The organism is Helcococcus ovis (assembly GCF_004524775.2).
GTDB classification, from domain to species: Bacteria; Bacillota; Clostridia; order Tissierellales; family Peptoniphilaceae; genus Helcococcus; species Helcococcus ovis.
Genome location: NZ_CP119081.1, coordinates 576714 through 634384 on the forward strand (window position 1 = coordinate 576714; position 57671 = coordinate 634384).

A 57671-nucleotide genomic window follows, 5' to 3' on the forward strand; every position below is an offset into this window, starting at 1 on the left:
ATTAGGAGGAGCCAGTTTCCCTACTCATATAAAATTAAATCCACCTACTTCCGTTCAAGATGTAATTATAAATAGTGCAGAGTGTGAGCCGTATTTAACCTCAGATGATGTGAATATGAGGAATTTTGCAAAAGATATAGTTATTGGATTAAAAATTGAAATGCATGCATTAAATGCACAAAATGGACATATTTTAATTGAGGATGATAAGCCCGAAGCAATCAAGGCTATAAAAGAAGCTGTTAAAGATGAAAGTAATATTAGAGTTGTAGTTGCTAAAGCTAAGTATCCTCAAGGAGATGAAAAGAGAGTTATAGATGTTACTCTTGGAAAAGTAGTGCCTTTTGGAAAGCATCCATTTGATGTTGGTGTAATAGTTTCAAATGCTACAACAGCATTATCTATTAAGAAAGCCGTAATTAACAATATTCCACTTTATGAAAGAATTGTTACATTTTCAGGTGAATCCATGAAGCGAAAGGCTAATGCTCTTGTAAAATTTGGTACACCAATTTCAAAAGCTTTAGAATTTTTAGGAGGGGTAGATAAAAATATTTCAAGAATAGTTATAGGTGGTCCAATGATGGGATTATCTAAGGATGATATGGAAATTCCATTGGAAAAACCAACCAATGGAATATTAGCACTTTCTAAAAAAGAAACATATTATTCTGAGCAAGAACCATGTATTAAGTGTTCTTCATGTGTTGAAGTTTGTCCGGTAGGATTGCAACCATTTCTTTTAGCAGAATTAATCAGAAATAGGGATATAAGAGGGGCAATAGATAATAATATTATGAGTTGCATTGAATGTGGATTATGTTCATATATTTGTCCATCACATATTCCTCTTGTTGAAATTTTCAAAGAAGGAAAGCGTATGGTAAGAGAATTAAGGGATTAGGGAGAACTAATGAGATATACATTAAACATTTCAACTTTTCACGCTCCACATATTAGAAATAAAAAATCAACACAAATAGTAATGTTAGATGTAATAATAGCTATGCTACCGGCATTATTTGCATCAATTTACTATTTTGGATTAAGATCTTTATATTTAATTTTAGTTTCTGTGACAGCATGTGTTTTATCAGAATCGGTTATGCAAAAATTATTACATAAAAAAGTAAGAGTTAGAGATTTATCAGCTGTTGTAACAGGTATACTATTAGCATTTAATTTACCGGTTACATTTCCATTTTGGATGACAATATTGGGGGCAATTTTTTCCATTGTTATTGTTAAAGAATTATTTGGTGGTATTGGTCAAAATTTCATGAATCCAGCGTTAGCAGGGAGAGCATTTTTGATGATTACTTGGCCAACACAAATGACTAATTTCACAATAGATGGTGTTGCATCAGCAACTCCTTTAGGTAGAAAACCTGTAGAATTTTTAGAGTTATTTTTGGGAAATATTCCGGGAACAATAGGAGAAGTATCAAAATTAGCAATCATATTAGGATTAGTATATTTAGTTGCAAGAGGAGTAATTAAATTAAGAATGCCTTTAACATATTTCTTCGGCTCGGCATTTTTTCTATTTATATTAAAATATGATGTTATTGATACATTTTATCAACTATTTTCAGGTGGTATAATTTTAGCTGCTGTATTTATGATTACAGATTATTCATCATCACCAATGACACCTAAGGGGCAATACATTTATTCTTTAGGAGCTGCATTATTAACTGTTTTAATAAGAATTTATGGTGGATATCCAGAAGGAGTATCATTTGCAATTTTGATTATGAATGTATTTGTTCCTCTAATTGACAAATATGTAAAGACAAGAGTATTTGGTATAAAGGAGGCTAAGAAATGAATAAAATTAAAGCGATTATTACATTTGCATTAGTTTTAATTGTATCTGTTGCTTCTATTTACGGATTAAATAAAGTCTTTCTAGGCCTAAATAGTGAAGATTATGTTCCTAGTCAATATGCAGAAGTTTTTGCTGAAGGTAAAGAATTTAATGAAATTGATATTAAAGATAAAGCTGAAACTATTAATAAAATTATTAAAGTAAGTGATGGATCTAATCATATAGGATATGTATTTGATGCAATTTCTAAGGAAGGTTTTGGAGGAGATATTCATTTACTAGTAGGTATTTCAAATGATGGAATTATCAAAGGATTAAAAGTTTTAGAACAATCTGAAACAGAAGGATATGGTGCTTTTGTTGAAACAGAAGAATTTATAAATGGTGTAAAAGATGTAAATGTTTCAACCGGTAAAATATCAGCAGGAGAAGGAAATAAAGAAAATGGACAAATTACAGCTATTTCTGGGGCTACAGTTACTACAAATGCTGTGCTTAATGAGTTAAAGAATATTGTTAATCAATTGAGTACTTTATCTAACAAAGTAAAGCCTGTTGCAGAAGAAACTCCATATTATGAAACAAAATATAAAGAGATTTTACCAAATAATTTATCAGAGTATACATTTGAAGAATTTCAGGAGTCAGCAAAACAAACAGACTCGATTTATAACGAATTTGTTAAAAGAATTGTAAAAGTTAAATATGGTGAAAATTTTGATTCATACATTTTACAATTAACAGCTAAAGGATATGGTGGTAAAATAGATTTAATGTTAAGACTAAATTACGAATACAGAGTATTTGATATGCTGGTTGTCTCGCATAATGAAACAGGAGGTTTAGGGGCATATATTGAAGATAAACATTATACAAATATTTTTAAAGGATTAAATTTAGATAAAAATTTTTTAGTAAATTCTATAAAATTGAGAAAAAATCCTAAAGGAGAAAAAGATATTTTATTAATTTCAGGAGCTACTGTTACATCAAATGCAATTCAAGATTCATTAAATGAAGCGATTAATGCACTTGTGAAATTTGATAAAATTAAATCTGATAATTCAAATTTTAAAAAATTAGAATTAAATAAAAAATCTGAAGAAAGCAAACAAGGTTACAATCACAAAGAAAAGTTTAATACAATTGATGATTTAAAACCCCTAGATAAAGCAGCAAATTTAAAATTTGTAGTTGTTTCTCTTGCATATAAATATGCGAATGTTGTTGAAAAAATTTAAGATGTTGTTATGAAAAAATCATATTTAGATAATATAATTTTGAAAAATCCAGTTTTAGTTCAAAGTCTTGGATTTGTATCAATCTTGGCTTTGAGCAATTCACTAAAACCGGCTATGATTATGGCTTTAGCTGTAACTTTTGTATTAGTTGTATCAAGTGTAATAGTTTCATTATTAAAATCATTAATTGATGAAAAGTTTGAAATGTTGATTTTAATGGTAATAGTAGCAACTTTATCTACTATTGCTGAGATGACAATAAAATTTATATATCCTTTAACATTTGAATCAATGGGGATCTTTACCTCATTAATATCAGTTAACTCTATTATGTTAATTAGATTACAAAAAAACGCTATGATTTCAGGAGTTGTAAGTTCATTGATTGATTCAATAACAACAGGTTTAGGATATACTTTAGTAATTGTTGTATTAGCACTTATAAGAGAGTTAATTGGAAATGGTACAATTTATGGATTAAGATTTATTTCTAGAGAATTTACAATTAAGACATTTAACGAACCAATGATGGGATTTATATTGTTAGCTTTATTTATTGCTTTATCAAATTGGTATACAATAAGCAAAAAACTAAGGGAGGCTAGAAAATGAACTATATTAGTATCATAATTGCGACAGTTTTAGTTAATAATATGGTTTTAACACAAATATTTGGTATCAAATCTGCTTTAGAATCATCAAAAGATTTTGAATCATCTATAACAGTGGGGCTTTCAATAACATTTGTAACAGTTATCTCATCATTAATAGCTAAAGTATTTTATGACTATGTTTTATTGAAATTTAATTTAGAATATCTGAAAATTTTGTCATTTGTAGTAATTATAGTCCTAGTGATAGAAATATTTTATTCTTTAGTAGCAGTTACTTCTAAAAAGGAATATGAAGATTTAAAATCATATTTACCTTCAATTACTGCAAATAGTATGATTTTAGGGGTTTCTTTAATAGTTGTATCAAATAATTATAACATATTAAATACTGTTATTTATTCATTTGGAGTATCTCTGGGATTTACTTTGATAGCTTTATTGTTAAATGCAATCAATGAAAAATATAAATATGCTAATTTGCCAAGGTATTTTTTAGGAAAACCTATAACATTGTTAGCTTTAGGATTAATGGCATTAGCTTTTTATGGCTTTAAGGGATTAATTTAGTAAATAATTTTGCGAATGTTGAGTTTTCAGCATTCCTTTTTATTGTAAATTTTTTGAGGATATTATTGTGAACAAATTAAAAAACAAATTAAGAAAAAAACTATTATTAAAAAGAAAAAAATTATCAAAAGAATATATTAAAAAGTCTGATGAATTAATATATCAAAAATTAATTTTGTTAGAAGAATATAAAAATGCAAAAAATATTTTTTGTTATGTAAGTATGAATGAAGAAGTTTCAACAATAAATTTTTTACGAAAAGTTTTATTAGATAATAAGAGATTATTTGTGCCTTTATGTTTACAAAAAGGGATTATGGAAGCTAGAGAAATAAAAAATTTAAATGAACTAAAAGAAGGAAAATTTGGAATATTAGAGCCTTCAGAAAAATCATTAAAAATAGATATAAATGATATAGATTTTTCGGTAATACCATGCATATCAGTTAATAAAAGAGGATATCGATTAGGATACGGTGGAGGATATTATGATAAATTTTTTGAAAATAAATCCTTGAAATCCACATATGTTATTTGTAGAGGAAAAATGATTTATGACAATATTCCAATTGAAACACATGATTTAATATTTGAAAATATTTTATCTGAAAATTTTGTTGAAAAAATAAATATTTATTTTTAATTAAAATTATATTATTTTTATTTTTCAAATATCTAAGATTTATTAAAAAGAAAAAGCTGTTGCAAAATAATATTTTTAGTTATTTTGCAACAGCTTTTTAAGTATTGTTATTTATAATATTATTTAAAAATTATTTTATATATTTACCATTATTATTCACATACCATTTTCCAATATATTCAGATTTAGCCATTTTACCATTTTGTTTTAGGTAATACCAGTTATTATCTGAGTGCTTTATCCATTCAGACTCAGCCATTTTACCATTTTGTTTTAGGTAATACCAGTTATTATCTGAGTGCTTTATCCATTCAGACTCAGCCATTTTACCATTTTGTTTTAGGTAATACCAGTTATTATCTGAGTGCTTTATCCATTCAGACTCAGCCATTTTACCATTTTGTTTTAGGTAATACCAGTTATTATCTGAGTGCTTTATCCATTCAGATTTAGCCATTTTACCATTTTGTTTTAGGTAATACCAGTTATTATCTGAGTGCTTTATCCATTCAGATTTAGCCATTTTACCATTTTGATTTAGATAATACCATGAAGAATAATTTTCGTCATATAACCATTCAGAAATAGCTTTGTTTCCATCTGTTTTTTTATAGAACCAATCATTGTTTAAAGAATACCATCCAAATTTATTTTTTTCTAAATTATTATTAATTTCACTTTTTTTAGGGAATATATTTTCGATATTTTCAATTTTTAGTGTGGAATCTAGTCGAGATTCTTTTCTTTCTATAATTTTATTAATATTATCTTTTGGATCTTGTATAGTAAAATAGTATTTAAATCCATTTTTTAAATTAACTTCAAAATAATAATTGTCATAAGTTTTTATAAATTCAATAGGTAGTGTCAAATTAAAAACTTTATCTTTTGTAAGGTTCATTTTTAAATATTTTGCATTATGTCTGTCAATATTTTTTGAAAATATTATATAAATATCAGCAATCTCTTCTTTAATTTCCCAAAAATTAGATAAAAATGTAATTTTAGATTTATTTTCATCATAGCTATATATGAAAGAATTCTTAGATAATATGTTTGGTATATCATCATTTGCATATGAAATGTTTTTATTAACAGAAAATGAAAAAATTGTTAATACTAAAAATATAATTGTTAATGTAGAATATAATGTTTTTTTTGTCAATGTCATATTTTCTCCTCGTATAATAATGTTGTAGTTAAAACTACATATTTTATTTTCATCCCATATTCTTTATGGGATAATAGTTGTATAGATAGAGGTCGTAGTTCTCCTCCTTCGTATAATAATGTTGTAGTTAAAACTACATATTTTATTTTCATCTCATATTCTTTATGAGATAATAGTTGTATAGATAGAGGTCGTAGTTTTTCTCCTTGAAGCTTTTGTCTTCCTTATTAAGGGTTACGCCTCTTCTTTACGTCTTTATGCGTATGAGCTGGATAGCACATTCGTTGCTGTATGTCTAACGAGGTTGCATTGTCGTAAAGTTCTAGAGGGTTCTTTCTCTATCTAAATTTTTTGAAACTAGGTGATTTTATGTTTTACATTGGTATTGATATTGCAAAGAAAAACCACGAAGCTTCTATTATTGACTCTTCTGGAAAATCCTTATCTAAAAGTATATCTTTTTCTAATACTATTAAAGGTTTAGAAAAGTTTAGGGATTTTCTTGATTATTTTAATCTTGATATTAACAATTGCATTATTGGAATGGAAGCAACTGGTCACTATTGGCTTAGTCTTTATTCTTTTCTTCTAGAGCTTGGATTTAATTGTATCGTCATAAATCCAATTCAATCAGAAGCTTTCAGAAAAATGTACATAAGACAAACCAAAAATGATGCTGTTGACTCGTTTGTTATCGCTCAAATTATGAGGTTTGGTGAATACTCAATCTCAAATTTTTCTGATGAAGATACTTTTGCACTAAGAAATCTTTCAAGATACAGATTTGCTTTAGTTGATGAATGCTCTGATTGGAAAAGAAAACTAGTCGCTATTCTTGACCAAGTTTTTCCAGAATATTCAACACTTTTTTCTAATATCTATGGAGTTACTTCAAAAGAGTTATTATCCAATTATCCTTTACCCGAAGATTTAATTAACATTTCTGCACAAGAATTAGCAAATCTTCTTTCAAAATGTAGTAAAGGGCGTTTTGGTCTAAAAAAAGCACAAGAAATTCAATCTACAGCTTCAAACTCCTTTGGAATTAAATTTGCTAAAAAATCTTTTTCTTTCCAAATCAAGCAAATCATTAATCAAATTTCATTTTTAGAAGATCAAATTTATGAAATTGAAGAAGAAATTTCTTTCATGCTTAATGAACTTTGCCCTGTAATTACTAGCATTATAGGTGTTGGAGAAGTTCTTGGAGCAGCAATTTATTCCGAAATTGGTGATATTTCAAGATTCGAAAAAGCAAGTCAATTAGTTGCTTATGCTGGTCTTGATGTTTCAGTTAAGCAATCCGGAGACTTTAGTGCTTCAAATGCTAAAATATCTAAAAGAGGTTCACCATACTTAAGAAGAGCGATTTGGCTATCAGCAACTGTTGCTGCATTTAGAGATCCTGCTCTATCTAAGTACTATCAAAGTATGAGAGATAGAGGAAAAGCCCATGGAACAGCTATTGGAGCCGTTGCTAGAAAGCTTACTAACATCATTTTTGCAGTATTGCGTGACAACAAGTTGTATACTCCAAATATTTAATTGTTAATATTGTTTTTTTTTCACCTAAATTATTAGGTTTGTTTGCTGTGCACAAATTTAAGTAATTTTTTAGCTAAGTTCTGTCAAGGGGCCCTCCCTTGACAGGTTTTAGATAAAAAATTATACTTCATGAGCACTGCAAACAATTAATCATTTATCTATTGACATTTGATAGCTGGTCTTAAATTTTACAGTTAATAATGTAACTTTTTAAGTATATACTATTATTTATATTTAAGTCAATAAAGGATTTATTGATTTAAAAGTAGTGTAACTTTTTTGTTTAGTAATAATTTTAATAGTATTCCTGTAAATACTGATTCTATAAGAATTTTTGGCAGACGTGATATAATTAAAAACCAGATACTTAAACCGCTTAATTGACTTAACCATATACTGTTAAGAATAAGATGTATAAATCCAAAAATAAATAGATTAGTTAATAATATTTTTAAATTTTGATTTTCATTATTTTTATTGAATATTATAAAAAATATAATTCCCGGAATTAATCCTGTAAGTGTTGATGATAATGTAAATCCTAGATGAGGAACACCTCCCGGGTTAATCATTATACCTATTAAATCCGCTGCTACACCTGTTAAGGCACCTAAAAAAGGACCTAATACTGCACCGCTAAAAATTATAGGAAGAGAACCTATGCCTATTCTCATATTTGGTGTTAAATAAAAAGATAAAAATCTTGTTAAAATAATTGATATGGCCGTAAGTAAAGTTGCCATAATAAAAGATTGTAGATTAAATTTTGATTTCATATAAATACTCCTTATATAATATAATATCAGGCAAATTAAAATATGTGTTCCGTAAATATTTTAAAAATTCTGATATAATAAATTATATAAAATCAATTTAAAATTACAAGGGGGAACAATGCAAAAATTTTATGATATAAATAGCTGTTTAGATTGGTTGTATTTAAAAGGAGGATCAAAAGGGAAATTTAACTTGGACAATATAAAATATTTGTTAGATAAATTAGATAATCCTCAAGATAAAATTAAAGTAATACATATAGCAGGAACAAATGGAAAGGGGTCTACATCTAATTTTATAGCATCAGTATTATCTAGAAAATATAAATGTGGGTTATTTACTTCTCCATATATGAATGATATAACAGATTCATTTAAAATAAATGGGGCTCAAATGTCTGAAAAGTTATTTATAGAATATATAAATAAATTAATTTTAATCATCGATGCTATGGAAAAAAATGGAAAGTTTATAACATATTTTGAAATTATAACATCTATTATGTATAAATATTTTTATGATCAAAACGTTGATTTTGCAGTAGTTGAAGTTGGGCTTGGAGGAAAACTTGATGCAACTAATATAATAAAAAAGCCTATTGCATCAGTTATTGTGACAATTTCAAAAGATCATCAAAATGTTTTAGGTAATACAATAGAAGATATAGCAGAAAATAAAGCAGGTATAATAAAAAATAATTGTCCTGTGTTTATATATCCTCAAATTGATACTGTACACAAAATTTTTGAACAAACAGCCATTAAATTAAATTGTGAGTTTAATACATTCTCAATTTCTGAAATTGATATACTTAAAATATCTGAAGTTGAGAATGTGTTTAATTTTAGAACTTATAAAAATATGAAGTCGTGTCTTATTGGCAAACATCAGGTATACAATGCGGTATTAGCATTAACGGTTATAGATTATCTGAAAAATAATTATGAGATTTCAGAAAAAGATATATATGATGGGATATATTTAGCTAGAAATACCGGACGCTTGGAAGTAGTATCTAAAAATCCTAAAATTATATTTGATGGAGCACATAATAAAGAATCAATCATTAGTTTGATAGATACAATTAAATGCTTAAAATTTAATAGGCTTATAGTAGGATTTAGTATGTTAAAAGATAAAGATATATCTTATGCTTTATCAGCTTTATCAAAAATATCAGATGAACTTATCGTTACTACAGTGGACTATCCGGGCAGAAATTATTCTGAAACAGAATTAAATGAAATCGTAAAAGAGTATGAAATTAATATAAAAGTTATATCAAATAATGTTGAAGCATTTGAATACACTAAGTCTTTAGCAAGTGAAGACGATTTGATATTATGGTGCGGGTCGCTTTATTTAATAAGAGAACTATTAAAATATTTAGATTAGTAGATTAAAAAAAAAATAACAAATTTGAAAAAAATTTTCAATTTTTCTTAAATTTTGCTATTATATTTGTGTAAAAAATTTTGTAAACGTTAGCTATATAAATTTAATTTTTTTAGAATTATAGTTATGTGATAGATTTTTTATAGAATTTAATAAAGAAAGAACACTCACTCGTTCAAGTACGAGATTAAATCTCAAGTAAGAGACGAGTATACTCTATCTACTAAATATTATACAGTAAAACTGAATAATATTTAGTAGATAAAGGGTTATAGGTTACCTTTAACAACCTAAATATATTATAAAGGAGGTTTAATAAAAATGCATACATAATGTCATTTTTATTTAAGATATAAAGAATAATTATAAATAAAAATTTATAAAAATAATTTTTATAAAAAGTTCTTTATATAAAAAAGTTATATTTAATTAAAAAATTTGTGGAGGAAAATTTGAAAAAAAAGATTTATATATTAGCACTTATTGTTGCACTTTTATCTTCTGTTTACACATCAAAAGCAGAAGCCATAGTTACTTTTATGGGCTCTGATTCATCAAGGTATTATGATGATGATGTTGAAAAAAGAAAAGCTACAGTGTCTATAAATGTTGACGGTATTGTCAAAGATACTAATGAAAAAATATTAATAAGGGGGACAACTCATATATTATCTGATCCCTTTGATAAAGTTACAAAAAAAGAATTATTAGATTCAATTAGACATCAAATGACAGAATTACAATTAGATTATAAATATGAACTTTTAGATTTTGCATATGATGCTAAATTGTATAATAATGGAGAACTTTTGTTTTCTACAGGTGATAATGAAGGTACAGTTCAATTAAAAGGTGATATCAGAAAATACCAATTGAATGGACATGTAATTTTAAGAGAAAAAAAAGAACCTGAACTTACAAATCCATCAGAGTCTGCTAGAATAGAATACAGGGTTAAATTTTCTCCTATAATTAATGGTGAATTAACTGGGAAATATTTATTTCCGATTGAATTTGATTTAGGTGAAAAATTTGTAGGGGAAAAGTTAACTTCTAAAGAACTTAGAAAAAAAGCTGAAGAAATTTTAGAAAAAAATTATCCTGATTTTAAGATAGTAGAGAAAGAGTATACATTTATAATTCATAACGAAAATGGAGAGTTTCAAAAATATGCATCATTTAAAGATGATTTTGAATATGAAATAGCTAAAAGGAATAAGATTCTATACACAAAGCCAAAGACTGGCAAGATACTTGGTGAAACTCAAAGTGTTGATAGAGTAAGAGAAGGATATTTTGTTGAATATAAGAAATAATTATTTTTTTATATTTAAATTTTATTTATTATTTAGCAAAATAATACTTGTTAAATTCATAATATGAAAACATATATTATAATTTGGTTTATTTATAATTTTTAAAAATAAAGAGGAAAAAATGAAATTAACAAAAAATTTAAGAAAAATAATCACATTTACTATTGCATCATTTTTATTGTTAGAGCCAGTATCAGCGTTTGCTGTATCAGTAAGATATGAAACACCAAAAGAATATCTTACTGAAGTTAAAAATCAAGGAAGAACAGGAACATGCTGGGCACATGCTACTATGGGAGCTATAGAAATTGCTTATAAAAAAGCAACCGGAAGAACAGTTGATTTATCAGAAACTCATTTGGCATATCATATACATGATGGTGCAAAATTAGATGGAGCTAGTTTAACATCAGCCACACCTTATCTTATGAGACTAGATGGACCAGTTGGTGAAACTGAATACCCTACAATAAAAGATTCTGTTCCATTATACCAAAATAGTGGGACATATGTATTGCCGGGACATAATTCTATGGAAGATTTAGGAAAATATAAATATAAATTTGCAGTTGGAAATATAATAGAATCTGATATTTCTAATGTAAAAGAAAATATTGAAAAATATGGTGCTGTTACTGCGGCTTATTATGACAACACTGAATCAGGATTTTCCGGTAATTATAATGCATCCGGAAGTTATTATGGATTTGGTAGAAAATCAAATGAACCTGAAAGATTAAAAAGATTTTTTTATAATCCGGATTTAGTTTACCATTATGCACCTAATCCTATGAATGAAATTGTAATGGCTCCAAATCATGCTGTAGTATTGGTTGGTTGGGATGATAATAAAGAAATTGTAAACCAAAGAGGTCAAAGGGCTGTTGGTGCTTTTAAGGTTAGACAGTCAAGAGGACCTGAATTTGGTGACAACGGATATATGTGGATTTCTTATGATACATTTCCTAAGGAAAGTTTTCAAGTTCTTAGAATAAATGGTTTAGATGTTTTATCACCAGTAAAAAATACTTTTTATTCTTATGGTAATTTTTTATCAAAAGAAAACTCCAGAAAAGTATATACATTTGGTAAAGACGGATTTGATAAGTCATCACTAGGACATACATTTAAGAGAACAACCGTAGATATGGTAAATGTTTATAATAAAAATGATAATAAAAGAGAATATTTAACAAATATTCAATTTATAAATGAAGTAGGGAAAAATTTAAGTTATGAAATACAAGTAGCTATGTTAAATGGACATTCAACTGAAGATGTTGAAAAAGCTAATTATACTAAAGTAGCTAGTGGAGTAAGTAATGATAAAGGAGTTAATACAATATCTATAAGTCCTTTAGAAATTACTAAAAATAAGTTTGCAATTAGACTTATTTTAAAAAATGAAAATGGAGTATATATAAGCATTGCTAAAGATATTAAATCTACAGGAAGCAGCATAATATCAACTCCAACATATACTCCGGATTCAAACTTTTCATTTATAAATACCGATTATGGATTTATTCCATATAATAATGATATATATATAAATGCATTTACACAATCTGATAACAAATCAAGCTTTAATTCATTATATGAAGAAAAAGTTAAAAATGTTATATCAGTTACAAAAGATAAAGAAACATTTATTTATGTAGATAAAAATGCTTCTGAGTCATATGTAAGAGAACATTTATTAAGTATAGGAAATAAATTAAGAGTAGATTATACTGATGAAAAAGGAATAATGCAATCAAAAGTTTTCGAAATTAAAGATTATGTTTTGAAAAATGGATACTTTGTTCCTATAATAACAGATTATACAGATGTGGATAAAGATTTACATAATAGTATAAGAGATAAGATAAATAAAAATGAAGACTTATTTAAATATTATGTATATCTAAATAAAACTTCACATGCAAATAGATATAATGTTGAAGATCGAAATTATGATAGAAATAATTATATTAATGATAACAGTTATAATTCATATAATAGAAATATTAGTAGACAAAATAGAAATAATAGATCATCAGATATATTCAGAGAAGCTCAATTATCAAAATTTGATAAAACAGTTTTAACGTATAAATTGCAAAAAAATTATAATAAAACAGTTCTTTTAACAAACACTCAAAAGGAAGATGTAAAGATTAGAGTAAATGGGGCGTTAATTGGAGCTGAAAATATAAGAATAATAGATGATATTTTATATATAGAGTTATATAATGAATTGTCTAATAGTGACAGAATAGAAGTATCTTTCAATGAAAATAGTATATCTAGGTATTAATATTTATTAAAAATTTTAATAAAGTAGTGTTGATTAATTATCTTCACTACTTTATTATTATGTTGAGATGAATATAATAAAGTAGGGATATATCATGAATAATTATGGCGAAGTATTAAAAAAACTTAGAAAAGATAGAAATTATACATTAAAGCAAATATCTTCTGGTGAAATATCGATTTCTCAAATTTCAAGGTTTGAGAGAGGTGAAACTGATTTATCAATTGGAAAATTTATTTTTATTCTTAATAAAATAGGGATTACTATTGATGAATTTATGGTATATGCTAGGGATTATGAAAAATATGATGTAGTTAAAATGATGTCAAAGGTTGTAAAATATTATTATGAGAATAGTATTGAAGGATTTAGAGAATTGATAGAACTAAATCAAAATAAATTAAAAGAAAATCCTGATAATAGTCTTTATCCATTATATATAATTTTATTTAAAGGGTTTATATGCAAGATAAATAAGACAAAACTATCAGATAAAGATCTTCAAAAAATAATAGATCATTTATTTGTAACTGAAAATTGGGGAATTTTAGAACTTCAGTTAATAGGAAATCTATATGAATTTTTTAGTACAAAACGAATGTTATATTTTTTTGATGAAATATTTAAAAATTATGAAAAGTATAAAAAAAGTTCAATGCACAAACATTTAGTATGTATCACTTCACTAAATATATTTTTAAAATTAATAGAAAGAAATGATTTGAAAGAAGCTGAAAAAATTAACAAGAAATTAAGAAAAATTGTCGGTGGAGAAACAAAAGTTTATGAAAGAATGATACTTAAATATGGAGAAGCATTTTTACTTTACAAAAAAGGGGATAGTGCCGGAGTTGAAGTGATGAAGAAAATCATCGAAACGTTTAAATTACTTTCTTGTGATTATCATGCAAAAAATTATCAGCAACATTTTGATGAATTTGTAAAAAATAAATTTGTATATATGGGAAAAAATAATATCTCTTAAATAATATGGATATAATTATATTCATATTATTTAGGAGGATTTTTATGAATAAAACAATCAAAAAACTGCTATTTAGCAGAGGAATAAATAAAATAGGAAATATATTTTATGATTATGGAAATTCAATATGGCTAGCATCAATTGGGAATATAGGAAAGAAGTTTTTAGCGTATTATCAAATAGCTGATACACTAACATCGATTTTGTTAAATCCGATAAGTGGTGCATTAGTAGATAGATTCAAAAGACGTAAAATATTATTGTATACAGATTTTATATGTTTTATTGCATGCTTGTTAGCGGCATTTATTTCAAATAATAATTTGATGTTATATACATTGGTAATTGTAAATATTATATTAGCAGTTTCAAGCTCCTTTTCAAGAATTGCTAATAAATCATTTATTAGTGAAATTGTTGAAAAGGATGAAATTGTAAATTATAATTCAAAATTAGAAGTTACAACTAAAGTAATTAGTGTTTGTTCGCCAATATTTTCATTTATTGTAATACAATTTACAAGTCTTAGAGTTATATTACTGATAGATGCTATAAGTTTTTTACTTTCATTTATTTGTATAAAGATGATAAAAATTGAAGAAATTAAATATCAAATCAGCTCAAAAACAGGGACTGATTTAAAATCTGTCTTAAGTGATATATGGGAAGGGATTATTTTTGTATACAATGAAAAAGAAATTTTATTACTTTTAATATTAGCATCATTGATAAATTTTATGTTTGCCGGATTTGCATACATTCTTCCTTATTCGGATAAATTATTTTCAATAAATGGAGCTTTTGCGACAATGCTAAGTTTAGGAGCTTTAGGAAGTATTTTAGCTGCATTTATTTCCGGCAAGATTAAATCATCTATCAGAAATTTACATTTAAGTTTAATTTTAAGCGGATCTGGAGTAGTGCTGATAGGATTATACAAATTTATTAATTTTCCAATAATCATATTTTTATTTGGAAATTTTTTAGTAGAATTTTTTATGACAATTTTTAATATACATTATTTAAGTCAAATACAAATTAAAGTTCCGAATGAAATGATGGGAAGAGTATTTTCTTGTGTATTTACAGTAGCAATTATTTTGATGCCATTAGGTACATTTGTTTTATCAAAAATCCCTGGAAGTATAAATTTAATTACATTCTTTGTATTAGGAATTTTAGTGATGCTAATATCATTTATTTCAATGACATATTCAAAAGTAAAGTTTGGAAAATAGTTTCAAAATGTTATAATATTTATATATTATAACAGGAGAGAACACAATGGATAGATTGACAATAAATGATATTTTTATAAGATTAATTTTATCAATGATATTTTCCGGACTTATCGGACTTGAAAGAGAAAAAAGCCACAGAAGTGCTGGACTAAAAACTCATATTTTGGTTGGTATGGGGGCAGCGACAATATCCTTGATTCAGGTAAATACAATTGCGTTTGTATCTAGTTTAAGTAAAGATTTAAATGTTAGTATAGATGCTGTTAGATTAATAGCACAGGTGGTTAGTGGCATAGGTTTTTTAGGTGCAGGTACAATAATAGTTACTAAAAGAAGTGTTACAGGATTAACTACAGCTGCATCAATATGGTGTGTATCAGCCGTTGGCTTAGCATTTGGAATGGGATATTATGTAATTGGTGTTTTTAGTGGGCTATTAATATTAATAGTGTTGATCTTTTTTAAGAGAATAATTGTAATCCATGGAACACAAGAATTTACTATTAAATATTTATCGAATAAAAATACTACTGAAGAAATTATTAACGCGATAAAAAGTTTTGACCCAAAATTTGAAATAATAGGAATGAATACATCTACAGAAAATAATCAATTATATACAACACATGTATATAGAATAAATACAAAAAAGTCAATCTCATTTTCGGACTTAGCATATAAATTATCTAATTTAGAAAATATTGTAAGTATTGAATTTGGTGAGTTTGATTAAGACCTAAAAATAGATATTTTAATCCAATCTAAAAAAATTTATTAATTAGAAATGACCCTAAAAAGCTGGATCTAGAGACCAATTTTTTAGAGGTCTTTTTTTTGTGACAAAATATAATACAGATACTCTTCATATGAGGCAATTCTTTTTGATATTTTTGTAAAAAGAAATGCCGTTATTCTTCATATGAGGCAATTCCTTTTGGAGATTTTGTAAAAAGAATTACCTTTTTTCTTTATATGAGGTATTTTAGCTTTTGTTGTGGGCAGAAAAAAATTGTTTATTTTCAGATACAATAAAATTTAAGAGAAAATCAAAAGAACCTATGAATCTAATGTGATTTATAGGCTATTTTGTTATGGGTACTGATTATTTGACGCTTACGTTTATTCAAATATTAAACCATAATTTGAAATCGATTGATGCACACAAAAAAATAATTTATAATTTAAAAAAAGAAATAATGGAGGTGTTTCCAATGTTTAATATTAATGGAATTTAATATTATTAGAAAACGAAGTTATATATTATATATAGATTTGTTTTATCTAGTAGAGATTATGAATTATATTACAAATTTAAGGTAGGTAGAGGAATAAATATCATTAATAATGATAATCAAGAAAGAACTTTATTTCCAATATATTTAAATAATAAAATAGTTTCAACTTTTTTAGTTTCAACTTTTGAAGGAGAAACTAGTGGAATTTATTCTAAAGCATATTCCGAACAATTAGACAAGTTAAAATATTTTACTAATATAAATAATCCTTTGATTTTAACAACTTTTGATGATGATTTGTGGGGAATAATAGGTAAAAGAGCTTATAGCTTAAATGAACAAAAAAATATTATTTATAATAAAAAAATAAATACTAATGAATTAGTAATTTTGAATGGTAATGATAATATTAAGTACGATAAAAATTTTGTTTCTTTGAGAACTCCCTCAGGGTATGTGTTAAATTTTGATATAAAATATATTCAGCCTTCTGGTAAAAGTAGATGTTATTCTTATGCTTTATCTAATATACTATATAATTTAGGATACAATTTGCATACTCCAGAAACAATATCTTCTTATTTTAATTATGAAGATGGAGTATCATTTAAGGAATTGTCAAGTTATTTAAATAATTACAACTTTTCTAATGACGCAAAGGACTCAGGATATTTATTTAAAGGAGAGGTTATAGAACAAATATATTATAAGAATAGTTATATTCTTATAGGAGGTACTAATACATCTTCTAAAGGTCAACATGCATTAGTAATTTTTGGGTATAACAACACCAATAATACATATTCTTTTTGGAATCCATGGTATAATTTTACACAATATATGGATATGGATTCTAAATTGATAAATACAAAAAGTTCTACTGTATACAAATTGAATGCAGGGTATATTAAAAATATAGGTAAAATAAAATGAAAATTAAAAATATATTAATAATGTTTATATTTATGACTATAGTTCTTGTTGGATGTAATAGAAATTATAAATTTGGTATGGATATTAAAGATTATTCTAATATAATATCTATTGAGTCTGAAGGAGCTAGAGTAAAAAAAGATACTTTATCAAAAGACTTTAAGGATAAAGTTCAAAAATTGATAAATAATTTAAATGAGAGCAATTTTGAAAAAGTGAGTTACGAATCATTAAAAGGAAACAGTCCGACTATAATATTTGATAATTTTACTTTTGAAGTTTCAAAAAAGCATATAAGAATTATAAAAGAAGATAATAAATATCAGTATAATTCAAAGGTAAAGGTAGATTCATTAATAGAATTACACAATTTGTTAAATGATGAATTGGGAATATAGTAAAATGGTTGAGAGAATTAGAAGTCTGAATTTATGATTTCTAATTCTCATTTTTTTAATAATAAAAATATTTATTTTTAATATAATTTTACTTATTTATTATTCAAATAATAAATAGCAAGCTGAGTTCTATCTCTTAAATTCAATTTATCTAATATTGTAGAAAGATAATTTCTTACAGTTCCTTGACTTAAAAATAATTTTTCTGCAATCTCTTTATTATTTAATCCTTCAGCAACTAACTTAATTATTTCCATTTCTTTTTGATTTATATTTTTAATGGTGATATTGGATTTTTTATGAATTGAGATGTTTTGAACAACTTCACTATCAAATACGATATTTCCACTAAGTACAGTTTCGATACTTGATAATAAAGATGAAAAGTTGTCTTTTAGAATATAGCCCTTTACACCATTTGAGATTGCACGAGTTATGTATTCTTCGTCCTTAAAAGTAGTTAAAAGCAATATTTTTGCATCAGGGTATTTTTCTAAGATTTTTTCACTAGTTTCTATACCGTTTTGCTCCTTCATTCTTATATCCATAAGGATTATATCAGGATGAGTTTTTTCAAATAGATTAAAACCATCTACACCATTATAAGCTATTCCGGATACTTCATAACCTTTAGATTCTAAAATGATTTTAAGGGAATCACATATTAATTTATCATCATCTATAAGTATAATTTTAGTCATTTATTTTCTCCATTAAAGTAATGTGGATATTAAATCCGTTATTGTATGAAATATTTAAATTTCCATTATAAAAATCTACAATCTCTTTTATTGAAATTAAGCCAATTCCTTTTTTTATGTTTGTTATATCTACAAATTCACTTCCATTATCTGAAATGTTTATCGATATGTATTTTTTATTATTAACAATGCTTATTCGCATAAAATCGGAATTTGAGTATTTTAATGCATTTGTTATAGCTTCTTTAACAATTGAAATTATATCAAATTTTAAGTTCATATTTAAGTTTTCACAATTTAATATATTAATTTTATTATTTTTAAATCGTGAATTTTCAAGTAATTCCATGATTTTTTTCTCTAAATCAATACTTTGATTTTTCAAGTTATGTAGAGCTTCTCTAATTTCGTTCATACCCGTTTTTAAATTATTTTGCAATGAATTTAATTGTTTTGTAACATTTTCATTTGATGATATTACTTTAATTGCTTCTATTTGTATTATGCTTGCTGAAATAGTGTGTCCTATTGATTCATGTAAAGTTTTAGCAATTCTTTCTCTTTCATGAATAATTGAAATTTGCTTATCACGTTCAGATTTTTTCAATAAATTTAATTTTTCTTTTCTTAAAATTATATTTTGTTCTGCGAATTCATCCCTAGTTTTCATATATTTTGAATATGCATCTTCAAAATTTATATTTTGAATAAATAAATAATATGAAAATCCAATTATTACATATATCTTAAAATCAAATATACAAATGGTTAAAGAAAGTAAAAGTAATAATTTATTGTTAAATACTTCAAATAAGTTAAAAATTAAAATTGGTAAAAAATACAAAGTATTAATATTGTAAAACGAATATGTTAAAAATATTGCGAGTACAAAGATTTTAGCAATTTTGTTGTTAAATAATATAATGAGAAAATTTAATGAAATAGTAGTTAATAATAAAATAATGAAACTATTATTTAATGTAAAAATTTTAAAAGTAAATAATATAAAAATTATTGAACTTAAGATTAAAAAATTATCGATTAGTTTTTTCATAAAATCTCCGTACATTTGTCATATTATTTAATTACATTTTTTACTTATATAAATGCATCTCATATGTTATTTTATCATTAGGAGGTAAAAAATGATAATAAAAGTTGAAAATTTAGTTAAAAGATATGAAGATTTTGTTGCTTTAGACCATTTTAATTTAGATGTAAAACAAGGTCAAATACTTGGATTATTAGGACCAAACGGTTCTGGAAAAACTACTTTAATTAACACTATTTTAGGATTGCTTAAATATGATAAAGGCGAAATAAAGGTGTTTAGTGAAGAGTTAAAAGATAATAGTTATGATATAAAAAGAAAAATTGGTGTAGTACCTCAAGAATTAGCATTTTTAGATGAACTTACGGTTGAAGATAATATTTCATATTTTTGTGGGCTTTATATAAATGAAGCGAAAAAATTAAAAGAATATGTGAATGAAGCAATAAACTTTGTCGGTTTAGAAAAATTCAGAAAATTTTATCCAAAAAAATTATCAGTTGGATTAAAAAGAAGGTTGAATATAGCATGTGGAATTGCTCATAAACCTACATTACTATTTTTAGATGAACCTACGGTTGCTGTGGATGCACAAAGTAGAAATTTTATTTTACATAATATTAAAAAATTAAATGAAAATGGGGCAACAATAATTTACACAAGTCATTATTTAGATGAAGTGGATCAAATTTGTGATGAAATTGTAATTATTGATAAAGGTAAATCAATTGTAAAAGGGGCAAGTGCTGAATTAAAACATATGATTTCAATTAAGGAAAAAGTAACGATAGTATTTGATAAAGATTATGAAAATATTCAAATGGAATTGGAAAATTTAGCATGGGTAAGCAATGTAGAGATGATTTCAAAGAATAAATATCAAATTTCTTTTTCGAAATTAGAAAATAATTTAGTAAATATTATTAATTATATTAATGAAAAAAAATATGGATATTTGGAATTATTTAATGAATTGCCATCATTAAATGATGTATTTCTTGAACTTACCGGTAAGGAGTTGAGAGAATAATGAAAAATTTTATGCACAACTTAAGGTATTTATTAAAATCGGTTATCATAGATAAGGATATTTTATTTTGGATAATTTTTTATCCGATAATTTTATCATCATTTTTTTATTTTTCATTAAGTGGAAAAGAGTTGACATCAAAAATAAATGTTGGTTTAGATTCTAAAAATCAGTATAGCTTTATTTTTAAGAAGGCTAATATTTTTAATTTAGTTAGTGTAAAAAAAGGTGATGAAAATTTATTTTTGAAAAATAATACAATAGATGCGTTTATAGATAAAAAACTCAATATTAAAACAAGTTCAAATGCTATAAATTATACTTTTAAGGTTAATGTAGTTGAATCAGTTGTAAGACAAATTAAGGAAATGCAAAATTTAAGCATTCCTATTGAAAAATATGACTTTAATATAAATTATTTTTCAAATCGAGACGCGGAGGTAAGTCCTATAAAATTTTTTATGTATTCAATAGTTTCTATGTATATGATTTATGGATATTTTATGACTTTACACTTGTATTCTTTTTATCAAGCCAATTTATCTGATTTTGGTGCCAGGGTAAGTGTGTCTCCTATTAGTAAGTTTAGTAAATTATTTGTACCATTTGTTATTGGATTTATAGTTAATATGTTTTCAAATATATTGTTAATCTTTGTAATTACATATATTTATGGCATATCAATTATACAAAATATTCCATACACTATAATTATTTTGATAGTTTCAAATATCTTAGGATTGTCTTTAGGAGCATTAATTTCAGTTACAAATAAATTAAGCTTAAATGTAAAGACTATTTTAGGTGTTGGATTTTCTTTGTTTTTATCCTTTTTAACAGGTATGATGAATAATAAAATGAAAGCAATAATTGAAGGAGTTGTGCCATATATTTCAAAAATTAATCCGGTTGCATTAGGAATGGATGCACTTTATGGTATAAACGTGCTGAATGATACAAAGATAATATATGAAAATGTTACAATAATGTTGATAGCCTCTTTAGTTATATTATCAATTTCATTTTTATTTATAAATAGGGGGCGTTATGAAAGTATTTAGATCATATCTAAAAGTTGCATTAAAATATAAAGTTATATTAATTTCATATATTGCCATATTTACTTTTATGACATTGATTTATTCAAAGACTGGTGATGAAAATATAACTTTAATTAGGTTAAGTATTGGAGTAAATGATCTTTCAAACTCTCAATATTCTAAGGATTTTATAAAATATTTGTCAATAAAAAATAATGTGAAACTAGATAAATTTGATGAAAAAACAGCAAAAAAACATTTATTTATTAGTAAATATGATGTAGCAATAATAATAAATTCGGACTTTGAAAAAAATATTTTGTCTAAAAAAGAAGCAATTACTCTTTTATCAGCTCCTAAAAATCATTTCGGAGTTTTGATTAAAAATGAAGCAAATAAGTTCATGATTTATGCGAATGCTTCAGCGGAAGATGGTAAACTTAATACCTCTAAAGTATTAGAAATGCTTAAGGATACCAATGTTAATATTAAAAATTATGGAGAAAATCAAAATAAGTCAAATGATTTATGGTTATCAATATATTTTAAGATGGCTGCATTTATATGTTTCACAGTTGTATTTTCAATAATTTCACTAAGTATGAATTCATTTATGAAAACTAATATTATGCAAAGATTAAAAATTTCCGCAAAAAGTGATGCTAGGTTTATATTTGAAACATCACTTGGGCAAATTTTAGTTTCGATAATTGCATTTATACCGATAATATTAATTCCATTTTTATTTATCGGAAAAGAATATTTATCAAAAGGATTACCATATATTTTTAACTTGTATTTATTGATTTTTCCGGCAATTGGATTTTCAAATCTTTTGATTTCAATAACAAATAAAGTTCAAGTAATAAATGCTATAAACCAAATACTAGGAATGGGATTTGCATTCTTATCAGGAATAATGATTCCAAGAGAATTTTTAAGTTTAGGGATTATTAATTTTTCAAAAATATTTCCATATTATTACTATTTGAATATAATTGATATGATTTATAAAAAAACATTTACCTTATTAAATGCATGGCAAGAAATATTGATTTTATTATTATTTGCTATTACTTCAATATTGTTTGCTATTTTAATAAGAAAGAAGAGAAATGTTATTAAATAATTTTTAATTAATAACTTTGATGATATAATAAAAAAAAGGAGTTATTAATGAAAGAAAACAAAAAATTAAATAGTATAAGCGTATTTTTATATTCATTTGCATTAGTGTTATTTGAGATATTATTATTGGATTTAGCTGTTACCCCAATACCAATCAATTTGTACGAAATGAGAGTAACAGTTGGTATATTATTAATATTTTTAATGATATCGGGGATTACAGTGTTATATATGTCAGATAAATTTAAAAAATTAAAAGAGAAAATATTTGATAATAAAATTAATAAAATTGCTTTAGTTGTTGGAGTATTGGCGTTAGTTATAGTTTTTATGACAAAATTAAACTATTATTTGTTTAGTTTATCAATTTTTATAGTCATATTGCTAATATTTTTAATGTTCATTTTAGGTTGGATAATAGAAAAATATTACAAAAATTAAATTAATTATGGTTTTAAATAAAAAAATTAGTAAAACGTGTATTTTACTAGTTTTTTATTTTTAAATTACAAAGAGTTAAACACAAAGTATTGTATTTAAAATATATTTGTAGTACTATATGTAGTAGAAAAGTAAAAAAAGGAGGTCGGTTTGGAAGTAATAAAAAGAAATGGATTAATTGATAAATTCGATAAAGAAAAGATTATTATTGCTATTGAAAAAGCTATGAATTCATTCACAGGAATTTATGAAGAAGGGCTTGCTCTTAAAATTGCTAATGAAATCGAAGAAATTGCAAGTAAAATGGAAAAACCTATGACTATTCATAGTATTGAAGATGAAGTTTATTATCGATTGATAAAATACAATAATTTAGCAACCGCTAAAGCTTATGAAAGCTATAGATCAGTTCAAGAATTTAAGCGAAAAATGAATACGATAGATAAAGATGTAATGGGAATTTTAAATAAATCAAATGAAGAAGTTATTAATGAAAATTCCAATAAAGATGCAAAAATTGTAAGTACTCAAAGGGATTTAATAGCTGGTGAAGTTTCTAAAGATATTGCCAGAAGAAAATTAATACCGGCAGACATATTGTTGGCTCATGATACGGGGGCAATTCATTTTCATGATATGGATTACATAATGCAGCCAATGTTTAATTGCTGTTTAATAAATTTAAAAGATATGCTTACAAATGGAACAGTTGTAAACGGGAAAAAAATAGATACACCAAAAAGCTTTCAAGTTGCATGTACAGTTACGACACAAATAATTGCACAGGTTGCAAGTGGACAATATGGAGGTCAAAGTATTAATGGTATAGATACTATTCTTGCTCCATTTGTTAGAAAATCATTTAATAAATATCTTGAATTAGTAAAAGAAGAACAACAAGAAATTTATGGCATAAAATTGGATATGGAAAAAGCTGAAAAAGTTGCTTGGAAAAGAACAAGAAAAGAAGTAAAAGATGGCATTCAAACTATCCAATATCAAATAAACACACTTATGACTACTAATGGACAAGCTCCATTTGTAACTTTATTTATGCACTTTTTACCAGGATATAAATATGAAAAAGAGGCCGCATTAATACAAGAAGAAATATTAAAACAAAGATTGCAAGGAATAAAAAATGAAGCTGATGTTTATGTAACTCCAGCATTTCCTAAATTAATATACGTTTTAGATGAACATAATGTTAATGAAAATTCAAAGTATTATTATTTAACTAAACTTGCAGCAAAATGTACAGCGAAAAGAATGTATCCTGATTATGTTTCTGCGAAAAAAATGAAAGAACTATATGAAGGAAATGTTTTTGGACCGATGGGTTGTAGATCATTTTTAAGCCCATGGAAAGATAAAGATGGAAATTATCAATTTGATGGAAGATTTAATATGGGAGTAGTAAGCTTAAATCTGCCACAAATAGCTATACTTTCAAATCATAATGAAGAAAAATTTTTTGAAATTTTAGAAAAAAGATTAGAACTTGCTAAAAGAGCATTGCTTTTAAGATATGAATTATTAAAAGGAGCAACATCTGATGTTTCACCAATACATTGGCAATATGGAGCAATTGCAAGACTTAAAAAAGGTGAAAAAATTGATGCGTATTTAGAAAATGGATATGCAACAATTTCATTAGGGTATATAGGTGTTTACGAAGCGACTAAGTTGATTACAGGAAAATCTCATACAAAAGAGGGGGAAAACTTTGCAGTTAAAGTTGTAACAAAATTAAGAGAAGCTTGTGATAAATGGAAAAAAGAAACTAAATTAGGTTTTGCTTTATATGGAACACCGGCAGAAAGTTTAACTAACAGATTTTGTAAAATTGATAGAGCAAGATTTGGAATTATTGAAGATGTTACTGATAAAGGTTATTATATAAATTCGTATCATGTTGATGTTAGAGAACACATTTCAGTATTTGATAAATTTGAATTTGAATCACAATTCCAAAAACTTTCAACTGGTGGTATGATTTCATATGCAGAAATTCCAAATATGACAAATAATATTGAAGCAGTTGAAACTTTGGTTAGATTTATCTATGACCACATTATGTACGCTGAATTTAATACAAAATCTGACTATTGTCATGAATGTGGATTTGACGGTGAAATCTTTGTAAATGTAGATGGTGAATGGGAGTGTCCAAATTGCGGAAATAAAAATAAAGATAAACTTACAGTAATTAGAAGAACATGTGGCTATCTTGGCGAAAACTTCTGGAATGAAGGAAGAACAAAAGAAATAAATGCAAGGGTGCTACATATATGATAGAGTATGGAAATTATGGGCAAATTAGAAAATATGATGTAGCAAATGGATTTGGTATACGTGTTACAATATTTTGTACAGGCTGCACGCATAAATGTCCGGGGTGTTTTAATGAACTTTATCAAGATCCTAATTATGGAAATAAATGGACTGAAAAAGAAACAGAACTTGTATTAGAATATATGAAGGATCCAGCAGTAAAAGGATTAACCCTTTTAGGAGGAGAGCCATTTCAAAATACATGGCTAATAGAGGTGATTAGAAGAGTAAAAAAAGAAACCGGAAAACATATTTGGGCATACTCCGGATATATTTATGAAAAATTGATAGAAGATTCAAAAAGATTGGAGATGTTGAAAGAGTGTGATATTCTTGTTGATGGACCATTTATACAAGAACTGAAAGATTTAAGATTGAAGTTTAGAGGTTCCTCAAATCAAAGAGTAATAGATGTGCAAGAAACTCTAAGAACCGGAAAAGTTAAAATTTTGGATATAGATTAAAATAAAAATTGGCAATACATTTTAGTGAAATGTATTGATATCAAAAAATTGAACATAGAACAAACTTGAAGGAAGTTAGTTAAAATTATTTAATAAAAATTATAATTTGGAGATTAAGATGAAAAATTTTGAAAAAAAACTAAAGTATGTTATGAGAAAATTGAGTAAGGGACTATATTTCGGGATGTTAGCCTTTGTAATTTTTTTTAGTTCAAATAATTCTATTACTATGGCTTCAGATAGAGGTAATAATAGTACTAAAAATATATTAAATAGTTCTCAACCAACTATTTCTGAAAGAAGAATTGAAAGAAATAAAAATGTTGTAACGATGTCAGAATTTAATGACGGAGATTATATATACCTGAGATTGAATGGGAAAATTGATTATGCATTTAAGGTTAAAAATAATTTCATAGTGTATGGTAAAATTTCTGAGATATATGCAAATGAATTTTTTGATGGAAAGTTGTTTTTTTATTATGATAAAAATACTAAGATGATTAAAATTATAATAGAAAAATACGCAGATTATCAAAGTATATATATTAGTGATAAAAAAGATTTTAAAAATGGATTATTGATTAATTTAAAAGAAGAAATTTCCTCTGAAAATGTAAAAGGAGATAAAGTTGAAAAACCAGAAAATAAATCTGAAAAACCAGAAAATAAATCTGAAAAATCAGAAAATAAATCTGAAAAACCAGAAAATAAATCTGAAAAACTAGAAAATAAATCTGAAAAACTAGAAAATAAATCTAAAAAACCAGAAAATAAATCTGAAAATGTACAAATACCTGCGCCAAAGAAACATCAAAAACAAACACTAAGTTATAATCAACAACAAAAATCATCTAATAATCAAAATCCAAACACAAGCGATATAGGGGTTATGACAACTGCAATGACTGCGATAGTAGCAGGGACAGCATTAGTTGCAACAAAAAATAAAAAAGATTAATAAAAAATAAAATAAGTTGTTGTAAAATGGTGAAAGTTGTTTTACGACAATTTTTTATTATTCTAATAATTTGTAGTAAATCTTTTATATTTTAAATTTCATATATTATAATTAAATTGTTAGTAATTGTTTATATCATAAAAAATAAAAGAAGGAAATAGATAAAAAATGAAAAGATGTTTATGGGCAGAAACAAATGAAAAAATGAGGTATTATCACGATAATGTATGGGGAAAACCTGTCAGAGATGATAGACAGATGTTTAGAATGCTTGTGCTTGAAATGTTTCAATCAGGACTTTCATGGAATACTATTCTACAAAGAGAAGAATTTTTTGATGAAGAATTTGAAAACTTTGAAATTGAAAAAGTTGCAAATTTTTCTGAAGAAAAGATAGATAATATTCTTACAAATGGAAAAATAATAAGACATAGAAATAAAATTTTATCTGTAATTAATAATGCAAATGCAGTATTGAAAATTCAAAAAAAATATGGCTCTTTTTCCAAGTTTATCTGGAGATATGTTTTTGATACTCCTGTTATAAATCCATGGAAATATCCGAAAGAAGTTCCCTCAAAAAATATCTTATCCAATAAAATATGTGAGGACTTGAAAAAAGAAGGTTTTAAATTTATTGGAAGTACTACGATTTACTCTTTTTTGCAGGCAACAGGAGTTATTAACGACCATTTAATTTCTTGTGATTTTAAGTATTAAGAATAATAAAGATATGATATAATCTTTTTCGTTAGAGTAGATTATTAGCGGTAGTGGTTAAGAATGGGACGTTGTCTTAACACGAATAAATCACTGGAGTGATTTACTATTGATAATTGCGTTCACTACTTATTCCCTTAAGTAGTAATTATTTATTATAGTTGCATTAATTGTTGGATTTATTGCGGAGGTGATTGGAGAAATTATTCAAAGAGATAAAACAAATAAATTTACAACTATAAAAATAATTTATATAGTAATTTTTGGTGAATTGGGAGTTATGGTAAATACTATTCTTGTTGTTTTTTTAATTTTAGAATATGCTATAATTAATTTAATGTTTTAAGAGTGTTTAATGGAGGAATGATGAGTATATTAACTGTTTCAAATTTGAATCACAGTTATGGTGGCAGAGAAATATTAGAAAATGTTAATTTTAGATTATTAAAAGGTGAACACGTTGGACTTATTGGACCAAATGGTGAAGGAAAATCTTCATTTATGAATATTATAACCGGAAAATTAATTCCTGATACAGGAACAATCGAATGGGCTAAATTTGTAAAAGTTGGATATCTGGATCAATTAGCATCATATGAAAAAGATGTAACTGTCAGAGAAGTTTTGCAAGATGCATTTTCAGATTTATTTGAAAAGGAAGCAAGGATAAATGAGCTTTATATGAATATGGAAGACGCATCTGAAGATGAACTAAATGATATGATGGAAGAAGTGGGGATTTTACAAGATATTATTGAACATAGAGACTTTTACGTAATTGATTCAAAAATAGATGAACTTGCAAATAATATGGGTATAGTTGAACTGGGTTTAGACACTCCGTTTAAGGATTTATCAGGAGGACAAAGATCAAAAGTTTTATTATGTAAATTATTATTAGAAAAACCGGATATATTAATGCTTGACGAGCCTACAAACTATCTTGATGAAACTCAAATTGAGTGGTTGAGAAGATATCTTCAAGAATATGAAAATGCATTTATTCTAATTTCTCATGATATTGAGTTTTTAGATTCTGTAATTAATTTAATTTACCATGTAGAAAATAAAGAATTAAATAGATATGTCGGTAACTATTCAGAATTTGAAAGATTACATGAATTAAAACTAAAACAAATTGAAAATGCTTATAAAAAACAACAACAGGAAATTAAGAGATTAGAAGACTTTGTTGCTAGAAATAAAGCAAATATTGCAACAAGAAACATGGCTATGTCAAGACAAAAAATGCTTGATAAAATGGATAGGATTGAATTACAAAGAGAAAAACCGGATCCGGAATTTGTTTTTAAGGAAATCGGTTCAACATCAAGACTTATTTTTGAAACTAAGGATTTAGTAATTGGCTATGATGCAGAAAAACCCTTGACAGTTCCGCTAAATTTAAGAATGGAAAGAGGGGATAGAATTGCAATTACAGGTATGAATGGTTTAGGAAAAACAACCTTAGTTAAAACTCTTTTAGGAGAAATTAAACCATTATCAGGTGAAATTCATTTTGGCCAAAATTTGCATATTGGATATTTTAAGCAAGAAGAAACTTATGGAAATCAAACAGCTATTGATGATGTTTGGGATGCATTTCCATCATTACTACAAAACGAAGTAAGAGCTGCACTTGCAAAATGTGGACTTACAACAGAACAATATGAGTCACAAGTTAAAGTTTTAAGTGGTGGAGAAAAAGCTAAAGTTAGATTATGCAAAGTTATAAACAAACCTACAAATATCGTAATGCTTGACGAACCTACTAACCATTTAGATAATGCTGCTAAGGACGAGTTAAAACGTGCACTTAAAGAATATAATGGAGGAATTTTCTTAATTTCTCATGAAAAAGCATTTTATGAAGATATTGCTACAACAGTATGGAATATGGAAGAATTTAGTTTGTTGTTTAAATAGATATAAAAATATGATTACATTAATTTGTGGTAATACAGTAATATTTATAAAATTATTTACATAACCACAATTTTATTTTTCACAATCAAACTACTTTACACAAATTTCATTATTATATTAATTACATTTAATATGATTAATATATAAAGTAATATTTTAATTGTCTTTTCACTATTTTTAATATATAATACAAGTGAGATAGTTAAGGCTTATCGCCCTAACTTCTCTAGGATTTTGAAGATGATATCCAACAATTTTTCAATTATCATTAGTATTGCTAGTACTATTGTTAATCTTGTTGCTTTATCATCTTTTTTTATTCCTTGTTTCCGTTTTTTTCTCACTTGTTTGCCTTTTCCCCGCAATGCGAGAGTAATCCTACAAAAATGTATTAAAAGACTTGGGAGAAAAGGTAGAATCTACAGGAGAATTAACAATACTAAAAGCTGGAAAAGATATTGTAAATATAACTAGTGACTTACTAAAAGATATTGGAATTGAAATTAAATATAATCCTAATATCGCAAAAAAACCATATCAAAAACCGTGGCATGGGGCTAATTTTTCAGAGAGAGTATGGAAAAATCAAAATAAGCTCCATAAAGAACTAAATGATATATTAACTAAATGAATTATCCCCGGTAATCCTACGGCTCAAATGGCTATAGAATTAAATTCAAGAATGAATACAGGTCTTCATAATGCTTCAAGGCTAATAAGAAGTGAAACCATGCACCAAATGAATGAAATCAACAAAGCTAGCATGAAAGAATTAGGGGTTACTAAAGTTCAAGAGATTGTAACACTTGATGAAAGAACATTTAGTGAATGTAGTCCGCATAACAAGAAAATTCATGATATAGATAAAGCTCCGATATTACTAAGGCATCCTAACTGTAGATGTGTGTTAGTTCCTTATGTGGATGTGGATAAAATTGCTGATGAGTTTGATAGGAGAGAAGATGAAATTTTATTAAATAGTGAAATTGATAAATTCCTAAAAAGTGATGAATTACAGGATATTAATTCAATAAGCAAAATGTTTAGCAAGGATAAGTATTTCCTAGGTAGAATAAATTTAGATAATATTTCGGAATTTGATGTTAATAAGAAAATTTATTTATCTAATTATGATATTAGTAGAATTTTAATGAGACACGGAAACCAAACGTCGGTTGATGCTATAGGAAACTTATTTAATTCAATAAAACATCCTGATATTATAACAGATAATGACCGTGGTACAGATGACAAAAGGATATTAATATTTAATCGTATAGAAGGTGACCATAAACATTATACTGAAATGGCTTTAGTTGAAAAAGATGATTCGTTTATTATTCATTTTTTAATGAAAAGAACTAAACATCTAGAAAAAGAATTAAAAAAGCACAACATTTTGCATATTTCAAAAAAATGAGGTATAATATAAGTGTAAATATTGGTGAAGAATATCTGCCGTTCACGGGTCGAAAGATTGCAGAGGCAGGGACAGGCAGTCCTGCATATTTTATTAAAAAATTATTTTTAGCACAACTAGTAGAAATATTAGTCGTGCTTTTTTATTGTCCTAGATAAGACGTTAAACTGTCTATTTTTAATGTTTAAAATTCAGTTAGCTTGAGACTGTAACAAAGACAAGCACTCACTAGAGGCGACCTCGTAAAAAATGTAGAGAAAAGGGAGAAGAATATGAATAGAACTTTTTTAAAAGGACTAGGATTATAACAAGAAGCTATTGAAGCAATCATGGCTGAATATGGAACTGATGTCAATGGCTTAAAAGACAAGGTTGGTAAGTTAGAAGAAGATAAAAAGAGTTTGGAAGATTCTTTGAAATCGTTTGAAGGTGTCGACATCAAGAAATTACAAGAAGATAACGAAAACTTAAAGAATACATACGAAAACCAAATTAAAGATATCAAGATTAGTAATGCCATAGAAAAAGCTTTATCTGGAGCAAATGCTAAACATTCAGACTTATTAATCGGGAAATTTGATAAAGGGAAGATTAAAATAACTAAAGATGGAAATATTGAAGGAATTGACAAATTGTTAAAGTTCTTCCTTTTTTTTCAAGTGGTTGAAACAAAAAGGCTATAAAATTACATGATAAAAAAGAATATAAAACAAAATTAAGCGGCTTTGTAAAAATATAATTAAATAAACTGTAAAAAAAAGTAGACTTTAATTTACAGATGAAAACCTATCAATAAAGTATTATTCGACATCTACCAAAAGCCATTAATTCATTAATAAATCATACAATAAAATTATTTTAATCATTATACCAAAAATGGTAAGCAAAGTCTAACATTATTGACATTTAAAGTCTAAGTTTATTTTCAAAAGTTGAAGCAATAAACAAAGAAGGGAGATAGAAAAAAGATGAAAAAAAGAGGTAACATACAAAAGCTAACTTCGTTTTTCTTAGTTTTTGTGATGCTTTTAGGAGTAATGCTTCAAAGCAAACCTGTGTTCGCAGAAGATGTTGACCGTGTGAATACAAAAATTACTAAATTTGAAATTAAGGATAAAGATGGTAAGACTATACCTCCTGGAAAACCGCTTGGATATTGGAGCAAGTTCCGTTTGGAAATGGATTGGGATGCGAGTTCCTATGGAAAGACATTAAAAAAAGGAGATTACTTTATTATTCAACTTCCTAAACAGTTTAAATTTCCTACAGAACCTGCATCAGCGGTGAATTTTCCGCTTTATGCAGCGGGTGTAGATACTGTAGCTAGGGCACATGTTAATTCAAATGGTGAAGCAGGTGGGGGCACTGTAAAGATAACTTTTACAGATTATGTACAAAACAGAGAAAATATAAAAGGCAATATATTCTTAGAGGCTATATTTGCTCGTAAGAATATAAACGCAGGACAAGACAATCAAATTACTGTATCGATTGGGGGGGTTCCTTTTAATATCAAGGTTCTAATAGGACCGAAACCTACTCTTAATAATGAAGTATTTGTTAAATGGGGAGAAAAAGTACCCGGAGATGTAAACAAAGCAAAATGGATTCTTCGTATAAATCACAAAAAAGGACATTTCAATAATGTAGTTGTAAAAGATGAATTATTTGTTAGTTCTGGAGCACTTCCACCGGGAATTCATTATTTGAAAGATACCTTTGAGTTGAAAGAGGTAGAAATTGATGAATATGGTATCATAAAGAAGGATATAAAAACTTATAATTATGAGCAATTAAAAAACCATATAAAATTTTTAGATAATGATACTAAATTTGAATTTAATCTTAGTGGCATTCTTGGGAACACTTCAGGAAGACAATTTTCTATGACTTATAATTCTACTTATATTCCTCAGCTTAGATTGAAAAATAAAGGTAGTTTTACAAGTAAAGAAGAGAAAGATTCATCTAGCAGTCACTTTTTAAGTGCACAAGCCGGTGGTGGCGGTCAAGGGGACTTAAATCAAAAAATCAAAATTATTAAAATTGATGAAGAAGATAACACAAAAAAATTAGCTAATGCGAAATTTAAAATTACAAAAGTTGCTGACGGTTCAAGTTTTGAATTGACTACAGATGCTAACGGTGAAGCTGTTTCTCCAAAACTTGACCCCGGTAAGTATAAGATTAAAGAAATAGGAGCTCCTACAGGTTATATTCCTGACGGGAAAGAGTATGATTTAAATATAGTTGGAGGAGAAGGTCTATTCTATACAGTTAAGAATAAAAGATCAAAAGTAAAAATTAATGTTGAGAAAGCTTGGGAAGATAAGAACGATCAAGACGGAGTAAGACCAAACAGTGTAACAATTAAGTTATTAGCAGATGGAAAAGAAACAGGTAAGACACTAACTTTAACAAAAGCGGATAACTGGACAGGAAGCTTCACAGACCTTGATGAGTATAAGGCAGGAAAGAAGATAGAGTACACAATCAAGGAAGAGTCTGTAGGAAACGGCTATGTCAGTGTTATTACAGGTTCAGCAGAAGACGGTTATAAAGTAACCAACACAAGAGAACCTGAAAAGGTAAAAGTGGAAGGTAAAAAGACTTGGAATGACAAAGACAACCAAGACGGAAAGAGACCTGCTGAAATTACTATTAACTTGTTAAAGAATGGAACAAAGATAAATTCTGTAAAGGTAAAAGAAGCAGACGGTTGGAAGTGGAAGTTTGAAGGACTGGATAAGTACGAAAACGGAAAAGAGATAACATACTCCATCACTGAAGAACAGGTTGACGGCTATTCTGTTGAGATTAATGGATATGATGTTAAGAATTCCTATACACCGGGTAAGACAAGTGTACAGGTAACAAAGGTTTGGGAAGATAAAAATGACCAAGACGGAGTAAGACCAAACAGTGTAACAATTAAGTTATTAGCAGATGGAAAAGAAACAGGTAAGACACTAACTTTAACAAAAGCGGATAACTGGACAGGAACCTTTACAGACCTTGATGAATATAAGGAAGGTAAAAAGATAGTTTATACAGTAGAAGAAGTTAAGGTAAAAGATTATGAAACAGTAATAACAGGAGATCAAGAAAAAGGCTTTACAATAACAAATATAAGAATAAAACCATGGACACCAATGATACCGCCAACAAGAAATATCAAGGTAAAAAAGGACTGGAAATTATTGACCGCAGAAAAACCTGTAGACAAAATCGAAGTAGAACTATACAAAGACGGAGTTGCTACAGGAAAGAAATTAGAATTAAATAAAAATAACAATTGGATTGGAGAATTTAAGAACCTTGAAGTAGCAAATGGATTAGGAAATATCAACTACCATAAATACACAGTAAAAGAAGTAGGAGAAAAATTCTATGCTATTCAACTTGTAGGTAAATGGTATGGAGTAAGCTACACCGGTAATATGAAAGATGGATTTACAATTACCAACAAAGAAAAAACACCATGGACACCAATGATACCACCAACAAGAAATATCAAGGTAACAAAAAATTGGAAATTATTGACCGCAGAAAAACCTGTAGACAAAATCGAAGTAGAACTATACAAAGACGGAGTTGCTACAGGAAAGAAACTTGTACTTACAAAGGACAATAATTGGATTGGAGAATTTAAGAACCTTGAAGTAGCAAATGGATTAGGAAATATCAACTACCATAAATACACAGTAAAAGAAGTAGGAGAAATCGATAAAGCTATAAAGCTTGATGGTAAAGTATTTATTGTAAGTTATGAAGGAGATATGAAAACAGGGTTTAAGATAATAAATAAAGAAAAACCACCGGTACAACCTAAAAATCCTAATACATCAGATAATTTTACAAATATGACTTTTATAAGTATTACAATTATTTCTGCTTTAGGATTGGGCTACATTTCGCTAAATAAAAACAAAAAAATAAATAGATAAATTTTAATTCATGTTTATTATATAAATATAATTTGTAAGAAGAGTTAAAAATATAAAAAAGTTTGCATATGCAATTCATTACTTATTTTAAGACTACAAGAAGCGTTAAAAAAAGAATTAAGAATATAATAACTATTAAGCACTCTTAACAGGGTGCTTTTTTAGTGTTAATGTCAACATAAAAATGTACAAATTTGATTATATAAGAAAGTATGTCACAATACTAGGTATATTATGGCGAAAATAGTTTAAAACAGGTACAAAACAAGCAAAAAAAATATTAATTCAAACCATAAGAAAAAGACTAAATCTTCAAGTTTCCTTAAGATTTAGCCTTTTCTCTCTATAATATACAATGGTGCTCGATCAGGGGCTCGAACCCTGGACCCACGGATTAAGAGTCCGCTGCTCTACCAACTGAGCTAATCGAGCTAACGAATTAATTATACTCCTACATGGCAATTATGTCAATATTTTTTATTCAGTACAAAAAATATATAAAATAATAGAGATTTAAAACCAAAGTAAATATATAAATAATTTGGTTTGATATCATAAATAGAAAGACAAAAAAAGTATAACCAAAACTAATGTAAAAAACTTTTTAGTTTTATTACATAAGTAGAAATAAATGAAAATTAAACTAAATTTAAAACCAAAGTAAATATATAAATAATTTGGTTTGATATCATAAATGGAAAGACAAAAAAAGTAGAACCAAAGTTATGAATACCAAATAAATTGTTCTAATTTGTAAAATATAAGAAAATAATTTTCAAACAAATTAGTATCACTAAAAAAACAAACGTGTAAAAATACACGTTTAGAGGTATATTTGGTGGAGATAGCGAGATTCGAACTCGCGTCCGAAGTACCTTCCGAAAAACTTTCTACATGTTTAGTTGATTTTAAAACTTTCCAAATAGATTATGAACCAACAAAATAATCTAAATAGTAGCTTCATAGTACACTATTTTGTTCAAAGCTTTACAAAATAGGTTGCCCGAAAAATATGATACTAATTGAAAGTCTCGGGAAACGATCAATTAGCATATGCTGCAATTAAGCAGCAAAAGCGAAGTTATTATCTTCTGCGTTTAAATTTAATTTGCTATTTTTAGGAAGTATGCCCTTCCACATGCTTATCTTTGTTCCGATACCCCGTCGAAACCTGAGTATCCCCATATATCTATATTATAAAAAATAAGAGAACTAAAGTCAAACATGATGTTTTACAAATTAATAAATTGATGTAAAATAAAAAAGAGGTGACAAATGATTGATTTTAATATAAAAAAACAAACATCAGAAAGTTTTAGATTAGGAGCATTGCTAGCTTTTTCTGGTGGCTTTCAAGATGCGTATACATATAATTTAAGAGGAAAAGTGTTTGCGAATGCACAAACCGGTAATATTGTATTAATGAGTCAAAATATATTTACGGGAAATTTTTCTAAAATATTTTGTTATTTATTTCCTTTAATATTATTTGCTCTAGGTGTTTATGTTTCTGAGAATTTAAGGAATAAATATAGGAATAATACTAAAATACACTGGAGACAAATAGTAGTTTTATTTGAAATAATAATATTGACAGTTGTTGCATTTATACCAGAAGAATTAAATTTGATAGCAAATGGAATGGTTTCTTTTTCTTGTGCAATGCAGGTACAAGCATTTAGAAAAATACATGGAATAGGATATGCTACTACAATGTGTATTGGAAATATTAGAAGTGCTATGGAAAATTTTACAATTTTTCATAATAGAAGAAACAATAAAAATTTAATAATATTCTTTTATTATACAGGTATCATTATTTTATTTGCATTTGGTGCGGGACTTAGCGGTTATTTATCCGGTGTATTAGGATTAAAAACTATATTGATTTCTTCTTTAATTTTATTAGTTGTTTATATTTTAATGTTTAGGGAAGAAATATAGAGTGAAAGAGGTTTATATGAAAAAGGATAGAGTTTTAAAAGGTGTTTTAATATTATTATCAATAGTATTTTTGTTTTGTATTAAGGCGTTTTTATTTAATAATAGTAGGATTTTAGATAGACAAAATAATGTTAGTGGTGTTAAACTGAATGAAAATAAAGCTTATTATTCTAAAAATGATGTTGCATTGTACTTGCATACATTTAAGCGATTGCCTAAGAATTATTTAACTAAAAATGAAGCGAAAAAACTTGGATGGGATTCATCAAAAGGTAATTTATGGAAGGTAACAGATAAAGGCGTAATTGGCGGTGATGTATTTTCTAATAGAGAAGGTAAACTTCCGAAGAAAGATAAATATTTTGAAGCTGATGTTAACTACAAGGGTGGCAAAAGGGGAGCTGCAAGGTTAGTTTTTACAAAAGATGGAAAAGTAATTTATTATACAGGAGATCATTATAAAAATTTTGAGGTGTTATATGAGTAATGTAGTATTAAATGGTAAGGATTTTTTAGATAAAGAAAAGTTTCATGATATTATGAAAAATAGCTTTAAGTTACCGGGTTATTATGCAAGAAATTTAGATTCATTATGGGATTTATTATCTGAAAAAAATTCTCTAAGCATATTGATAATGAATGCTGATATGATTCAAGTAAATCTTGGAGAATATGGTAAAAGTGTAATGAAATTATTTGATGATTTAAATCAATTGGAAGGCTTTAAGGTTGATTATATTTTTTCGGGATGTTTTAAGGATGATTTGAATTTTTCAAAAAAAGATGTTATAAAAAGCAAAGGAAATTATACAATTAAAAATTTAGAAAAATTAAAACCAAATATAGATGATTCTGTATTTATTGCAGAAGGAGCGAGAATAATAGGTAATGTAGAAGTTGGAAAAGATTCTTCAATTTGGTATAATGCGACTTTAAGAGCGGATTACGGAAAAATTAAAATAGGAAAAAATTCTAACATACAAGATAATGCGGTTATACATTTGTCTCATGATTCAGATACAATTATTGGTGATAATGTTACTGTTGGACATTCAGCAATTATTCATGGGGCTAAAATTGAAAATGATGTTTTAGTAGGGATGGGAGCTATAGTTTTAGATAATTGTGTTATTGGTGAAAATAGCATAATTGGAGCTGGGGCTTTAGTTACAAAAAATAAAGAATTTCCACCAAAGTCATTGATTATTGGATCTCCTGCAAAATTTGTAAGAGAATTAAGCGATGATGAAATTTATTCAATCAGACAAAATGCTTTGGAATATATTCAAAACGCAAAAAAACATAAAAATAATTTATAATCTTACTAAAAAGTGGTATAATATATAAAACTAAATTAAAATAAGGAGGATAAAATGAATACTTCAGATTTAACAGTATCAATCTTAGAAGGATTGGGTGGAATAGAAAATATACAATCGATGTCTAATTGTAAAACTAGAATTAGAGTAGAAGTAAATGATATCGAAAAAGTGAATCAAGCAGATTTAAAATTAATTTATGGAATTATTGGGGTTGTACCATTTGGTTCTCAAATTCAGATTATTTTAGGACAAAAAACAGAAGAAATTGCGGAAGTATTTTTCAATAAATTGAAGATTAAAAATGGAAATAAATAAAAATAGATATAAGTTCAGTGAAGAGTACTCTTTTCGATTTGTTTTTTATAACCGGATTCTGGGGACGAATCAGCATATAAAGAAGTAGTTACCTGCTCTTTTTGTAAGTTTGGCATTATTGCATGGCTCTCTGGATAAATTTATGAAGATGGAGAACGTGTAAAAGACAAGTCAAAGTAAGAGATTAGCTTGGCTAATTAAATATTAATAGTTTTTATGACACTTACATAACAGTAGGTGTCTTTTTTATGCCTATTTTTAGGAAATAAGGTGATTAAGTGACAAATAGAATAAAGGGGATTACTTTTGAGGTTAAATGTTTATTTAAGATGTTTTCTAATGCACAGGGAAACGAAAATATTATGAATAAAGCTTAGCAGTGATTTTTCTAAGAAAAAAATTTAGGACAAAAAATCCAGAGACAAATATTTCTAAATGCCTCTGGTATAAAGTCCAACTTTTTGGAGCAATCTCATTTTTGTGTCTTGGAGTTTTTAACTTATATCTAATTTTTTATTTTTTTAAGATTTTTTTTGTTCCGCCAACTACTTCTATAAATTTTTCTTTTTTAGTAAGTAGCATGTAAACTGGAACTGAAATTATTGTCATTATTATAAATTCTGATGCCATAACTTGTAAAGTCATAACCTCAAATGAACCAAAACCAGCTAAAAAGGATAATTCATAACCAATTATAAATGCGAAAATTGTTGGCCATAATGATGCAACAATGATATTTTTTGATTTAGTTATAAAAAATAGAGATATAGCTGTGTGTAATGTTCCGAAAATTAAATCTATAGATCCTAATGTAGACCAGAAATTTGAAATAAATACCCCTAATGTAACTCCGATAGCATTTATTGGATTTAAGAATGCTAATAAATTTAGTATTTCAGAGTATCTAAACTGTATTGGGCCATAAGAAAAATCACTTATACTTATAGTAAGTACTACATAAATCGCAGCTATTATAGCTTGTCTTGACATTTCTTCCAATGTTAATTTCTTCATTTTTCCTCCTTGATTTTTATAGTGGGTGCCAAGTAAACACTATGTATTATAAAAATACCAATTAAGTATATAACATTATTAGAGGTATTTCAAATATTTTGATAATATTATGTATAAATTTAATGAAAACATTCACATTTATTGATATAATAAGTAGTAAATAATAATATTTCGGAGGATTAAAGTGAAAAAATTTGTTGTAGGTATTGATATAGGTGGTAGAAGTATGAAATTTGGTTTATTTACTACTGAAGGAGAATTAATCAATAAATCAAATATACCAACTAATCCAGAAAATAATGGAAAAGAAATTTTACCTGATTTAGTAGAACATTTAGAAAAAATAATAGAAAAATATGAATTAAATAAAGATAATTTACAAGGAATTGGTATTGGAATTCCCGGACCGATTTTAAATAAAAAAGTAGTAAAAACAGCTGTAAATTTAGGGTGGGAAAATAATACAAATGTTGCAGATTATATCGAAGAAAAATTAGGATATAAAGTACTGGTTGAAAATGATGCTAATGTTGCAGCACTTGGTGAATTATGGAAAGGTTCGGCTGAAGGATATAAAAATGTTGTAATGGTTACACTTGGTACAGGTGTAGGTGGAGGTATAGTTGTTGATGGTAATATTATATCCGGTAGAACCGGCTCAGGTGGAGAAATTGGTCATATGCCGTTTTTAGAACAACCTTTATCAAGAACATGTGGTTGTGGTGGAAATAGATGCTTAGAGCAAGTTACATCTGCAACAGGAATAGAATATTTAGCACAAGATTATTTATTTGAACATGATGAAAAATCAATTTTAAGAGATTTTGATTATGTTGGAGCAAAAGAAATTTTTGATGCTGCAAAAGATGGTGATAAGGGTGCAGAAGAAATTATGAAACAATATAATGATCATTTGGGAAGAGGATTGGCGATTATTGCAGCAATAGTTGACCCTGATGTGTTTGTAATTGGCGGTGGAGTTTCTAATGCGGGTAAGTTTTTAATTGATGGGATTCAACAATCATTTAAGCAATATGCATTTTCAGTTCTAAAAGATGTTAAATTTGAATTAGCAACATTAGGTAATGATGCTGGAATGTTTGGGGCTGCAAAATTAATTTTAAGTTAAATAGGAGATGAAATTGAAAGTATTATTGTCTAGATATATAAATGATAGTAAAAAATATTTATATAATTTAATAGAACAAAAATTAATAGAAGGTAAAACTATATATATTGTTGTTCCGGAGCAATTCACATTAGGAACAGAGTTAGAAGCTTATCAGACGCTTAATATAGATTCAACATTAAATTTAAGGATTAAAAGTTTTAAGACAATAATAAATGAAATTCTACATTTAAATGGAGGCAGAACGCTTAATTTCTTAAGTGATTCTGCTAAATTTTTAATTATTCAGTCCATTTTATTAGAAGTAAAGGATGAATTAAGAATATTTCAAAAAAATATTTATAATAAAGATTTTATTGAATTATTGTTAGGATTTATGGAACAGATTATTTCCAATAAAATTAATATTTATGATCTTAAAAATATTTTAGAATCCGATCAAATTCAAAATGAATTAAAACAAAAATTAGAGGATATTTTCCTTATTTTTGAAAAATTTCAAAAGTACAAATTGTATTCAAATTATCATTCAATAGATAGAACAGATGTCGCAATTAATAGTATAGAAAACATTGAAAAGTATAAAAATATATCATTTTTCTTTTATAAATTTAATGATATGTCAAAACAAGAAATAGAAATAGTATCAAAAATTGATAAAATATCAGAATTTACATTAATAAATATCACAATAGATGATAGACTGTTGAATAACAGAAAAGAAAATGTTGAAGATTATGAAGTATTTGATATTTCAATGAAGTTTTTAAATTCATTAAATAAAAAAGAGTTTAACAATAAAATAGAGTATATTAAACCCGATGAAAAAAAATTCTATACAAAAAATGAATTGTTTTTAGATAAATTATTTTCATATAATTTATATTCAGTAAATCAAATTACAAATAAATTAGATAATATCTACCTAACAAGGACAAATAATACTAATCAAGAAATTGAAAGTTTAGCTTTAAATATAAAAAAAGATATAATAAATGAAAAATATAAATATTCAGATATAGCAATTATTGTAACAAATAGAGGGGAATATTTTGAAAAGATAAAAAAAGTATTTCAAATAAATGAAATACCATATTTTATAGATGAATCGATAAACCTACTTAGAAATCCGATGATAAAATATATTAAATCTATGATAAATATGTTAAATACAAATTTAAGTACGGCTTCCATTTCTCAATTTCTTAAAGCTTCATTTTTACAAGATTTAGATAATGAAATAAATATTTTTATATCATTTATTTCACGTAGAAAAATATTTGGGAAAATGATTTTTGAGGATAAATATTTTAATGTTAGTGAAAATTCGAAATTTTATGTTGAAGAGGATCTTGAAAATCTTAATAAAATTTTAATGATTAGAAAAGTGTTATTAAATATAATTGGAGAAATATATGAAAATAGCATTATTTATAGAATAAGAAAAAAGAATGATTTTAAATATTTTACAAATGAAATTTATAAGATATTTTTTAATGAAACTCTAATTAATTCATATAATAAATATGAACAAAATCTAAATGAAGATGAAAAAGACGAAAACAAATTGATATGGGATAATTTTGTTTTGTTACTAGACGATATTTATAAATTAATATCAGAAAAAGAAATTGAATTTGAAAAATTTTCAGATATTTTAACATCTGCAATTGATAATTTTAAGATAGGAATCATTCCTCCTAGCCAAGATCAAATAATAATTGGAGATATAAAAAGATCAAGATTTAATTCTGTTAAAAAAATATATATAGTTGGAATGTCAAATTTATATTATCCAATACTTAATAATGATATAGATATTTTTTTAGATGATGAAAAACAAATTTTAATAAATAGTGGAATAGATTTAAATAATACATCTGAAAATATTAATTCAAATGATTTATTATCTTTTTATGAACTTTTGTATACTTCATCAGAAAAACTACATTTTAGTTATAGTTTAGTTAATTCATCAAATGAATCTATGAATAAAGCATCAATTTTAGATTGGGTTATAGCTATGATGTGTTCTGAAAATTACAATAAGGATGAACTAAAATATAATGATGTTATATATTCTAAAACACTTATAAATAAATATCTTCCATTAAAATTGTTAGATATAAAAAATAAAGTTTATATTTCAAATGATGAAACCATATTTATAAAAAAATTATTAGAGAAAATTTCTAAATATGAGGGATATCAAAATGTGAAAAATGCTATACAATTATTAAGAAAAGATAAAACTAGAAAAAATATTAGTAGAGAAGTTGCTGGAAAAATATATAACTTAAATAAATTTAGTATAAGTCAATTAGAATCATTTAATGCCAATCCTTATGAACACTTTATAAAATACGGGATTAAACCAAGAGAATTTAATACATATGATATATCTAAATTAGACACAGGGAATTTCATGCATGAATATATGAAATATTCAATCGAAAATTTATATCATAAAAAAGGCATTGAAAATGATGTGATATTTAATAAAGCATTAGACATCACCTTTGATGGTTATAAAAAAGAAGACTATAAAAATAAATATTTTATAAATCAACTTATGAGGCATTCTAAATCATATTTAGATATAATAAGTGAACAAATAGATTTTTCTTCTATATCTAAGATTTTTTTAGAAGAAAGATATGGAAATAATGCTGTATTTCCAGCTATAAAAATTAAATTAGATGATGGTAAAATTGTAAATATAGAAGGTAAAATAGATAGGGTTGATGAGTATGATTACAATGGTTTCAAGTATTTTAGAGTTATTGATTATAAGACGGGCAATAAAACCTTTGATATAGCTAAAATTTATCATGGAATTGACTTGCAATTAATGCTTTATCTTGAAGCGACGGTAAATAGTGATAAAAATGGAAAAGCTATAGGTGCGTTTTATCAAAAATTAAATAATGAAATTAGTTATGAAATAATGAAAAATAATGAAGATGAAAGTAAAATGTTTAAGGATTTTAAGCTTGAGGGTATAATAAATAACAATCAAAATTTGTTTAAGATATTGGATTGTGAAACTGATGTAACAAGAGTAAACAATTCTAAGATATTTAAGTTTGATGGTAGGGCATATGCTTTGGAAAAGAAGGATAATGCTGTGAATGATGAATTCTTTAAAAATATGTTTGATCATAATAAGAGAAATATTAAACAAACGGTTGAAAAAATAAAAAATGGTGATATTTCATTAAGACCTTATAAAATGAATAATTTTAGTCCATATGATTATTCAAAACTAAAAACTATTTCTAAAGATGAAGATTTGAGATATGAATATTTAGATAACATTGATTGGAAATTTGTAAAAGAAAAATTAGGAGATTAGCATGAGTAAGATAAAATATACTCCGGAACAAAGAGAAGGTGTATTTTTGAGAAATAAAAATATTATAATATCAGCTCAAGCAGGTGCTGGTAAGACTCAAGTTTTAGGACAAAGAATTATTCATTTGCTTGAAGAAAAAAGAATAGATATAGACAAGTTCTTAATTGTAACATTTACAAATAAAGCTGCTGCCGAGATGAAAGACAGGATAAAAAAGGCTATATCAGATCGAATAAAGGATGTTGATTCAGAAGCTAAAATATTCTTAAAAAAACAATATAATAAAACGACTAATGCTCAAATATCAACTATGCATGCATTTTGTATAGAAGTTCTTAGAAGTTATTTTTATAAATTAGGGATAAATCCTGCATTCAAGATTCTTACCGGTTCAAGTTTAGAAGTTATTAAATGGCAGGCGATGAATGAAGTTTTTGATGATTTATATAAAACTGAAGATTCACAATTTTATTATTTACTTGATAATTTTACTAGAAAATATAGTGATGAATACGTAAAGGAAGTTTTGTTCAAATTATATACTTTTATAAATTCTCAAATTAATCCATTTGAATGGTTTGATTATCAGATAAAAAAATATCATTTTAAGGATTTTTACGAAAACATTAATGAATATAATAATAGAAAAAAAGAGATGTTTTTGTATTATAAAACAAAGATTGATGAATTATATGTAAGATATGAAAAAATTTATGCTGATATAATTTTATATTCTAAGATAAATAATTTAACTATATATAAAGAAAATATTAACTCTGATAATCTTGAAATATTAATTATAAAAAATACTTCTGATTATCAAGAATTACAAGACTCTATAAATAAATTTTCACTTGAAAAAATGGAAAGCATTACGGATAAAAAATGTGAAAAATTGGGAATATCCATTGATGATAGAGATTATCTAAAAAATAATATCAATGAGTATAGGAATTCATTTAAGAAATTAATTTCTGAAATTGTATTAAATGTAGATGAAGATATATATTATGAAGATATATCAAAGAGAAATTTAGAAGCTATGTATATGATATTGGAAAAATTTGATGACAGATTTAAGCTATTAAAATCGAAAAAAAGTTCATTAGATTTTTCGGATATTGAACATCTAACTATTAAATTATTAGATGATGAGGAAGTTGTAGATGAGCTACGTAAAAAATTTGAATATATATTTTTTGATGAATATCAAGATTCAAATCAAGTTCAAAATTATATAGTAAACAAAATATCAAGAGAAACAAATTTATTTTTTGTAGGAGATATTAAACAAAGTATATATAAATTTAGACTTGCAGATCCTTTGATATTTAAGGAAAGATATGAATTATATAAGAAAAATACTGAACTAAACAGTGCCATAGATTTAAAACATAATTTTAGGTCGGAGAGAAAACTTATTTATTTTAATAATTTTATATTTAATAACTTAATGACAGAAGAAATGGGTGATGTAAATTATGATGATGAATCACATAGATTAACACCCGGATTTGATGAATATAATGATGAAAAATCAAATATAGAATTTACATTTATAAAAAAAAATAAAGAAGAATTAAAAGAAATAAATGTAAAAAAAGAATATTATAATAAAAATCCTGAAGCCATTTATGTTGCAGGAAAAATCAAAGAATTACATGAAAGAGGTATTGAATACAATGAAATAGCTATTTTAGCTAGAAATTCTACTATTATTCCGGAAATATGCGAAAATTTAGAGCTATTAAAAATTCCTTTTTATTCTGATTCTACAAAATTTTCATATAATGACGTAGAAATGCAAATTTTTATAGAAATATTAAAAGCTATAGACAATGATACTGATGATATAACATTATTATCAGCCCTAAAGTCAACTATGGGTAATTTTACTGATGAAGATTTGGCTATAATAAGAGGAAATAATAAAGATAATTCATTTAATTATTGTTTTAGAAATTGCTTAAAAGATGAATCTTTTATAAAGGATTATAGTGATATTGCTGAAAAAATTAAAAAATATTTTTCTAAGATAAATAAATATAGAAAATTAGAAAAAAATATGACTATTTCACAATTAGCATGGTATGTTTTATTAGATAGTGGACACATGTCATATGTCTTATCAAAACCTTATGGAGATAAAATTCTGGATAATATAGAAATTTTTATAAGGGAAATTTCTGAATTTGAGAAAGATTCATTTCAAACATTAAATTCATTTATAAATTATATAGATAAAATGATTGAAAGAAAATTAGTTGACAGAGATCCGGGAGCTGAATTATCCGAGGAAGATAATGTTGTAAGGATAATGACTATTCATAAATCTAAGGGATTGGAATTTAATAATGTGTTTTTGGTATCATTAAATACTAAATTTAACGAAGAAGATTTAAAAAGTAATATTGTTTTAAATGACAAATTTGGTATTTCGCTAAAAAATAATATTAAAGATGAAAATGATATTTATACCAGTTTACATTATAGAAAAAATTGTGATTTAAAAAGGAAAGAATTATTATCGGAAGAAGTGAGATTATTATATGTTGCATTGACAAGAGCTACAAAAAGCCTATATTTTGTATCTAGTTCATCTAAAGATATTATTATTGATAATGATTATAAAAGTTTAAGAACATATAGTTCTTGGATGTATTCAATATTATCTAAAGATAAAATTTCCGGTGATTATTTTGATGAAAATAAAGAAACGGATTATTTTAAGGGGAAAAATGTATCAATAAAGTTTAATAATGAAAATTTTGTTGAATTGATAAAAAAATATAATTATCTAAAAGCTGTCGATGATTCGGGTGAAGTGAATATAGGTGAAAATAAAAAGATTGAAAATGAAATTGATAAATTATTAAAGAAATTAGACATTACTTATGATAATTCAAAAATTAATATTCCTTATAAAAAGACGGTAACAGAAATATCTGCAAAAGATAAAAATACTTCATCAGATTTTAAGGATTATGAAATAATATGTGAACAAAAACAAGAAGTTGAAATTAAAGGAATAATGTCAAATAGACCTAGATTTTTACTAGATGATAGTCAAGAAAAAATTTCTAGTCTTGAAAAGGGGAGTCTATATCACTATATATTTGAGATGTTACCTATAATGGAAAATATTGATATAGATGAATTTTTGTTGAATTTAGTAAATAATAACTATATTTCAAAATCAGAATATAACTTTGTTGATAAATCAATAATAACTGATTATGTAAACTCTTTTTTATTTAAGAGATTGTTAAATTCTAAAAATGTATATAAAGAAAAATCTTTTACTATGAAATATAAAGAAGATATTCAAAATAATTCAAATATATATTTAGTAGATGGACAAATTGACATGTATTTTGAAGAAGATGGTGAATTGGTAATTGTTGATTTTAAAACTAATAAAAAAATAGATGAAGAAATATATAAAACACAATTAGAATTGTATAAACAAGGATTGGAAAGAGCTACAGGTAAAAAAGTAAAAGAAAAAATTATATATTGGATATTTCATAATGAATTTTCATCTATATAATTTTTACATATTTCTTTTTTAATATATAATATAGAATATTAACAAATTGAGGTGAAGATGAATAAAATTTTAGGATATTTATTAAATGGGATTGGAAAAATAAATAATTTTCTTATGAAATATACAATAAAAATATTTGAATTGGTTACTAACTTCAGTAAACAGATAAAACTTTTTGTGATTCCAATTTTTATATTAGGTTTAGTTGGACTTTTTATGTTTCCGTTTTTATTATTTTTATTATTATCAAGACATGTACAATATTTGTTGATAATATTACTATTACCTATATTAATTGCTTTTATAGGAGAAAGAAGTCTAATTTATTTGAGAATGTGGGAATATGCTACAAATAATTATTTATTTGAAAAAGCGGAATCAATTACAAAAAAACAAAAAAATACAAAAAAATTCTCTGATTATATAGAAGATTATAAAGAAATGAAGAGAAGAGAATTTGAAGAAGAGATGAGAAGAAGGGAAGAAGCTAGACGAAGAAGACAAGAAGAGGAAAATGCCAAATGGCAAAAAATCTTTGAAGAAGCTTTCGGTCAATTTGGTGAATTTAATGGAGGGGCTTATCAAGGTGGATACGGTAATAATCAAACATATAGTCCTTTTTCACAATTTAAAATTCAATATGAAAATGCTTGTGATGTGTTAGGAGTTTCATATAATTCTGATTATTCTGAAATAAAATCAGTATATAGAAAATTAGCTAAAAAATATCATCCGGATTTAAGTAAAGAAAAGAATGCTGAGGAAATGTTCAAAAAGATAAATAATGCATTTGATTTTCTTTCGGAAGAAAATGTAAAGAGATATAAACAAATATAAGAGGTTAGAATGAAAATAAAAAGTGAAATTAATGTTAAAGAAAATGAAAAAGAGATTTACTTAGCAGGAGGATGTTTTTGGGGGACTCAGGCGTATTTTGATATGATAGATGGAGTTATTGCGACAGAAGTCGGATACGCAAATGGAATAACAGAAAATCCAACATACAAACAAGTATGTACAGGAGCTACAGGATTTGCAGAAACAACAAAAATTATATATAATCCTTTAAAAATCAATTTATATCAATTGTTGGAACAATTTTTTAGAACTATAAATCCTACCTCTCTAAATAAACAGGGAGGAGATATAGGAACCCAATATAGAACAGGTGTATATAGCCTAAATAATGAAGATAGACAGACTGTTAGAGAATTTTTTGAACTGGTTAAAAATAATTATGACAAAGAAATTGTTGTTGAAAATAAAATTATAGAAAATTACTATATAGCAGAAGAGTATCATCAAAAATATTTAGAAAAAAATCCGGGTGGATACTGTCACGTTGACTTATCACTATCTAGTGATGATTTAAAATACACAAAATATGTTAAACCATCTGACGAAGAATTAAAAATTAAATTAACAGAAAAACAATATCAAATAACACAAAATGCAGACACGGAAATGCCATATTCAAGTGAATATGAAGATAATTACGAAAAAGGTCTTTATGTCGATATAGTTACAGGTCAACCATTGTTCGCATCTACAGATAAATTTGATTCCGGTTGTGGATGGCCATCATTTAGTAGACCTATTGAAGATGCTGTAAATTACTATGAAGATAATAAATTAAATAGAAAAAGGATAGAAGTAAAAAGTAAATCAGGAGATACACATTTAGGTCATGTATTTAATGATGGACCAAAAGAGCTTGGGGGATTAAGATATTGTATAAATGGGGACAGCTTAAAATTTATACCATACGATGAAATGGATGAAAAAGGATACTCAGAATATAAAAAATATGTGGAGTAAAAAGTGTTAGGTGAAGAGAAACATACTAAAATAAGAAAATTAAAAGTGAAAAGAAAAAATGATAAAAGGAAAAAATTGATTTTATTTTCTTTTGTATTATTTTTTTTACTGTTTATAATTTTTATAATGCTCAATAGAAAAAATAATACAACTAGGTTTACTTATTCAGATAAGCTATTTAATGAAAAGTTCAAAAACTACAATAAAAATATGTATTATAAAAAATACGATAACAAAGATGGAAAATATAAAGAAAACAAAAATTACAGATTTTTGATAAATAATAAAGTTAAAAATAATTATGAATCATATTTATATGAAAAAGTAAAAACGTATTTAGAAGATAATAATATATTAGAGGAAAATATATCTTTATATATAAAAAAGGGGAATTATGATTTATTAAGAATAAATCATGAAGTAAAAAAGGACAAGATAGAAATATTACCTTTAATGAAGCTTATAGTAATAAGAAATGCAATAGATGAAAAAATCATTAAAATGGAAGATAATATGCTGCTTGATAAATCAGATTTAGTAGGAGGAAGCAAAATATACAATGTATCAAATATTGGAGCTAGTATTAAACTGGATAGGATAATAAATGAAGCTTACATAAATGGGGACAATGCAGCTAAAAATATATTGGATAGGTACTTAGCATATAGAGGTATAAGAATTAATGAATATTTCTCAGATGAATTTAAAGACCATGATTATATTAATTTTTCGGTGAAAGATATAATAAAAGTAATTGAATTATATAATAATAAATCAAATACATTAAATTCGGTTTTTGATCATTATCTAAGAGAAAAAAATGATTTATTTCTTAAATCTATATATAGTAATGTAGGAAATCAAAATATACTAAATAAAAAGGGGAATATTTATGATTATGGTGTTGTGAATACAAATTCTAAATATTATTATGCTATCTTTTTAAACAATATAGAAGAAAAACATATAAACAATATAGGGGATTTAATTAATAGAACAATTGAAGAGGTTGAAAATATACGAAGTATACAGACAAGATGAGATTATATTTAATAATCTCATTTTTTTTATAAAAAAGCTTGACAACATAAAATAAAATTGTTAATATATAAAAGTTGACTGAAACGGAAACTAAGAAAGCGAAAGAAAAATAAAAAAAGCTTGACAAGAGAAATTTCAGATGATAATATATAAAAGTTCACTTAACTTAAGGAAATCTTGAAAAGAAAAAAAACAAAAAAAAGCTTGACAAGATAAAGTAAAAGTGATAATATATAAAAGTCGTCACAAGAGAGATCTTGAGACAATAAAGAACCTAAACAATTAAATAACGTCAATAACTTTTGAGTATGATAATTTCAAAAAATAAGCTAGATCAAACTTTATTTTGAGAGTTTGATCCTGGCTCAGGACGAACGCTGGCGGCGTGCTTAACACATGCAAGTTGAACGAGAATTTTTTAATTAATTTCTTCGGAAAGAGATTAAAGAAGGAAAGTAGCGAACGGGTGAGTAACACGTGAGAAACCTGCCTTTCACAAAGGGATAGCCTCGGGAAACCGGGATTAATACCTTATGACACTTAGATATCGCATGATAATTAAGTTAAAGAATTTCGGTGAAAGATGGTCTCGCGTCTGATTAGCTAGTTGGTAAGGTAACGGCTTACCAAGGCGACGATCAGTAGCCGGATTGAGAGGTTGAACGGCCACACTGGAACTGAGACACGGTCCAGACTCCTACGGGAGGCAGCAGTGGGGAATTTTGCACAATGGGGGGAACCCTGATGCAGCGACGCCGCGTGAACGATGAAGGTCTTCGGATTGTAAAGTTCTGTCCTTAGTGAAGATAATGACTGTAACTAAGAAGCAAGCCCTGGCTAAATACGTGCCAGCAGCCGCGGTAATACGTATGGGGCAAGCGTTGTCCGGAATTATTGGGCGTAAAGGGTACGTAGGCGGTAATTTAAGTCTGAATTTAAAGGCTGTGGCTCAACCATAGTAAGGTTCAGATACTGGATTACTTGAGTAGATGAGGGGAAAGTGGAATTCCATGTGTAGCGGTGAAATGCGTAGATATATGGAGGAACACCTGTGGCGAAGGCGACTTTCTGGAATCTAACTGACGCTGAGGTACGAAGGCGTGGGGAGCAAACAGGATTAGATACCCTGGTAGTCCACGCAGTAAACGATGAGTGCTAGTTGTCGGGAGTCAAATCTCGGTGACGCAGCTAACGCATTAAGCACTCCGCCTGGGGAGTACGTACGCAAGTATGAAACTCAAAGGAATTGACGGGGACCCGCACAAGCAGCGGAGCATGTGGTTTAATTCGAAGCAACGCGAAGAACCTTACCAAGGCTTGACATATACAGGGATATACTAGAGATAGTATAGTTTCTTCGGAAACTTGTATACAGGTGGTGCATGGTTGTCGTCAGCTCGTGTCGTGAGATGTTGGGTTAAGTCCCGTAACGAGCGCAACCCTTATCTTTAGTTACCAGCATTTCGGATGGGGACTCTAGAGAGACTGCCGGTGATAAACCGGAGGAAGGTGGGGATGACGTCAAATCATCATGCCCTATATGTCTTGGGCTACACACGTGCTACAATGGTCTGAACAAAGCGCAGCTACCTCGTGAGAGCAAGCGAATCGCATAAAACAGATCTCAGTTCGGATTGTAGGCTGCAACTCGCCTACATGAAGTCGGAGTTGCTAGTAATCGTGGATCAGAACGCCACGGTGAATGCGTTCCCGGGTCTTGTACACACCGCCCGTCACACCATGGGAGTTGGCAATACCCGAAGCCGTCGAGCTAACCGTTAGGAGGCAGACGTCGAAGGTAGGGTCAATAACTGGGGTGAAGTCGTAACAAGGTAGCCGTATCGGAAGGTGCGGCTGGATCACCTCCTTTCTAAGGAAAAGTTGGTAGAGAAAAAAAGTATTTATCAACTATTAAAAAGAAATTACGATTCAATAGGCATTGACGTTTAGTTTAGTGTTTTATTTTGAACCTAAAACAATTAAATATTATGAAATATTTCTGGTCAAACAGAAAAGAGCGCAAGGTGAATGCCTTGGCATATGGAGCCGAAGAAGGACGTTAGTAAACGAAAGCCACGGTTAGCTGCAACAAGCTATGACCCGTGGGTATCCGAATGGGGAAACCCACATGATGAAGAGTCATGTACCATATACTGAATACATAGGTATATAGGAGGAAAACCCGGAGAACTGAAACATCTAAGTACCCGGAGGAAGAGAAAGAAAACTCGATTTTCTTAGTAGCGGCGAGCGAAAAGGAAAGAGCCCAAATTTGCATAGGCTTTAGGATATCTAGTAGAATTATCTGGAAAGATAAACCATAGAAGGTAAAGGTCCTGTATACGAAAGATAGAATAAAGTAGCATAAAAGAGTACCATCGAACACGTGGAATTCGGTGGGAATATAGGGGGACCACCCCCTAAGGCTAAATACTACCATATGACCGATAGTGAAGAGTACCGTGAGGGAAAGGTGAAAAGAACCCCGAGAGGGGAGTGAAATAGAATCTGAAACCTTGTGCTTACAATCAGTGGAAGCAGGCAGGATCTGTGACCACGTACTTTTTGTAGAACGGGCCAGCGAGTTATGGTATAAGGCGAGGTTAAGTAATTAAGTTACGAAGCCGTAGGGAAACCGAGTGTGAATAGCGCGAGAGTCTTATGCTATAGACCCGAAACTGGGTGATCTATCCATGGTCAGGGTGAAGTTGAAGTAAAATTCAATGGAGGCCCGAACCGGGTATCGTTTAAAAGATATCGGATGAACTGTGGATAGGGGTGAAAAGCCAATCGAACTCAGAGATAGCTGGTTCTCCTCGAAATAGCTTTAGGGCTAGCGTTGATTTGAGATTACTGGAGGTAGAGCACTGAATGGTCGCGGGGCGTTTGACGTTACCAAGATCTATCAAACTCCGAATACCAGATAATTATAATCAGCAGTCAGAACGTGAGGGATAAGCTTCACGCTCAAAAGGGAAACAGCCCAGACCGTCAGCTAAGGTCCCCAAATCATGTTAAGTGGGAAAGGATGTGATTCTACTCAGACAACTAGGATGTTGGCTTAGAAGCAGCCATACATTTAAAGAGTGCGTAATAGCTCACTAGTCAAGTGGAGTTGCGCCGAAGATAAACGGGGCTAAACATGATACCGAAGCTACGGAATTTAGAGACAAGAAGTAAAAGATTTAAGGAAAGTAAGTTTAATCAGAAATATAAAAAGAAAAGACGAAATTAAAATTTCATACGTCAGACATCAGAAAGATTATTCCCGTATGTAAATACGAAAATCAAAGATGAAAAAAGTATAAGAAACAATTTCAAAAGAAGGATTAAATAAACAGAACTTAGAAAATTTACTTCTCGTCTCTAGATTGGTAGAGGAGCATTGTGTACACGTTGAAGCTGAATCGAAAGATAGGTGGAGAGTACACAAGAGAGAATGCTGGCATGAGTAGCGAGAAGGTGAGTGAGAATCTCACCCGTCAAAAACCTAAGGTTTCCTGAGCAAGGCTCGTCCTCTCAGGGTTAGTCGGGACCTAAGCTAAGGCTGAAAAGCGTAGGCGATGGACAACAGGTTGAAATTCCTGTACTGCTAATGATCGTTATAAGAGATGTGTTGACGCAGAAGGTTAACTTAAGCACACGAATGGAAAGGTGTGTCTAAGCACAAAGTTAGGCTCCGGAGGCAAATCCCCGGAGTAACGATGAAGTGTGATGGGGATCGAAATATAAGTAGAGAAGTAAGTGACACCAAGCTGCCGAGAAAAGACACTATCGAGATCAAAAGCACCCGTACCGCAAACCGACACAGGTAGGTAGGAAGAGAATTCTAAGACGCGCGGAAGAACCATTGTTAAGGAACTCGGCAAAATGACCCCGTAACTTCGGGAGAAGGGGTGCCCTCATAAGAGGGCCGCAGTGAATTGGCCCAAGCGACTGTTTACCAAAAACACAAGTATCTGCTAAATCGTAAGACGAAGTATAGGTGCTGACACCTGCCCGGTGCTGGAAGGTCAAGGGGAAGGCTTAGCGCAAGCGAAGGCTAGAACTTAAGCCCCAGTAAACGGCGGCCGTAACTATAACGGTCCTAAGGTAGCGAAATTCCTTGTCGGGTAAGTTCCGACCCGCACGAAAGGTGTAACGATTTGGGCACTGTCTCAACAATGGATCCGGTGAAATTGTATTAGTTGTGAAGATGCAACTTACCCACGCTAGGACGGAAAGACCCCGTGGAGCTTTACTGTAGATTGATATTGGATTTTGAGGTTTAATGTAGAGGATATGTGGGAGACAGAGAATCAGTGGCGCCAGTTGCTGAGGAGTCGCCGTTGGAATACCACACTTTAAGCTTTAAGGTTCTAACCATGCACCCTGAATCGGGTGTTGGGACACTGTCAGTTGGGCAGTTTGACTGGGGCGGTCGCCTCCTAAAAAGTAACGGAGGCGTTCAAAGGTTCGCTCAGAATGGACGGAAACCATTTATAGAGTGCAAAGGCAAAAGCGAGCTTGACTGTGACACCTACAAGTGGAGCAGATACGAAAGTAGGACTTAGTGATCCGGTGGTACCGAGTGGAAGGGCCATCGCTCAACGGATAAAAGCTACCCCGGGGATAACAGGCTTATCTCCCCCAAGAGTTCACATCGACGGGGAGGTTTGGCACCTCGATGTCGGCTCGTCTCATCCTGGGGCTGGAGTAGGTCCCAAGGGTTGGGCTGTTCGCCCATTAAAGAGGCACGCGAGCTGGGTTCAGAACGTCGCGAGACAGTTCGGTCCCTATCCAGCGTGGGCGTAAGAAATTTGAGAGGAGCTGTCCTTAGTACGAGAGGACCGGGATGGACAGACCGCTGGTGTATCAGTTGTCATGCCAATGGCACGGCTGAGTAGCTAAGTCTGGAAGGGATAAGTGCTGAAGGCATCTAAGTACGAAGCCCCCCTCAAGATAAGATTTCTAAAAGAGTCCTTGTAGAAAATGAGGTTGATAGGTCGAAGGTGGAAGTGCAGTAATGTATGTAGCTAATCGATACTAATAACTCGAAAGTTTGACCAGAAATATTTCATAATATAGATTGCAAAAGGTTTGAAAAAATGATATAATAGATTAGAAAAAAATGTGGTGACAATAGCGAAGGGGATACACCTGTACCCATCTCGAACACAGAAGTTAAGCCCTTCAACGCTGATGGTACTTGGCTGGTAACGGCCTGGGAGAGTAGGAAGTTGCCAAATTGAGAAGAGAACACGTAAGTGTTCTTTTTTTGTTGAGTTAAATTAAATAGATATAGACTAAATTATGTAATTTTTTTATAATTTCTAATAATAATACTGGATTTTATAACGTAAATTTGGTAAAATTATACTGTATCAATTTTGATAAAAATTTATTTAATGGGGGACAAATAAATGAGTAAAATAATAGTAGTTGGAGCTAATCATGCTGGGACAGCAGCTATTAGAACTATTTTAAATAATTATCCTGATCATGAATTGACAGTTTACGATAGTAATAACAATATTTCATTTTTAGGATGTGGAATGGCACTTTGGATTGGAAATCAAATTTCTAAACCGGATGGACTTTTTTATGCAAGTAAGGAAGAATTTGAAGCAAAAGGTGCTAAAGTATTTATGGAATCTGAAGTTTATGATATAGACTTTGATGCAAAAAAAGTTTTCGTAAGATTTAAGGATGGTAAAGAAATAACCGATAATTATGATAAATTAATATTAGGTACTGGATCATTGCCAATTACTCCAAATATACCGGGAAAAGATTTAGAAAATGTTCAACAAGTAAAAATATATCAAAATGCTGTTGAAGTTGTTGAAAAATTACATAATCCGGATATTAAAGATATTACTGTAGTAGGTGCAGGATATATAGGAGTTGAACTTGTTGAAGCTTTTGAAAGACATGGTAAAAATGTTACTTTGATTGATATTACTGAGACTGTTTTACCTGCATATTATGATCAACCATTCACAGATTTGATGAGAAAAAATTTGAAAGATCATAATATTAACTTAGAACTTGGTCAAATGGTTAAAGAAATAAAGGGAATTAATGGAAAGGTTAGCTCTGTTGTTACAGATAAAAAAGAAATTAAATCTGATATGGTAATTATGTGTATTGGATTTAGACCAAATACATCACTTGGAGAAGGTAGGTTAGAATTATTTAAAAATGGAGCATATTTGGTAAATAAAAAACAGGAAACAAACATAAAAGATGTATATGCAATTGGTGACTGTGCAACTATTTATGATAACTCAATTGATAATATTAACTATATTGCATTGGCATCAAATGCTGCAAGAAGTGGTATTGTTGCTGGACATAATGCATCTGGTGGTAATGTGGAATCGAATGGTGTTCAAGGTTCAAATGGTATTAGCATTTATGGATTAAATATGGTATCTACAGGTATTACTGTTGGAAAAGCTGAAAAATTAGGTATTGATGTATTATATACTGACTATGATGATACTCAAAAACCAGGATTTATTGAAACAAAAAATCCAAATGTAAAGGTAAGAATTGTATATGATAAAAATACAAGGGTAGTACTTGGGGCACAGATGGCTTCAGAATATGATATGTCGATGGGGATTCATATGTTTTCATTGGCTATTCAAGAGGGAGTTACAATTGATAGATTAAAATTATTAGATTTATTCTTCTTGCCTCATTTTAACCAACCATATAACTATATTGCATTAGCAGCAATAAATGCAAAATAACATATTAAGTTATATTTAGGGATGTTATAAATTTAGTAAAAAATTGTCATTGTTAATGGCAATTTTTTATATTTTAAATGAAATAAAAT

Annotated in this window: 44 protein-coding genes, 1 tRNA gene, 3 rRNA genes, 1 other RNA gene and 1 riboswitch (1 of these 50 only partly in view); of the genes, 42 read left to right on the top strand and 7 right to left on the bottom strand. The window is 27.6% G+C overall.

The genetic code is table 11. From position 1 onward, the window contains the following. The 6 genes from rsxC to EQF90_RS02690 all read left to right on the top strand — a co-directional run. Window positions 1-904, top strand: partial view of an electron transport complex subunit RsxC gene (rsxC, locus tag EQF90_RS02665; protein WP_134711947.1) — the 3' portion only. The gene continues 407 nt to the left of window position 1, outside the view; only the last 904 of its 1311 coding nucleotides appear in the window; the start codon falls outside the window, past its left edge; its stop codon occupies window positions 902-904. A gap of 9 nt (window positions 905-913) precedes the next feature. After that, a complete protein-coding gene (locus EQF90_RS02670) occupies window positions 914-1831 on the top strand; it encodes an RnfABCDGE type electron transport complex subunit D (RefSeq protein ID WP_134711946.1) in 918 nt (305 codons plus the stop codon). Beyond that, window positions 1828-3072, top strand: coding sequence for an FMN-binding protein (locus EQF90_RS02675; protein ID WP_134711945.1), 1245 nt, complete (start codon window positions 1828-1830; stop codon window positions 3070-3072). Before EQF90_RS02670 ends, EQF90_RS02675 begins: the two co-directional genes overlap by 4 nt. Before the next feature lie 9 nt (window positions 3073-3081). Next, complete coding sequence (locus EQF90_RS02680; protein ID WP_134711944.1) at window positions 3082-3684, top strand: Rnf-Nqr domain containing protein; 603 nt, start codon at window positions 3082-3084, stop codon at window positions 3682-3684. Beyond that, window positions 3681-4253, top strand: a complete 573-nt coding sequence (locus tag EQF90_RS02685; RefSeq protein WP_134711943.1) for an electron transport complex protein RnfA — start codon at window positions 3681-3683, stop codon at window positions 4251-4253. The genes EQF90_RS02680 and EQF90_RS02685 overlap by 4 nt, the downstream gene beginning before the upstream one ends. Before the next feature lie 67 nt (window positions 4254-4320). Then, complete coding sequence (locus EQF90_RS02690; RefSeq protein ID WP_167554059.1) at window positions 4321-4896, top strand: 5-formyltetrahydrofolate cyclo-ligase; 576 nt, start codon at window positions 4321-4323, stop codon at window positions 4894-4896. A gap of 130 nt (window positions 4897-5026) precedes the next feature. Here EQF90_RS02690 and EQF90_RS02695 read toward each other — a convergent pair whose 3' ends face one another. Continuing rightward, a complete protein-coding gene (locus EQF90_RS02695; RefSeq protein ID WP_330167162.1) occupies window positions 5027-6067 on the bottom strand; it encodes a hypothetical protein in 1041 nt (346 codons plus the stop codon). 369 nt (window positions 6068-6436) lie between these two features. Here EQF90_RS02695 and EQF90_RS02700 point away from each other — a divergent pair, with 369 nt between their 5' ends. Then, complete coding sequence (locus tag EQF90_RS02700) at window positions 6437-7612, top strand: IS110 family RNA-guided transposase (RefSeq protein WP_134711818.1); 1176 nt, start codon at window positions 6437-6439, stop codon at window positions 7610-7612. 251 nt (window positions 7613-7863) lie between these two features. Here EQF90_RS02700 and EQF90_RS02705 read toward each other — a convergent pair whose 3' ends face one another. Next, entirely contained in the window at window positions 7864-8388 is a 525-nt protein-coding gene (locus EQF90_RS02705; protein ID WP_134711817.1) for a folate family ECF transporter S component, read from the bottom strand. Window positions 8389-8506: 118 nt separating this feature from the next. Between EQF90_RS02705 and EQF90_RS02710 the strand changes: the two genes are divergently transcribed. The 8 genes from EQF90_RS02710 (at window position 8507) to EQF90_RS02745 (ending at window position 18191) form a co-directional block, all read left to right on the top strand. After that, a complete protein-coding gene (locus EQF90_RS02710) occupies window positions 8507-9784 on the top strand; it encodes a bifunctional folylpolyglutamate synthase/dihydrofolate synthase (RefSeq protein WP_134711816.1) in 1278 nt (425 codons plus the stop codon). Window positions 9785-10236: 452 nt separating this feature from the next. After that, complete coding sequence (locus EQF90_RS02715; RefSeq protein ID WP_134711815.1) at window positions 10237-11100, top strand: staphylokinase domain-containing protein; 864 nt, start codon at window positions 10237-10239, stop codon at window positions 11098-11100. 121 nt (window positions 11101-11221) lie between these two features. Beyond that, complete coding sequence (locus EQF90_RS02720; protein ID WP_134711814.1) at window positions 11222-13399, top strand: C1 family peptidase; 2178 nt, start codon at window positions 11222-11224, stop codon at window positions 13397-13399. A gap of 94 nt (window positions 13400-13493) precedes the next feature. Continuing rightward, complete coding sequence (locus EQF90_RS02725; protein ID WP_134711813.1) at window positions 13494-14384, top strand: helix-turn-helix domain-containing protein; 891 nt, start codon at window positions 13494-13496, stop codon at window positions 14382-14384. 44 nt (window positions 14385-14428) lie between these two features. Further along, window positions 14429-15622, top strand: a complete 1194-nt coding sequence (locus EQF90_RS02730; protein WP_167604099.1) for an MFS transporter — start codon at window positions 14429-14431, stop codon at window positions 15620-15622. Window positions 15623-15668: 46 nt separating this feature from the next. Continuing rightward, the gene (locus tag EQF90_RS02735) at window positions 15669-16358 is read left to right on the top strand and encodes an MgtC/SapB family protein (RefSeq protein ID WP_134711811.1); all 690 of its coding nucleotides are present in this window, start codon (window positions 15669-15671) and stop codon (window positions 16356-16358) included. 772 nt (window positions 16359-17130) lie between these two features. Next, window positions 17131-17793, top strand: a complete 663-nt coding sequence (locus EQF90_RS02740) for a hypothetical protein (protein ID WP_134711810.1) — start codon at window positions 17131-17133, stop codon at window positions 17791-17793. Continuing rightward, window positions 17790-18191 (top strand): hypothetical protein, encoded by a 402-nt coding sequence (locus tag EQF90_RS02745; protein ID WP_134711809.1) that lies wholly within the window; start codon window positions 17790-17792, stop codon window positions 18189-18191. Before EQF90_RS02740 ends, EQF90_RS02745 begins: the two co-directional genes overlap by 4 nt. 92 nt (window positions 18192-18283) lie before the next feature. On the opposite strand, the gene EQF90_RS02750 is transcribed toward EQF90_RS02745, so the two are convergent. Both EQF90_RS02750 and EQF90_RS02755 read right to left on the bottom strand, forming a co-directional pair. Beyond that, window positions 18284-18892 carry a response regulator transcription factor gene (locus EQF90_RS02750; protein WP_134711808.1) on the bottom strand — a complete coding sequence of 203 codons (609 nt, stop codon included), beginning with the start codon at window positions 18890-18892 and terminating at the stop codon, window positions 18284-18286. After that, on the bottom strand, window positions 18885-19946 hold the full coding sequence (locus tag EQF90_RS02755) for a sensor histidine kinase (protein WP_167604097.1): 1062 nt from the start codon (window positions 19944-19946) through the stop codon (window positions 18885-18887). The genes EQF90_RS02750 and EQF90_RS02755 overlap by 8 nt, the downstream gene beginning before the upstream one ends. Window positions 19947-20037: 91 nt before the next feature. Here EQF90_RS02755 and EQF90_RS02760 point away from each other — a divergent pair, with 91 nt between their 5' ends. The 13 genes from EQF90_RS02760 to EQF90_RS02820 all read left to right on the top strand — a co-directional run bounded on the left by EQF90_RS02760 (window position 20038) and on the right by EQF90_RS02820 (window position 35354). Next, entirely contained in the window at window positions 20038-20973 is a 936-nt protein-coding gene (locus EQF90_RS02760) for an ABC transporter ATP-binding protein (RefSeq protein WP_134711806.1), read from the top strand. Further along, a complete protein-coding gene (locus tag EQF90_RS02765) occupies window positions 20973-22034 on the top strand; it encodes an ABC transporter permease (protein WP_134711805.1) in 1062 nt (353 codons plus the stop codon). The genes EQF90_RS02760 and EQF90_RS02765 overlap by 1 nt, the downstream gene beginning before the upstream one ends. Continuing rightward, window positions 22021-23142 carry an ABC transporter permease gene (locus EQF90_RS02770; protein ID WP_134711804.1) on the top strand — a complete coding sequence of 374 codons (1122 nt, stop codon included), beginning with the start codon at window positions 22021-22023 and terminating at the stop codon, window positions 23140-23142. Before EQF90_RS02765 ends, EQF90_RS02770 begins: the two co-directional genes overlap by 14 nt. A 47-nt stretch (window positions 23143-23189) precedes the next feature. Beyond that, window positions 23190-23582 carry a hypothetical protein gene (locus EQF90_RS02775; RefSeq protein ID WP_134711803.1) on the top strand — a complete coding sequence of 131 codons (393 nt, stop codon included), beginning with the start codon at window positions 23190-23192 and terminating at the stop codon, window positions 23580-23582. 150 nt (window positions 23583-23732) lie between these two features. After that, entirely contained in the window at window positions 23733-25877 is a 2145-nt protein-coding gene (gene nrdD, locus EQF90_RS02780) for an anaerobic ribonucleoside-triphosphate reductase (protein ID WP_134711802.1), read from the top strand. Then, on the top strand, window positions 25874-26380 hold the full coding sequence (gene nrdG, locus EQF90_RS02785) for an anaerobic ribonucleoside-triphosphate reductase activating protein (protein WP_134711801.1): 507 nt from the start codon (window positions 25874-25876) through the stop codon (window positions 26378-26380). Before nrdD ends, nrdG begins: the two co-directional genes overlap by 4 nt. Before the next feature lie 118 nt (window positions 26381-26498). Then, window positions 26499-27341: a hypothetical protein gene (locus EQF90_RS02790; protein WP_134711800.1), complete on the top strand. Its 843-nt coding sequence runs from the start codon at window positions 26499-26501 to the stop codon at window positions 27339-27341. 168 nt (window positions 27342-27509) lie between these two features. Beyond that, on the top strand, window positions 27510-28061 hold the full coding sequence (locus tag EQF90_RS02795; RefSeq protein WP_134711799.1) for a DNA-3-methyladenine glycosylase I: 552 nt from the start codon (window positions 27510-27512) through the stop codon (window positions 28059-28061). A gap of 30 nt (window positions 28062-28091) precedes the next feature. Next, a riboswitch (THF riboswitch) is annotated at window positions 28092-28191 on the top strand. Window positions 28192-28427: 236 nt separating this feature from the next. After that, window positions 28428-29987, top strand: a complete 1560-nt coding sequence (locus EQF90_RS02800) for an ABC-F family ATP-binding cassette domain-containing protein (RefSeq protein WP_134711798.1) — start codon at window positions 28428-28430, stop codon at window positions 29985-29987. A 400-nt stretch (window positions 29988-30387) separates the two neighbouring features. Next, the gene (locus EQF90_RS02805; protein WP_134711797.1) at window positions 30388-30618 is read left to right on the top strand and encodes a hypothetical protein; all 231 of its coding nucleotides are present in this window, start codon (window positions 30388-30390) and stop codon (window positions 30616-30618) included. Between the two features lie 3 nt (window positions 30619-30621). Next, a complete protein-coding gene (locus EQF90_RS02810) occupies window positions 30622-31407 on the top strand; it encodes a minor capsid protein (RefSeq protein WP_280633471.1) in 786 nt (261 codons plus the stop codon). Window positions 31408-31724: 317 nt separating this feature from the next. Continuing rightward, window positions 31725-32090 (top strand): phage scaffolding protein, encoded by a 366-nt coding sequence (locus tag EQF90_RS02815; RefSeq protein WP_439330665.1) that lies wholly within the window; start codon window positions 31725-31727, stop codon window positions 32088-32090. Window positions 32091-32375: 285 nt separating this feature from the next. Further along, on the top strand, window positions 32376-35354 hold the full coding sequence (locus EQF90_RS02820; RefSeq protein ID WP_134711794.1) for a Cna B-type domain-containing protein: 2979 nt from the start codon (window positions 32376-32378) through the stop codon (window positions 35352-35354). Window positions 35355-35710: 356 nt separating this feature from the next. Here EQF90_RS02820 and EQF90_RS02825 read toward each other — a convergent pair. Both EQF90_RS02825 and ssrA read right to left on the bottom strand, forming a co-directional pair. Beyond that, a tRNA-Lys gene (locus tag EQF90_RS02825) sits at window positions 35711-35786 on the bottom strand. Window positions 35787-36190: 404 nt separating this feature from the next. Further along, window positions 36191-36537, bottom strand: a transfer-messenger RNA (tmRNA) gene (ssrA, locus tag EQF90_RS02830). A gap of 92 nt (window positions 36538-36629) precedes the next feature. Here ssrA and EQF90_RS02835 point away from each other — a divergent pair. The 4 genes from EQF90_RS02835 to EQF90_RS02850 are packed head-to-tail and all read left to right on the top strand — an operon-like array spanning window position 36630 to window position 38935. Beyond that, window positions 36630-37298: a YoaK family protein gene (locus EQF90_RS02835; RefSeq protein WP_134711793.1), complete on the top strand. Its 669-nt coding sequence runs from the start codon at window positions 36630-36632 to the stop codon at window positions 37296-37298. 16 nt (window positions 37299-37314) lie between these two features. Then, on the top strand, window positions 37315-37785 hold the full coding sequence (locus EQF90_RS02840) for a ribonuclease domain-containing protein (RefSeq protein ID WP_134711792.1): 471 nt from the start codon (window positions 37315-37317) through the stop codon (window positions 37783-37785). Then, a complete protein-coding gene (locus EQF90_RS02845) occupies window positions 37778-38617 on the top strand; it encodes a barstar family protein (RefSeq protein ID WP_167604093.1) in 840 nt (279 codons plus the stop codon). The genes EQF90_RS02840 and EQF90_RS02845 overlap by 8 nt, the downstream gene beginning before the upstream one ends. 54 nt (window positions 38618-38671) lie before the next feature. Then, entirely contained in the window at window positions 38672-38935 is a 264-nt protein-coding gene (locus tag EQF90_RS02850; RefSeq protein WP_134711791.1) for a PTS transporter subunit EIIB, read from the top strand. Between the two features lie 513 nt (window positions 38936-39448). On the opposite strand, the gene EQF90_RS02855 is transcribed toward EQF90_RS02850, so the two are convergent. After that, window positions 39449-39949: a QueT transporter family protein gene (locus EQF90_RS02855; protein ID WP_134711790.1), complete on the bottom strand. Its 501-nt coding sequence runs from the start codon at window positions 39947-39949 to the stop codon at window positions 39449-39451. 184 nt (window positions 39950-40133) lie between these two features. Between EQF90_RS02855 and EQF90_RS02860 the strand changes: the two genes are divergently transcribed. The 10 genes from EQF90_RS02860 to nox all read left to right on the top strand — a co-directional run bounded on the left by EQF90_RS02860 (window position 40134) and on the right by nox (window position 57582). Next, entirely contained in the window at window positions 40134-41078 is a 945-nt protein-coding gene (locus EQF90_RS02860; protein ID WP_134711789.1) for an ROK family protein, read from the top strand. A 13-nt stretch (window positions 41079-41091) separates the two neighbouring features. Next, complete coding sequence (locus tag EQF90_RS02865) at window positions 41092-44433, top strand: PD-(D/E)XK nuclease family protein (RefSeq protein ID WP_167604091.1); 3342 nt, start codon at window positions 41092-41094, stop codon at window positions 44431-44433. Window position 44434: 1 nt separating this feature from the next. After that, entirely contained in the window at window positions 44435-47983 is a 3549-nt protein-coding gene (locus EQF90_RS02870; protein ID WP_134711787.1) for a UvrD-helicase domain-containing protein, read from the top strand. Between the two features lie 57 nt (window positions 47984-48040). Beyond that, window positions 48041-48820 carry a DnaJ domain-containing protein gene (locus EQF90_RS02875; RefSeq protein ID WP_134711786.1) on the top strand — a complete coding sequence of 260 codons (780 nt, stop codon included), beginning with the start codon at window positions 48041-48043 and terminating at the stop codon, window positions 48818-48820. A 9-nt stretch (window positions 48821-48829) separates the two neighbouring features. After that, a complete protein-coding gene (gene msrB, locus EQF90_RS02880) occupies window positions 48830-49801 on the top strand; it encodes a peptide-methionine (R)-S-oxide reductase MsrB (protein WP_134711785.1) in 972 nt (323 codons plus the stop codon). A gap of 3 nt (window positions 49802-49804) precedes the next feature. Further along, window positions 49805-50842, top strand: coding sequence for a hypothetical protein (locus EQF90_RS02885; protein WP_134711784.1), 1038 nt, complete (start codon window positions 49805-49807; stop codon window positions 50840-50842). Between the two features lie 342 nt (window positions 50843-51184). Then, window positions 51185-52712, top strand: a 16S ribosomal RNA gene (locus tag EQF90_RS02890). 131 nt (window positions 52713-52843) lie between these two features. Beyond that, window positions 52844-55891 (top strand): 23S ribosomal RNA (locus tag EQF90_RS02895). Window positions 55892-55953: 62 nt separating this feature from the next. After that, window positions 55954-56070 (top strand): 5S ribosomal RNA (gene rrf / locus EQF90_RS02900). The 16S, 23S and 5S rRNA genes sit together here, the layout of an rRNA operon. Before the next feature lie 174 nt (window positions 56071-56244). Further along, window positions 56245-57582, top strand: a complete 1338-nt coding sequence (gene nox, locus EQF90_RS02905) for a H2O-forming NADH oxidase (protein ID WP_134711683.1) — start codon at window positions 56245-56247, stop codon at window positions 57580-57582. Window positions 57583-57671 lie beyond the last annotated feature (89 nt).

Coding starts and splice junctions, on each gene's coding strand:
- EQF90_RS02725 (WP_134711813.1), top strand. CDS start 13,494: ATGAATAATTATGGCGAAGTATTAAAAAAACTTAGAAAAGATAGAAAT.
- EQF90_RS02795 (WP_134711799.1), top strand. CDS start 27,510: ATGAAAAGATGTTTATGGGCAGAAACAAATGAAAAAATGAGGTATTAT.
- nox (WP_134711683.1), top strand. CDS start 56,245: ATGAGTAAAATAATAGTAGTTGGAGCTAATCATGCTGGGACAGCAGCT.
- EQF90_RS02685 (WP_134711943.1), top strand. CDS start 3,681: ATGAACTATATTAGTATCATAATTGCGACAGTTTTAGTTAATAATATG.
- EQF90_RS02840 (WP_134711792.1), top strand. CDS start 37,315: ATGAAAAAGGATAGAGTTTTAAAAGGTGTTTTAATATTATTATCAATA.
- EQF90_RS02855 (WP_134711790.1), bottom strand. CDS start 39,949: ATGAAGAAATTAACATTGGAAGAAATGTCAAGACAAGCTATAATAGCT.
- EQF90_RS02735 (WP_134711811.1), top strand. CDS start 15,669: ATGGATAGATTGACAATAAATGATATTTTTATAAGATTAATTTTATCA.
- EQF90_RS02770 (WP_134711804.1), top strand. CDS start 22,021: ATGAAAGTATTTAGATCATATCTAAAAGTTGCATTAAAATATAAAGTT.
- EQF90_RS02675 (WP_134711945.1), top strand. CDS start 1,828: ATGAATAAAATTAAAGCGATTATTACATTTGCATTAGTTTTAATTGTA.
- EQF90_RS02705 (WP_134711817.1), bottom strand. CDS start 8,388: ATGAAATCAAAATTTAATCTACAATCTTTTATTATGGCAACTTTACTT.
- EQF90_RS02720 (WP_134711814.1), top strand. CDS start 11,222: ATGAAATTAACAAAAAATTTAAGAAAAATAATCACATTTACTATTGCA.
- EQF90_RS02845 (WP_167604093.1), top strand. CDS start 37,778: ATGAGTAATGTAGTATTAAATGGTAAGGATTTTTTAGATAAAGAAAAG.
- EQF90_RS02700 (WP_134711818.1), top strand. CDS start 6,437: ATGTTTTACATTGGTATTGATATTGCAAAGAAAAACCACGAAGCTTCT.
- EQF90_RS02710 (WP_134711816.1), top strand. CDS start 8,507: ATGCAAAAATTTTATGATATAAATAGCTGTTTAGATTGGTTGTATTTA.
- EQF90_RS02695 (WP_330167162.1), bottom strand. CDS start 6,067: ATGACATTGACAAAAAAAACATTATATTCTACATTAACAATTATATTT.
- EQF90_RS02820 (WP_134711794.1), top strand. CDS start 32,376: ATGAAAAAAAGAGGTAACATACAAAAGCTAACTTCGTTTTTCTTAGTT.
- EQF90_RS02790 (WP_134711800.1), top strand. CDS start 26,499: ATGAAAAATTTTGAAAAAAAACTAAAGTATGTTATGAGAAAATTGAGT.
- EQF90_RS02870 (WP_134711787.1), top strand. CDS start 44,435: ATGAGTAAGATAAAATATACTCCGGAACAAAGAGAAGGTGTATTTTTG.
- EQF90_RS02760 (WP_134711806.1), top strand. CDS start 20,038: ATGATAATAAAAGTTGAAAATTTAGTTAAAAGATATGAAGATTTTGTT.
- EQF90_RS02835 (WP_134711793.1), top strand. CDS start 36,630: ATGATTGATTTTAATATAAAAAAACAAACATCAGAAAGTTTTAGATTA.
- EQF90_RS02670 (WP_134711946.1), top strand. CDS start 914: ATGAGATATACATTAAACATTTCAACTTTTCACGCTCCACATATTAGA.
- EQF90_RS02680 (WP_134711944.1), top strand. CDS start 3,082: ATGAAAAAATCATATTTAGATAATATAATTTTGAAAAATCCAGTTTTA.
- EQF90_RS02745 (WP_134711809.1), top strand. CDS start 17,790: ATGAAAATTAAAAATATATTAATAATGTTTATATTTATGACTATAGTT.
- nrdG (WP_134711801.1), top strand. CDS start 25,874: ATGATAGAGTATGGAAATTATGGGCAAATTAGAAAATATGATGTAGCA.
- msrB (WP_134711785.1), top strand. CDS start 48,830: ATGAAAATAAAAAGTGAAATTAATGTTAAAGAAAATGAAAAAGAGATT.
- EQF90_RS02800 (WP_134711798.1), top strand. CDS start 28,428: ATGAGTATATTAACTGTTTCAAATTTGAATCACAGTTATGGTGGCAGA.
- EQF90_RS02730 (WP_167604099.1), top strand. CDS start 14,429: ATGAATAAAACAATCAAAAAACTGCTATTTAGCAGAGGAATAAATAAA.
- EQF90_RS02850 (WP_134711791.1), top strand. CDS start 38,672: ATGAATACTTCAGATTTAACAGTATCAATCTTAGAAGGATTGGGTGGA.
- EQF90_RS02755 (WP_167604097.1), bottom strand. CDS start 19,946: ATGAAAAAACTAATCGATAATTTTTTAATCTTAAGTTCAATAATTTTT.
- EQF90_RS02750 (WP_134711808.1), bottom strand. CDS start 18,892: ATGACTAAAATTATACTTATAGATGATGATAAATTAATATGTGATTCC.
- EQF90_RS02775 (WP_134711803.1), top strand. CDS start 23,190: ATGAAAGAAAACAAAAAATTAAATAGTATAAGCGTATTTTTATATTCA.
- EQF90_RS02765 (WP_134711805.1), top strand. CDS start 20,973: ATGAAAAATTTTATGCACAACTTAAGGTATTTATTAAAATCGGTTATC.
- EQF90_RS02875 (WP_134711786.1), top strand. CDS start 48,041: ATGAATAAAATTTTAGGATATTTATTAAATGGGATTGGAAAAATAAAT.